This window comes from Persicobacter diffluens (genome assembly GCF_036244895.1).
GTDB classification, from domain to species: domain Bacteria; phylum Bacteroidota; class Bacteroidia; order Cytophagales; family Cyclobacteriaceae; genus Persicobacter; species Persicobacter diffluens.
In genome coordinates, this window is the sequence record NZ_BQKE01000001.1 from 2,768,230 (window position 1) to 2,825,900 (window position 57,671).

The following is a 57,671-nucleotide window of genomic DNA, read 5'->3' on the forward strand; positions in this document are numbered from 1 at the left end:
CATGGGCTCGAAAATTAAGCGCGGCAATCCAGCCTTCCTCCACCTCTTCAAACCACTCTTCATAATAGGCATCATCCGAACCGTGAAAATTCATCACAAATTCTCCTACCAGCAGGAACTTTCGAATCCCTGAGGATATAAAATACTCCAAAATATTACGTTTCAACACCATGATATCATTATGCAGGGCATCATTCCACTCACCAATAAATTCCAATATCACAATCCCTTGTTCATAATTTGCGTATAAAACCTTTATGAACAATGTCTCCGATCCTATATTATCCCATGCAGGATCAATATAATAGCCATAGATAGTTTCAGAATATAAGTCATAATTATAAACCTTCTCATAAAAAGGCGAGTTCGGATCTTGAGAAGAGTTATAAAAAGCATGCCAACCGTTGTAAGGCTCTAAATCGTCCATTTTTTATATTAAATTTATTTTGTGAATAATAAGAACTTGAACTACCTTTTGCAAAATTGAGTCAATCGATTCACTAAATCTTAATTTCAATTAAATGTTTATGAAAAAGCTTTCGACCATTCTACTGGCAGTTTTCATGATGAGTGCCGGACTTGTGCAAACCAGCTGCTACGGCCCTTTTAAATTAACTACAAAACTGTGGAACTGGAACGGCCAGGTGGGAGATAAATTTATCAACGCCCTGCTTTTCTTCGGATTAAACATCATTCCGGTTTATGGTGTAACCGTATTCCTGGATGCCATCATCTTTAACTCCATTGAATTCTGGGGTGGCAACAATCCTATTTCCATGGGACCGGGCGAGATCGAAGAACGTGTAGTGGAAGGGGAAAACAGTACTTATAAATTAACCGCTTCCCAAAACCGCTATGACATTGAAGTAATTGCCGGGGAACATAAAGGAGCCAAAGGGGCCTTTGTATTCTCGAAAAAAGACAAATCCTGGACTTGGGAAGAAAATGGCACCTCTGAAGTAATCATGCAAATGAGTGGAGACGAAAATAACCCAATGATCCAATTTCTGCCTGAAACAGCCCATGCCTTCTCCATGAATTTTACAGAAATGGAAGCCGCACAGAAAAGAGGTTTTAGAGGAACGGAGTTAGTTTCTAACCATTAATGGATTTGGTAGTTATAAAGACATAACCCCCTAGATGGGTAAATCCCAATTTGACAAAAGGTCAAAAAAATGGCAGTGATTTAATCGAAATCACTGCCTTTTTATTTAGTAATGATTTGAAGCAAATTTATCCGCATGATGCGCCACTGAGTTCAAAAAATCACTTTAAACTTAATTCTCATCATTTTGGAGTAGCCGACCGGTTTTCTAATCGCCCAAATTGTGGAAAACTTGCTTTCTCCTCATCCTTCTGCTTTCTGGAAAAAAGAAATAGGTCTAATCCCATTATTTCCGTATCCTGCAGCCGAACACGGCTTGGAGCACGCATCACTCGACTTAATGAATTGACTCAAAGTACCTTCACTAAGAACTTGGAATTAATAATCAGGATCAAATTACCACATAAACTCCAAAGGGATAATGGCCTTAGTGGAATCCCACATGATCAACCAATTGGCTTTCCCATCTTCCATATTCTCAAACTCCATCGTCAGTGGCTCATAAATCGACTCCAACTGCTCAGCGGATACACTCACTCTCAGCACATCATCCTCCTCCTTATATTCATAAGAACCCCACTGGCCTAAATCATTGTTAAAGATAATGGTCCAGTTGTCCTCATTAGGGATGGTAAACAAAGAATAAGTTCCCGCCTTCAATATTTTACCGGCCACCCGAACATCACCTGTCAGGGTCACTTCCGTGGCTTCATTGGCTCCTGTTCTCCATACCTTACCGTAAGGCACCAATGTCCCAAACAACTCCCGATCCCTCTTGTGTGGACGACCATAAGTAATCTTCACATAGGTATCGTGCTCTTTAAACGTTACTACCGCCAATGGACTTACCCTCGGTTTTAAAGCCTCCTGCGCTAAGCCATCTGTTGCCCACAAAGACAAAATCATTACCACCACGGCCAAAATGCTATTTTTCATCATTGATAGATTTGTTTTTAAAAAGGTCAGAATTAATTTGAGCAAAATTTTATTATTGAAAAATAAGAAGACCACTTCAGTACCGCAATTTTTCCGAAACAGAAAAACAGTATTTTTTATGAGCGGTACTCAAACAAACAAATTTTATGAGCAGGCCCAATTTCGATGACATCTATATGGAGCTGGCACTCAACATTGCCCGTCGATCCCATTGTATCAAAAAACATGTTGGCGCAGTACTGGCCAAAGACACCCGAATTATCTCAATTGGCTATAATGGCCCACCGGCAGGAACCCACAATTGCGATGAAGAGTTTCCGGGAACGGGTTGTTCCAGAGACTCCAAAGGAAGTTGTTCTTTGGCCATTCACGCGGAGCAAAATGCGATTCTTTATGCAGTAAAAAACAAATCGGATGTAGAAGGTTCCACATTATATGTGACCCTTGCCCCCTGCCTGCCTTGTGCCAGAATTATTTATAGCGCCGGTATTAAAAAAGTGATTTATTATAAATCCTATGCAGAATATAAGGGCTTACCTTGTGATGAGGGTGTGGACTTCCTGAGAAAATTCGGCATTGATATCCATAAATATGAAGGAGCCCCTTTTTTAGAAAAAGAAAAACTGGATCCGCTAATTTAAGCCTTTCTATTTACCTGCAGATTCAAAAAAAGCAAAGGGTTTATTATCAGTAAATATTAGGTGACTCGACTAATTGTTCAATAAGCTTGAATTCGGAAAAATTGATTTCTCCACATTCATCTGCTTTGTTGCAAAAAATTCGCAACAGGAAAAATTCCTTCATTTCCTTGTCTTGCAGGTAAACAAGGATTTAAACTTGCATCATTAGACATAGCCTGAAAAAAAAGAAACAAGGGATCCTCTCCCCTGTTTCTTCTTGCTCCTTTTTTCTAAATGATATTCACCTCCGGCTCAATCTCTACCCCAAATTTCTCCAGGACGGAGGCTTGTATTTTTTTGGCCAATTGATAAATAGCCTTCCCATTATTCCCTCCGAAATTCACCAAAACCAGGGCCTGCTTTTCATGAACGCCTATATTTCCTTCCCGGTAACCTTTCCATCCTGCCTGATCTATTAAAAAGCCCGCAGCAATTTTCACCTTTCCAACTCCTGCCGGATAACCGCCCATTTGAGGATAATCCTGTTGAAGGCTTTCAAAAAGTGCTGTGGAGATCACCGGATTTTTAAAGAAACTCCCTCCATTCCCAATCTCCGCCGGATCCGGCAATTTGGATTGACGAATATGAATCACCGCCTCCGCAATCGCTTTCAAGGACAACTCCCTCACTCCCTGTTCTTCCAAAGTCTGCTGAATAGCCCCATAAGTGGTATTAAAATTGGGCCTTTTATTCAATTTGAATGTCACATTCACAATAATGAACTTCCCCTTTGCCCACCGTTTAAAAATAGAATCACGATAGCCAAATTCGCAATCCGCATGGTGGAAAGTTTTAAGCTCACCACTTTCCACTTCCACGGCCTCCAGGGACTCAAAAACATCTTTTAACTCCACACCATAAGCCCCAATATTCTGAATGGGTGCAGCACCTACAGAACCCGGAATCAGTGACATGTTCTCTACCCCGGCCCAATTTTGTTCAATACAATACAGCACGAAATCATGCCAAACCTCTCCGGCGCCCACTTTCACCCAAACATGCTCCTCATCCTCCTGTAACAGTTCCCGGCCCCTGATTTGATTTTGAACCACCAAACCTTCATACCTCTCCGTAAAAAGCACATTACTCCCTCCGCCCAACATCATGGAAGGATGCGATTGATACACCTCTTCCTTGATTAACTGCTGAACTTCCGCCACTGAGGATACGGAAGTAAAAAAAGCCGTTTCTTCGGCCACTCCAAAAGTATTTAAACCCAAAAGGGAAAAGTTGGTCTTTATGGTCATATCAAAATCAATTATGGGCGCAATTTAGGGAACCCACCGAATATTTCCCACTTCATGAAATGTTCTTGCTGATCTATCTGACTCTCCCCTTTGCTCCAAACACACCACCAGGCAATTTTTGAATTAAGCCCACAAGTTCCAAGTTCAATAAAGAAGAGGACAACAAAGGCAATTGATGTGAAAAATTCAACTTCAACTCATCAATCACAACCGGCGTCGTTTTTTCTGAAATAAAGGAAAAAACTTCTTTTTCTAACAATGTAAGATTATCCGGCATTTTAACGTGCTTTTCTTTTTGCTCCTCTTGGGTTTCCCAGGACATTAATTGAATCAAATCCTCCGCATCCGTCAACAGGTGGGCCTTATTCGATTTGATTAACTGATGACAACCTTCACTTTTGCTCGCCTGATAGGGGCCGGTCAATGCCATTACCTCCCGATCATATTGGTTGGCCAAATCAGCAGTAATTAAAGCGCCACCGGAATTCATCGCCTCAATAACCAACACCACATCCACCATTCCCGCAATAATGCGGTTTCGGGCCGGAAACAACATGGCTTCCGGTTGAATCCCCAAGGGACTTTCTGTCAACAAAGCCCCTTGCTGACGCACCATTTCTTTCGCCACAGCGCGGTGCTCCCTGGGATATATAATATTCATCCCGGAGGCCATTACCCCTATGGTCGGTAATTCATAGTCTAAAGCCAGCTGATGGGCGTAAATATCAATACCATAAGCCAATCCGGAAACAACTGTAGGGTGATAGGGGGCAATATCCTGAAAAAAATCATCCAGAAAGCTTTTGCCATAAGCGGTGGCTTTTCGGGTACCCACAATGGCCACGGTGTAGGTTGGATTTAAATCAGCCGGGCCATAAGCAAATAATACGGGTGGAGCATCAGGGATTTGCCTGAGTCGATGGGGATAGTTATCCTCGGATAGGATATAAATGTCAATACCTTTCTTGGTCGCTTGCTCCCATTCCTGATGAGCCAAAGATATAAAATAATGGGAATTGACTAAATGTTGGCAGATCGTAGGACCAATTCCTGCAACTTTTTGCAGGGCACTTTTTTCAGCAGCCCAAACCTGCGTAGCAGAACCGAAATGAGCAATTAGCGCTCGAAAAGTTTGTGATCCAACCCCGGGAACCATCCCCAGGGCCATGGCATCAATTTTTGCTGATGCGCTTTTACTACAATTGTGTTTTGAGGTCAATGAGGAAGGATTTTAAAGATCTTAGAGACTCTATTATCTCCAATTTATCTTTGACTTCCTTCGTATTGTTTTTCAACAGATCCTTCGCTCCTTGTAAGGTGTAGCCCTTCTCTTTCACCAAATGATAAATCAATTTCACATTTTCAATATCTTCTTTAGTGAACTGTCGGTTTCCATTTCGATTTTTCTTAGGTCGAATAATACCAAATTCTCCTTCCCAAAATCGGATCAAAGAAGTAGAAACCTGTAGCATCTCTGCGACCTCCCCAATGGTGTAGTATTTTTTTAATATTTCCTTCTCTTTATATGGCACTATTTAAAAAGCTAAATGGGTCGTTAAACTTTCGTTGTTCCTGCTAATTAACACATTATTTTTTCAGAAATAAAGAAAATACCCGCAAAGCCAAAAAACTATGCGGGTATTATTCTTTTGATTTTTATTAAAAATTGGCAAAACCTTATTTCAATTTTCACCAACAACTAAGTCAAAATAGCAGCATCAAAGCCTTAAGACAACGATTGATTTTCGATCGATGCCAGTCTTAACAATTCTTCATATTCAGCAGGAGTGATTCCCTGATACAAATAATTAATCGGATTCACGGGGCGATCATTTTTTCTTACTTCATAATGCACGTGTGGTGCGGTAGACGAACCGGTATTCCCAACATAACCAATCAAATCTCCTCTTTTCACCTTCTCCCCTCTTTTCACTGCAAAATCCTGCATGTGAGCATATAGCGTCTTATAACCATAACCATGATCTATGATCACGTGCTTTCCATATCCACTGAAATCTGTTTTCACTTTTACCACCTTCCCTCCGCCTGTAGCATAAATAGGAGTTCCCTTTGGTGCGGAGAAGTCACAACCGGTATGTAAACGCTTAATTTTATGAATGGGATGAATACGGTAGCCAAAGCCGGAAGCCAGCCTTTTTAAATCGGAATTACTCACGGGCTGAATAGCCGGAATGGACGCCCAAAGCTTTTCCTTATTTCTCGCTAAAGTCAAAATCTCATCGTAAGATTTTGTCTGTACATACAGGCGTTTCTTAAGCTCATCAATTTCCTTATAGGTATCAATAATCAATTCTTCCTTCTCCATCCCCTTATCCAGCAGATCGGCGTAACGGTAACTCCCTCCGATTCCACCCTGGCGAATTTCATTCGGCAACGGCTCCGCTTCATAAATTACGCGGTAAATATTTGCATCCCGTTCCTCTAAATAAGCCAGCATCTCGGTAGTATTGCTGATCTTTTCAGACAAAATATCATAATGATATTTCAGCTCCTTGTTCTCTTTTTTGAGCATGGCCTCTTTGGGAGAATCAAACCACACCCCAAACAAAATCATTAGGACAATGGCAAAAGCCAAACTCGCCGACACAAACCCCATAAAATTCAGGAACTTGTCCCATTTGGTTAATTTTATCTGTTCGTATCGACACGTCTCCGTATCGTAATAGTATTTTATCTTGGCCATCCGTTGAGTATGATTTCTAAAAATCTGCTATTTTTGTCAAATAAAAATTAGGTCAGGGTAATTGTTCCCTTACCTTTGCAGATAATATCAAATTGACGAGGCAAGTTATGCAATTTTTGAGGTAAAACATAACTTTTCTTGTGCAGCAATTTAAAATTTAGTTAATCAATTACATGGATTCCAAGCAAATAAGACAGAAATTTTTGGAGTTTTTTGAAAGCAAACAACACCAAATTGTACCTTCTGCACCGATGGTAGTGAAAGACGATCCAACTTTGATGTTCACCAACGCAGGTATGAACCAGTTCAAGGATCTATTTTTAGGCAACAAAACCGCTGACTACAATCGAGCCGCCGACACCCAAAAGTGCATGAGGGTTTCTGGAAAGCATAATGATTTGGAAGAAGTGGGGATTGACACCTACCACCACACCATGTTTGAGATGCTGGGCAACTGGTCTTTTGGAGATTACTTCAAAAAAGACGCTATTGCCTGGGCATGGGAGTTATTAACGGACGTTTACCAATTGCCGAAAGACCGTCTTTATGTGACGATTTTCGAAGGCGACCAGGGAGAAGGACTGGAGAGAGATCAGGAAGCCTATGATTTTTGGAAAGCCCTGATTGCGGAAGAGCGCATTCTGAACGGAAACAAAAAAGATAACTTCTGGGAAATGGGCGAGCAGGGACCTTGTGGTCCATGTTCAGAAATTCATATTGACCTTCGTACAGAAGAAGAAATTGCAGCCGTTCCGGGTAAAACTTTGGTGAATGAAGACCACCCACAAGTGGTGGAAATCTGGAACCTGGTATTCATGCAATTCAACCGCATGGCGGATGGCAGCCTGATTAAATTACCTGCGCAACACGTGGATACCGGTATGGGATTCGAGCGTTTGTGCATGGCGCTTCAGGGAAAAACCTCCAACTACGACACCGACGTTTTCCAGCCAATGATCCAGTTCATTGCACAGAAAGCAGAAGTAGAATACGGTAAAGATGAGAAAATTGACATCGCATTGCGCGTAATTGTGGACCACATCCGTGCGGTTTCTTTCGCGATTGCCGATGGTCAGTTGCCTTCCAATAATAAAGCCGGATATGTGATCCGACGAATTTTGCGTCGTGCGGTTCGTTACGGTTATACCTTCCTGGGCTTCAAAATGCCATTCATGAATACCTTGGTACCACTATTATGTGAGCAGTTCGAGGGTGTTTTTGATGAATTAAAAGCACAGCAAGATTTCATCATCAAGGTGATCATGGAAGAGGAATCTGCTTTCCTACGCACTTTGGACACCGGTTTAAGAAAAATCGATACGATTCGTGAGGAGTTAAAAACCACCAACAACGACACTATTGATGGTAAAACGGTTTTCGAACTTTATGATACTTTCGGCTTCCCGGTAGACCTTACCGCTTTGATTGCCCGTGAAAACGGATTGCAAATCGACGAAAAAGGTTTTGAGCAGGAAATGCAGGTACAGAAAGATCGTTCCCGTAATGCAGCAAAAACCGAGACTTCGGACTGGACGATTGTCAATGAAGGCGAAGATGTACAATTCATTGGTTACGATCATTTGGAAGCTACTTCCAAAATTTTGCGTTACCGTGAAGTAAAAGATAAAAAGAAAAGCTTCTTCCAGGTAGTATTGGATACCACACCATTCTATGCGGAATCAGGAGGGCAGGCAGGTGACACCGGCTACATTGAAGCAGACGGAAAGAAATACAGCATCATCGATACCAAGAAAGAAAATGATCTTTCGATTCATTTGATGAAGGAATTACCGGCCAATGTAGAGGCGGATTTCTATGCAGTAGTGAGCGCTAACAAGCGCCAACTTTCTATGAACAATCACTCCGCTACACACTTGTTGCATGCAGCCTTGAAGTCGGTATTAGGAGATCACGTTCAACAGAAGGGATCTTTTGTATCGGACAGCGTTTTGCGTTTTGACTTCTCGCATTTCTCTAAAATGACCGATGAGGAAATCGCTCAGGTGGAGCAGATTGTGAACCAAAAGATTCGCGAGAATATTCAATTGGATGAGAAACGTAACATCCCAATTGCTGAAGCGAAAAACCTGGGCGCAACCGCTCTATTCGGAGAGAAATACGGGGACTTTGTTCGTGTAATCACTTTTGATCCAAACTATTCGGTAGAACTATGTGGGGGTACGCACGTTCCGGCCACTGGTCAGATTGGTTTATTCAAAATCACTGCGGAGAGCTCAGTAGCGGCGGGTGTTCGTCGTATTGAAGCTTTGACTGCTGATGGTGCCGAGGCTTATATCAATAAAGAAGCGGAAGAGTTAAAGGCGATCAAAGAAGCTTTGAAAAATCCTAAGGATGCGGTAAAAGCGATTGATGCCTTAATGAAAGAACGCGCTGCTTTGGCGAAAGAAATCGAAGGATTGCATGCGGAGAAAGCACAAGCACTTAAAGGTGATTTGAAAAATGCCGTGGTTGAAAAAGACGGCGTGAATGTCATCATCAAAAAAGTAAGCATTCCTGCGGCAGACCAATTGAAAAACCTTTGTTTCCAGATGAAAAACGAGACAGAGAACCTTTTCATGGTGTTGGCAGCTGATGTGGCCGGCAAGCCACAGGTAGCTGTTGTGGTTTCAGAGAATCTGATTGAAGCTAAAGAGCTGCATGCCGGTAAATTGGTAAAAGAATTAGCCAAAGAAATCAAAGGTGGCGGAGGCGGACAGCCTTTCTTCGCAACCGCAGGAGGAAAAGATATCAACGGATTAGATGCAGTAGTAGCGAAAGCCTCAGAAATCATCTGATTTTAGTATAAATTTAGCAAAGAAATAGCGCTTGAGTCGTGAGAATTGTAAAAAATTGGTAACTTCAATTTTTAGTTCGTAATTCACGACTCAAGCTTTTTTTATGCTATGACGATGCTAGATCCTGAAGTAAGCGCAAAATATGAGATAGTAGTAGGTTTGGAAATTCACTGCCAACTACTGACCAACACAAAAATATATGCGGCCGATGCCAATCAATTTGGAGAAGCGCCGAATACCAATATCAGTCCGATTACCCTTGGACATCCGGGTACTTTACCCAAACTCAATAAGAAGGTGGTGGATTATGCCATCAAAATGGGATTGGCCTGTGGCTGTGAAATCAGCCGGGAAAACTCCTTTGAAAGAAAAAATTACTTCTACCCGGACCTGCCCAAAGGCTATCAGCTCACGCAGGATAAAGCACCAATATGTGTAGGGGGTGGACTGGAAGTACTTCCTAAAGGAGCAACCGAAAAAGTTTACGTTCCGCTCAACCGCATCCATTTTGAAGAGGATGCAGGAAAGTCCATCCACTCCGAAACGGAAGACGTCACCCTGGTGGACCTGAACCGCGCGGGAACTCCTTTGATTGAAATCGTCACCGAGCCAGCCATACATTCCGCGGCAGAGGCCGGAGCTTTCCTGACCGACGTCCGACAAATTGTACGCTATCTGGAAATCTGCGATGGCAATATGGAAGAAGGCTCGATGCGTTGCGACGCCAACATTTCCGTGCGTAAATATGGCGATCCTCTGGGCAAAAAGACGGAAGTCAAAAATATGAACTCCATCCGGAATGTGCAGCGTGCCATTGACCATGAGGTGGAGCGACAGATCATCCTGATTGAAGCCGGAGAAGAAGTGATTTCCGAAACCAGGACTTTCGATGCCAACACCGGCACCACGGCGGCCATGCGAACCAAAGAAGAATTGAATGACTACCGCTATTTCCCGGATCCGGATTTATCCCCGCTCTTTGTATCGGAAGAATGGATTGAAGGCATCCGCACAGAAATGCCTCCACTTCCTGCTGATTTAGTGCAAAAATTCACACAGGAATATGGTTTGCCTGCTTATGATGCCGGCGTCCTGACCGAAACCAAAGAAATGGCACTATTCTTTGATGCGGTTTGCCAACAAACCCAAAACAGAAAGGCGGCTTCCAATTGGATGATGGGGCCGATCAAATCCTTTTTGAATGAGCAGGGAGGCGATATCAAGAACTTCAGCTTGTCCGTCGATCAGTTTGTGGGTTTGATTGAACTCGTAGATGCCGGTAAAGTCAACTTCTCCATTGCCAGCAAAGAAATTTTCCCACGATTAGTTGCCGACAAGGCCGCCACCGCAGAAAGCATTGCCAAAGCACAAAACTTGTTGCAGGATTCTTCTGAAGACACCATCCGCCCAATTGCGGAAGCCGTATTAGCCGAAATGCCGGATAAAGTCACGGCTTTCAAAAAAGGCAAAAAAGGACTGATTGGTATGTTCATCGGTCAGGTAGTGAAGAAATCCGGTGGAAAAGCAGATCCCAAGAAAGCCGGGGCGATTCTGCAAGAGTTGTTGGCTTAAAACAAAATAAATAGTTCTTATGCGGAAATAGGAGATCAAACAAATTATTGAGTTCGCGAAATGGTTAAAAAAGTCAAAAGATCAAAAAGCAAGAATTACAATTCTGAGACGCATTAGGCAAATTGAATTAAGCGGTAATTTTGGCGATGACAAGCATTTAACAGGGCTTTTTCATAAAAAGTTAGATCGGCCTTTCGACCCATTATATTTAATAATTAATCGTTTCTTTTTCATTTTTTCTTGATAAAAAACGAAACAAAAAAATCAAGGCTGTGATCAATGTCGGCGGGACAACGAACCTGCTGACAGAATCCATCAAGGCGACATTTGGAGAGGGCGGGAGATTGGTGAAATATTGCTAAAATGTCGCTGTGTTGCCTTCTGGTCGCCAGCAGAACCTTTGTCTATCCGCCCATTGATCAAGGCCGGAGGGTTGATGTGGAAGATATTGTACTATAAAGTTAGGCTGTCGAAAATCCTTTAACGTGAGGAAATCAAATAGATCTTCATTGGGAACTGGATCTTTCTTATAATCTGCCCATTGGTAGTTTTATGAAAAAGCCGTGAAGCATTTAATGAGTGGTATTTCTGAATTAAGAATTTTTCTAGGGTCTGGCTACAGCGTATATTATCGAATAGAAGGAAATCAGATCGTTCTTCTTATTAATGGAGGAAATAAATCCACTCAAGGAAAAAACATTCTGAAAGCACTATTTTTATCGGAAAATACCACGATGGATACTAAGAATAGTTTGAAACAAGAAATATCCAATTTCGTTTTCCACGAATACCTGGAAAACGAAGGCGACGTCTTCGCATTTTTGAGAGAGGTAATTGCAGAAGGCACAGAGGAAGAATTGCTTAGTTCTATCAAAGAACCGACCCATAGCCCGATCGGAAAAGACATTTCGCTTTTCAGACAAAAAGCATTTGACCGTCCGGAGGAAAATCTTCAAAAAATAAAGGAAATCCTAAAAGGTTAAAAACCGGACAGAAATTAAACTTAAAAGGGATCAACATTGCTGATGTTGATCCCTTTTTCTATTTTGGCCTTGTAAGCCGGTTCAGGCAATTGATTAAATGAATCACATCCATGAGAAAATCATTTTTTAGCATGCTAATCGCTGCAGGCCTTTTGAGCGCCTGTGGATCTGAAAACAAGGAAGTCGAGAGTGGCAACACGATTCATCTTAGAGGTAAAATTGAAGCGGAAAACCCAAAAGGGTCGGTAGTGCTTTTGCAAATTCAACCCGAAGGCAATCTTCGTGACACCCTGAAAATTGCCGCAGACGGCAGCTTTGATTATAGCCTGAAGGATTTTGACCCCGGTTTTTATCGCCTGATGGTTTATGATCAATTGCCGGTAGTATTGGCGATCAACCAAAATGATTTGGAAATCAATGTCAATGCCGAAGGTTCTACCGTAACCGGTTCGCCGGAAGTAGAATTGCAGCAAAAGATCAATGAACTCATGAGTGGCGTTTCGGATGCTGTTGCCCGCTTACAGATGGATTATGCGGAAGCGGCCAACAGCGGAGATGAGGACCGCATGAAAAAAGTAGATGCGGAATACACCGCCATGCAAACCAGTCTGAATGATTCCCTGAAGCAAATCATCATTGCCTCGCCGGCCAACCTGACTACTTTACAAATCCTGAGAGATGTCATCACCTACGAACAGGATCCTCAATTTGTAGAAGACCAATTGACCAGATTGCAAAAGGAAATGCCGGGTCTGAAAATCCTGGACCTCTTCGAGCAGAAGCTGGAAGATATTAAAAAATTAGCCATGGGTGCGGTGGCTCCGGACATCAGCCTGCAAGACACTGAAGGCCAAACCGTCAAACTTTCTGACTTGCGCGGAAAAGTAGTTTTATTGGATTTCTGGGCTTCCTGGTGTGGGCCTTGCCGTAAAGAGTCTCCGCATTTGGTACAAACTTATAAAGATTTTGAGTCCAAAGGATTTGAGCTTTACGGCGTATCCCTGGACCGTAATGCAGAAGCCTGGAAAAAAGCACTGGAAGAAGATCAACTTCCGGGCAAACAAGTGATCGGCGTAGTGAATAATGAAGCGGAAGTAGCGAAGACTTATAGCATCACCGCTATTCCTACTTCCTTCTTATTGGACAAAGAAGGAAAGATTATTGCCAAGAATTTACGTGGCGATGAGCTGGCAGAAAAACTGGCTGAGGTGCTGAATTAAAAAACAGCAATGCGTTAAAAAGGGCTTTCTCCGTCTTGGGGAAAGCCCTTTTTTTATACTTATACCAATGCCTCATACAAAATCTCCACCGGATGCTTCGCCATTCTATTCGTCCCATCCTTGATCTGATGACGGCAACTTGTTCCGGTAGCAGCAATCAAGACCTCCTCCGGTTGTTGTCTAACCGTAGGAAACAAAACAAGTTCACCGATTTTCATGGACAGCTCATAATGCTCTTTTTCATAACCAAACGAACCGGCCATCCCACAGCAACCGGAAGGAATCGCCTCCACCGTATAGCCCGCAGGGAAAGACAAAATGCGCTTGGAAGGCACCAAACTGGAGACTGCCTTCTGCTGGCAATGTCCGTGCAGTTTTATTTTCTTAACTTCCTTTGTAAACAGATCCTTATTGATCTTCCCGACTTCCATCTCCCGATCCAAGAACTCATCAATCATTAATGCATTTTGCCCCAATTGTCTGGCCACTTCTTGCTGTGTTCCTCTGAGCAAGTCAGGATATTCATCCCGGAAAGTCAGAATTGCAGAAGGCTCCAGGCCTACCAATGGGGTTTTCTCATCAATCAGTTTGGAAAAGGTATTGACATTTTGCTCCGCCAGGTTTTTGGCCTTTCTCAAAAATCCTTTGGATAGATAGGAACGTCCGGACGCCACATGCTTCGGCATCAACACTTCATAACCCAATCGTTCTAACAACTTAATGGCCGTCTGCCCGATTGGCGTATCATTATAGTTCGTAAACTCATCACAGAAGAAATAGACCTTCCCCTTCGGCGCGGGAGTCACCGGTTTCGGGCGTTTTTCAAACCAATTTCTTAGCGTAGTGGAATGTAATTTGGGAATGGAGCGCTCTTTGGCAAAACCACTTCCGGCTTTGAAAATGGATGAAGTCAGTGCATTAGACACCACAAAATTATATAGGCCGGGCACTAAAGATGCTAATTGATTCGCGCTGTCTACATTAGCAATCAATTTGGAACGGAAAGGAGCGCCATTGGCATCGTAGTATTGCTGCAGAAACTCTGCCTTGATTTTCCCGATATCCACATTGGACGGACATTCCGATTTACAGCCTTTGCAGGAAAGGCACAAATCCAGTACCTCTTTGATTTCTTCACTATCAAATCGGTTGGCCTTTGGATTATTATTCAATACCTCCCGAAGAATATTGGCTCTTGCACGGGTGGAGTTTTTCTCTTCCCGAGTGGCCATATAGGAAGGGCACATCGTCCCACCTGACTTATAAGATTTGATACAAATCGCAGTACCATTGCAGTTTTCCGCCGCCCGAACCACCCCGTGCACATCAGAAAAATCCAGTATGGTGTCAATCTCCGGCGTTTCATGGCCCGGCTCAAAGCGCAGGCTGCTGTTCATCCTGGGCGTCTCCACAATTTTATTCGGGTTGAAAATACCTTTCGGATCCCATAGTAGTTTTACCTGCTTCACCAACTCATAGTTTTGCTCCCCGATCATATAAGGAATAAACTCTCCCCGCAAACGCCCATCCCCGTGCTCACCACTCAAAGAACCTTTATATTTCTTCACCAAAACGGCAATTTCCTGCGCTATTGTGCGGAACATCTCATTCCCTTCTTTAGTCTTGAGGTTCAAAATAGGGCGCAGGTGCAATTCCCCGGAACCGGCATGCGCATAATGCACACAGCTCAGCTCATACTTTTTCAGCACTTCGTTAAAATCACGGATATAAGCCGGTAAATCGGCCACATCTACTGCGGTATCTTCAATCACCGGAGCGGGCTTCGCATCTCCCGGCATATTAGACAACAAGCCCAGTCCGGCCTTTCTCAAAGCCCATACTTTTTTACAATCCTCTCCCTGAATCAATGGAAAATGATAGCCCAATCCTGCTTCCTCAAAATCTTTCAGCAAATCCGCATAGACCTGTTCTACTTCCGCTTGAGTATTTCGAGAAATGTCAACGGCTAAGATGGCTCCCGGATCGCCTTTCACAAAAAAGCGATAAGGAGAATACATCTTGCTATTGGCCGTACACTCTAAAATGAACTGATCCATCAGTTCTGAAGCCCAAAGGTCATGTTTCAGGGCAATCAAATTCCCCCGAAGTGACTCATCTACGGAGTCAAAATGGATGGCCACCAAAGCTTGCTCTGCCGGAGGCAAGGGTGCACATTGGAGGGTGATTTCATAAATCAAAGCCAGTGTACCCTCAGAACCGGCAATCAGATCACAAAAATTGAACTCTTTTTCCGTATCCGTAAAAGGAGCGGTTTCCAATAATAAGTCAATGGCGTAACCCGTATTTCGACGCGGGATGGAAGGCTTGGGAAATTCCTTACGGATTTCTTCCTGATGCTCCGGCACCGAAAGCATTTCCCTCACGCCCCGGTAAATGGTCGCTTCCAAACTGTCTCCTTCACATTTTTGCTCAAAATCTTTAAGGCTTAAAGCCTCAAAAGTCACATCCGATCCATCGGCTAATAATGCTTTGACTTGTACCAACTGGTCGCGGGCAGAACCATACACAATGGAATTGGAACCACAGGAATTATTCCCCACCATTCCGCCAATCATCGCACGGCTGGCAGTGGAAGTTTCAGGTCCGAAGAATAAACCTTGCGGTCGTAAATGCATATTCAGGACATCCCGAATAACACCGGGCTGGACGGTCACCTGCTTTTTCTCCTGATCAACGGAAAGGATCTGGTCAAAATTTTTGGAAACATCCACCACTAATCCCGAGCCCACTACCTGTCCGGCCAAGGAAGTTCCGGCAGTTCGGGGAATCAGCGGGATTTGATGTTCATCAGCAAAACGCACCAGGGTCAACAGATCTGCTTTTCCTTTAGGCAAAGCCACGCCAAGGGGCATTTCCCGATAGGCAGAAGCATCGGTTGCATAAAGTTTGCGCATTATCTCGTCATAATGTAAATCTCCCTGTAGTTTTTGAGCCAATTGTTCCAACAATTCCACTTGCTGCCTTTTCATAGTATGTCGGGGTAAAGTATTGATTTCTTAAAAAAATAGATCATCCGATTCGAAATTACCAATCAAATGAACCAAGCCTTGAAATTGCAACAAAATTCCACTCAAGACAAATCCTGCCTTTGATTTCCCTGCATTTTTACGCTTTCCAACAATTTAGGAATCCCCTTTTAAATTTCCATTGCTGTAGGACGATTTGATCTATGCTTATCCTTTTCCACACCAATTGAGATTGAAATTCCTCTAAAAAGCCCCTATCCACCTAAATTCAATGCAAAAAGTCCCCAAAATGTGCCATATCCACTTCAGAATATATAAATTGCCTGTTACTGACATTAAATCTATTTTTTTCGGGTATGAAAAAGCAATTCCTCCTTTTCACTGGTCTGATATTAACGCTCTTTATGCTGGGTGGCTGCTCAGCGGCTAAGAAAGCCCGAACAAAGAAAATCAATACCGTCATTTCCACTGCCCGATCATACCGGGGTACGCCTTACCGTTGGGGCGGCACTACCCGCGCCGGCATGGACTGTTCAGGCCTGTTGATCAATTCCTTTGGCGCTGTAGGAATCGATATCCCAAGAACCTCTGCCGAACAGGCGAAGGAAGGGAAAAAAGTAAGCATGAATGAATTGAAAAAGGGTGATTTGGTCTTCTTTGCCACAGGCAAGAAAAAAAGAAAAATCACCCATGTAGGATTGGTGACAGAAGTGAAAGGCAAGGAACGTACGATGTTTATTCACTCTTCCAGCAGCCTGGGCGTGGTCGAAACCAACATCTACTCCGATTACTTTAAAAAACGATTCCGATACGGTCGTCGGATTATTTAAAAAAGACGAGTTTCCGCCTTACTTTTTATACCCCTAAGCAAAACCATAATTTTAAGGGCTTTGCCCGGACTTCGCCCGAAAAATCATTTCAGCGTAAAACTAATGAGCAAGACATCATCCACCTGATCTTCCTGCCCTTTCCATTCCTCAAATGCCTGAATAAAGGGAGTGGCCTCTAAAAATTGAGGTTTTGTTTTCAAAATGAGTTCCTCCAAACGTTTCTGTCCAAACTTCCGATTATCCGGTCCTCCAAACTGGTCAGTAAGCCCATCGGAAAACAGGAAAAATGAAGTGGTGGCAGCATACTGAAATTCACACTGTGAAAAAGGAATATCCTTTCGTAAAAAAACTTCTCCTATTGACCTCCGTGCCCCTTTATATTTATGCAGCACCCCATTTTCCAAAACCCAAAGGGGACGCTTGGCACCAGAAAACTTCACTTTTCTTTCCTTGGGATCAATGAAGCAGAGGGCCAGCTCCAAGCCTTCCTGCAGGAATGGATTATCATTTTTCATCAGGCGGGTAAACTCCTGATCCACGATTTCCATCACTTCCTTTGGCTCGCTTACAGCCTTCAATTTTATCGTCTCCCGAATCAATACATTGGCAATAGAAGAGACCAAAGCACCTGGCACTCCATGTCCCGTACAATCTCCTGCCGCTAATATAAACTGTTGGTCACCATAAGGCATGACCAGATAAAAGTCTCCTCCTACTTTGGTTTTGGGTCGGAACAGTACGAAATACCGATCCACATAGCGCAACAATTCTTTCGCTTTTGGCAGACTGGCCCTTTGTAATCGCGCCCCATATTTAAGATCTCTTTCCATCTGCTGATTCTGCAGGCGGATGGCTTTTGCTTGCAATTCCAAATGCTCCGTTTGTTTTTTCAGCAACTCATTTTTCCTTAAAATGGCCGAAGTACGAAGCGCAACCTTTTCTTCTAATATGCTGTTTTCTCGCTTGAACCGATACGAGAACCACTTTCCTCCTGCAATAAACAATCCGCCAACCAGCATCACATAAATCAGGTAAGCATACCATTGACGATAAACCGGTGGCAGAATAATGAGACTCCTATTATTGGTAGGGCCAACCTCCCCAAAGATATTCATGGCCTCAATCTCAATTTCATATTCGCCCTCAAAGAGATTTTCAATGATCATTTGAGTTTTATAAGACCAATCTGACCAGCTAGAGTGACCAACAATGCGATAGCGATATTTATGCGGCATAGTGTTATCCCCAACCACCCCATAATTTAACCTGATGGGCAGACTATCATAAGGCATCTGAAAACTATAATAATCCTCCCCCGAAAGCACTTCCGACCTTCCACTATTGAGGTATTCCATGTTCAAAAACTGAGGCTGGCGCTCCTGGAGGCTAATATTAAATATGGAAGTATGTAAACCAAATAGGCCAAAGCTTCCGCCCATCCAAAAATACCCCTGTTTCCCTTTGGGAACTCCGGAAGTCATTTTCCCAAATGAAAGTCCGGCCATGGACCAGTCACTTTTCAAAAATCGCTGCTGCTCCGAATCCCACTGACTCATCCAAAACTCTTCCTCTTCTCGGTCAAAACTGTTCAGGACTACTTTTCGCTTTCTCCGATCCACCGGGTAGACCCGAATGGTTTTAGGGAAAGATTTCAGGTACTCAAACTCCTGCTTACGGTAATCATATTTCCAAAGCGCCTTGTCCCGAATGAATAAATCTTCTCCTACCATTTGGCTCAGAATTAAATCAAAACCCGCGGTTTGTTTTTGCCGGGAAAAAAAACGACTATGAACTTTTAAAGAATCCGGAGCAATAAACTTTAGCTGCAAAAAACCCAGATCCGCATTCCGGTGCCCGACCCATAGCTGATACAGGAATTCTCCCTGATGAGCAGCCGGGATAATGCGGTTTGGAATTCCGGGCCAGCCACCTGAAAACCACCATCGCTGAGGGCCGGCATTGGACAATTCATAAATTTCAAAATTTTCCCTACGGGCAATCAGTAGCCATTCCTTTTGCCACTTTCTAAAAATATGAAAGCTTAAAACCTCGGTACGATTGAGCAGAAAAGGAAGTAAACCCAATTCTTCAGACCAGTTAAAAAGCCCTTCCTCCGTCAGAATCAGCAAGCCAATTTGTTGGCTCCATTGAAACTGCAGCACCTCTCCCATTTTCCTATTCAGAATTTCAATTTTTGGGGCCATATTGTCTGCCCCCTCCAATATCCGTCCAAACTGTTCCTGTGTTCCGAAATACACCGTATCCGGAGAATAGCGGAACAAAGTAGTCACCATACCCTGAAATTGTCCCCCTTCCGGAAATACGAAAAAGGTCCTGCCATTATTCCGTACCTGAGAAACGCCCTTGGCATGGGCCACCCAGGAAATCCCCTGTGGATCATTGTATAGGTCAGCAATTCGTCCGGAACTCAGCCCTTCCTTCCTTCCCAGGGCTCGTAGTAATTGCCCCTGTAAATTAAAATACAACAACCCACGCCTTTTGGAAAAAAAAATAATTTGATCTTTATTCAGTAGCGCTCCCCCTTCTAAGACCCCTAGCCTCCGACTTCCTTTCCACAGTCGTCGCTCCCCGCTTTGTGGGAAATAATCCCAGATATGATCATTTGGCCCCATTTGTCCGGCAATAATCCAACGTTCTTCATTCACCGGGAAAATAGTGGCAATCCGTTTGTCCGAAAAAAATGCACCCCGCTTAAACAAGCGCTCCCGCCCCTTGAAGTAATAGTGAAAATGTCGGGCAGACCGTAAAATTAAATGATCCCCGAACAGAAAAACTCGTTTTATCTTTTTCTGAATGGCAATGACTCGCCACTGCGGAGCGTCCAGGGCTCTAATCAATAAGTACTTTTCTGTATTGAAATAAACTTCACTCCGGTGGACTAAACACTGACGCACATCCTTAAAATCACGTAGGGAATCCGGTAATTCCTCCACTAAGGAGACTAATTGAAACCCCTTTTCAGGCTGATACCGCAATTTCCCGAGCGTCCCCATTCCGCCGTAAAAAACTTCCCGATGCGCTACTGAGGCTCCTACCGATCGGATAGGTTGCGGTATCCCATTATTGATCAGCGTCCAAAAAGAACCATCATATCGCAAAACACCTTCCGCATTGGCAAAAAATAAATAGCCCTGATCGTTTTGGGCAATATCCCGATTCTCGGCAGAGCCGGAATAATCCGCTCCCGGGCCATATTCCTTCAAAATATCAAAATGTACCCTTTGTGCCATTGCCGGTGTGGCAATCCATAAAAGCAAGCATAGTAAGAAGGAAAATAGGTACATATAAAAAAAAGCTCAGGTGCATACCCAAGCTTTACTGATCACCCGAAGGTGATCTCCCCTTATTTGATTAATTCAATTGTAAAAAAGGACAAATTTTGAGAACGGGCAAGCAGTAAACATTATTTCTTTCAATATTTTTTGCTATTGAAAAAATGTATTAGTATTGCGCTCCAAAATTATTCCTGCCCCTTTCTTACCCTTTTGGGAATTATCGTTAAGGGAATTGGCCTGAATACACTGGTTTATCCTAACAATCAATATTACTTTTCCGGCGCCTATTTGTTCAATCCCCTTTTCATTCCAAGGGAAGGTTTGGAAATAAAACTGAAATCCCTCAAATTATTCACGGCTAGATTTAGCACATTACCTTCTCTGGTCTTATTGTTACAGCGAGCATCTCGAGCATCACCAAGACCAACCACTAAATCGTATAGTCCTGTGGACTTGGTCGTAGTCGCCGCCGGACTTCCACACTAAACCGCTGAAAACCGTGTGCGAAGACCACAACCCGTATTTTGTTTTTTTAACCACAAACTCCACCAATTTACACGAAATATTTTGAGGGTGGATTGGGTGATGCAGTCGGTTAGGGACTTTCCACTACAACAGCCGGCCTTGAGCAATGGGCGGAAAGCCATGGGTTCTGCTGGCGACCAGAAGGCATCACAGCCTTATTTCCATAACATTATATTCTGTTCATCTCATTTTTCAAATAAGGCCTTGATGGATTCCGTCAGCAGGTTCCATGGCCAGCCACCATTGATCACAGCCTTGATTTTTTTGTTTCGTTTTTTATCAAGAAAAAATGAAAAAGGATTGTTGGAGGTTGGGTTGGTGTTAAGGATTTTAACCACCAATTACACGAATTTACTTGAATTATTTTTTTGGAGGAGTCTGCTATTGTGCTATGTTATTACAACGATCGGTGTTGCTTTATTTGTAACTGTGAGGCTGGGGTATTGGTGATATTTTATTAGCCACAGATTTCACAAATTAACACGAATTAAATTTAAGGTGGATTGGGTGTTGGATGCATCCCATGTCCCTATTGTTACAGCTAGCATCTCGAGCATCACCAAGACCAACCACTAAATCGTATAGTCCTGTGGACTTGGTCGTAGTCGCCGCCGGACTTCCACACTAAACCGCTGAAAACCGTGTGCGCAGACCACGACCATTGTTTTATAATACAGAAACCCCAAATTATTCACTGCTACATTTATCACATTACCTTAAGCAGCTTAAGCTTGTTAGTATTGGTTTCACTCATTTTTTTAGCCCCAAATTTGGGCTATAAAAAAATTGACCGGACCGAATATAGCACACTAACCATCAGCGAGTTGAAGCAATTCACTAGATCTAGCGGCGAATAATTTGGCTTAAATTTGATTTCAGACAGAAAGGAAGGCAATTGGTGTGATAAAGGAAATTAAGTCGGATTGAGGCGCGAACGCTCATGCGATTTCCGATATTAGCGAACACCAAGACGAACGGTGAGACCAATAGTAAATCGGTTTGTTCATTCCCGAGGCATTCTGATCAGAATTACACCTCAACGATAGAAAAAGAAATATGCTTTTATTCAAAGCATAGCGAATGTTTGCAGGGGTAGGCGCAAATCCCTAACTTGCCCTTTATTCTCAAATATTGTAATTCAACGATTAACATATGCGCTTTCTTAAGCAATTCGCATTTCTTTTTGTAATGGCTTCGGGACTGCTATCCTGTTCCGAAAACCCCAGACCTGACGAAACCACGGAGCGTAACCGTGAGCAGGACACCAAAATGGGTCTTTTAATGGAAACCCTGTATGAAGACGATTTCACCCGTTTTGGGGAAGGCTTATATAAACATACCGAAGTGGCCAATGAAAGTGGTACTACGGTAGCTTCCGGAGAATTAGTGGCGGTCTATTACGAACTATGGACCATAGAAGAAAATGAGGCCGGCCAATATGAGGAAGGGCACCTGATTGAGAAACTGGTACAAACGGAAGTAGATGGACGAATGAAAAACATCAAAACTTCGGTAGTATTCTCTGAAGGCGAAAGAGAAATTGTGAAAGAAGAGGATGATCCCCTGATCTTTCAGGTGGGCTCCGGAAATACTTTCCCGCTGACCTTTAATTATATCGCAGACAATATGCGCGAAAATGAGGAGGTCAGTTTTTACCTGACCGGGCAATACGGTTATGGCACTTATTCTTACCATAAAATTGGTGTAACAAGATGGCAGCCATTAAAATTAAAAATTCGCGTAGAAGAGCTTTTTGATGAGGAAGGTTTCGAAAAATTTGAGGAAAACCGTATTCTGAGAGAAATTGATCGTGATCGTGCTTATTATGAAGAAAACTTCCCGGAATTCTCCGAAGTGAATATTACTGAAAACGGCACACACGTCTATACTCTGAACCGTGACACCATCAGGAATCAGGAAGATACCATTCAAAGAAAAGCCAAAGTGGATATTGATTATACCGGACGTTTGTTCCGCTTCGATTCACTGGTATTCGATACCTCCATTGAAGATACCGCCCGCACCTGGGATCTGTACTCTGCGGGAAGAACCTATGAGCCTTTCAATTTTGAGGTGGGAGTTGGTTCCGTAATTACGGGTTGGGATGAAGCCATGGTAGAATTATTCAAATATGAATTGGCAGTACTGTATATCCCTTCTTCCTCTTCCTATGGGGGAACTGCACAAGGCGGACGACTGGTAATCCCTGAATTCCTAAGAGAGGATTTAGAAAATAATTCAAATATAACAATCGGAAATCTGATCAAACCCTGGGATCCACTGAAGTTCTCGGTGGAAGTGATTGAGGTGAATAATCCGGAGGAATAATTAACAAAACTCAAAGGGTGTTGCTTTCATGAGTAACACCTTTTTTTTGCATAAGGGAAAAGCCCTGATTTTAGTACCATTATAGTATGTCGTCTAAAAAAATTGTCATCATATGTGCCCCCCGCATGAGCGAGGTCGTGGCACAGGAAGTAAGAGATTTAAATTTAAAGGTTGATAAAGTCGACCGGTTAAGCGTGGAATTGCAGGGAGACTTCCTGACGGCCATGAAGCTGAATCTGCACTTACGTTGCGCCAATCGCGTGCTTTTGGAAGCGGTAAGCTTTGAGGCCCACACCGCCAACGACCTTTACAAACATGTCCGTAAGTTTGAATGGGAAATGCACATTCCATTGAATGGCTATTTTACCATTGATTCTTTCGTGCACAATGATACCATTCGGGACAACCGCTTTGCGAATCAGAAGATGAAGGATGCCATTGCGGATCGCTTCATGCGCGAATATCAGAAACGCCCGGACTCCGGCCCGAACAGAGACAAAACCTGTTTGTACATGCATTGGGTGGAAAATAAATGTGCCCTTTACTTTGATACCACCGGGGAGACCATCGCCAAACACGGCTATCGTGTGAACCCATGGAAAGCTCCGATGCTGGAATCTTTAGCAGCAGCAGCCATCAAAAACACCGGCTGGAACGGGGAGAGTCATTTCATTAATCCAATGTGCGGATCGGGAACTTTGGCCATTGAGGCCGCCCTGATGGCCGCCAATATTATTCCGGGCATGTTCCGTGAAAACTATGCCTTCATGCATCTGCGGGCCTTCAGAAAAGAGGATTTTGATCAGCTGATGCAGGAGGCCATTGCCGCGGAGAAAGACGTGCCATCTCATATGCGCATCATTGCCACTGACCATGATGCCCGGGCACTGAGAGCTGCTGAGCAAAATGCGGAAGAGGCCGGAGTAGACCATATGATCGAATTTGTGAAATGCGATTATTCCGAAACGGAGGTACCTTTTGGTCCGGGCATCGTGATCCTGAACCCGGAATATGGAGAACGCCTGGGGGAAGAAGAAGAACTATTACCGGTTTATCAAGGAATAGGCGACTTTTTCAAGCAAGAGTGCGACGGTAAAAAAGGCTATGTTTTCACCGGTAATATTCCATTGGGAAAACGCGTTGGTCTGAAAGCTTCCCGCAGAATAGAAATGCAGAATGGACGGATTGACTGCCGTTTGTTTGAATACAAGATTTACCAATCATAAATTAAAAGGAGCTTCGGCTCCTTTTTTATATTTACAAAAAAAGCTCCTCCAAATGGAGAAGCTTCAAAACAGTCATAAGTGATATAGTCATGGGACCTCATCAATCAAAGATTACGGTCTTATTCTTAAATACGATCAGTTTATGCATAATGTGCTGACGAATAGCTCTTGACAACACAATTTTCTCCAAATCCTTCCCTTTCCGGATCAGATCTGCCACTTCGTCTTTATGGCTCACCTTGGCCACATCCTGCTCAATGATCGGCCCGGCATCCAAATCCTCGGTTACATAGTGGCTGGTAGCTCCAATAATTTTCACCCCTCTGTCATGTGCTGCATGGTAAGGCTTCGCTCCCACAAAAGCCGGGAGAAAAGAGTGGTGGATGTTGATAATACGATTGGGATACTGCCGGATAAATGCCGGTGGAATAATTTGCATATAGCGCGCCAATACCGCAAAATCGCATTTATATTCTTTCATCAATGCCATTTGCTGCGCCTCCACCTCTTTTTTATTCTCTTTGGTGACTGGCAAATAATGGTAAGGAATATCAAATTGTTTAGCGACACGTTCCAGATTTTCATGATTACTGATAATCATCGGGATCTCCACTTTCCACTCCCCGGATTGCCAACGCGACAAAATATCATAAAGACAATGGGACATTTTCGACACAAACAAAGCCATACGTGGCGCCTTTGAATCAAAATGAAGCTCAAAGGTCATGTCATATCGCTGAGCCACCAGGGTGTCAAAATAATCTTTTAATTTATCCTTAGGCACCAAAAATCCATCGATCTCAAATGAAACACGCATAAAAAAGCGGTCCATTGCCCCATCAACATGCTGATCAAGAGAGATCACATTCCCCTGGTTTTCGTCAATAAAGCGACTGACAGCAGCTACAATCCCTTGCTGATCGGGACAGTGCATTAAAATAATGGCATGTTCTTTCGATGTACTCATAATGATATTATCAAAAAAAATCAGAAACAGATGTCAAATATACAATCAAAATAGGTTTACGCAACGAAAATAACACTAAAACAACGCATTCATGATAAAAATCATTTCAAAGCAGCGCTAATATAACAACCTTTTCTTCACTCCTATCCAATTTCAACAAACCAAATCTGTGAAAACAGCCAGAGAAAATTTACCTCAAAAAAAACCTTCCATAATTAACTGGAAGGCTCTAAACTTACATCAAAGTCCAATAAATTTTAACTATCAATTAAACTATCAAAAAAATTACTACTTAAAATATAGGGAGTTAAAATGGAAACTAACTACCCTAAAAATCATAAAAACACATTACAACAACCTGTTCGATATATTAAATTTCTAACATCAGCCCATTCATTCAAAATAAAGTGAAGGTCATGAGAATTTCCTCATTCACCTTCACCTCAAAACCAAATAATGCTTGTAATCATCGAAAATGAGTGATTAAGATAAAATATCTTGGATCACCTTCTAATTTTCATATCAAAGATATCAATTCATTCCTGTATTTTAAACCTAAACACGCAAGTGAAGTGTTTTTAATGAAATTATAATCAAATACAGAAAAAAAAGAAACCGAAAAGTAAACTTACCAAAAAAATAACTTTACTCTTCCAAAATTGTAGTTTCGATTATCACCTCGGAATGCAATGTGCGGTGCACAGGGCATCGGTTTGCGATTTCCAGTAATCGTTGTTTTTGCTCGGCGGATAATGGCCCTTCAATTCTGATTTTTCGTTGAAACACATCAATTTTATTCGCCGAATCACCCTCCTTCACAGACTCCATATCAGCAAAGTGCTTTTTTTCATGAGACAACTCTACCAGAACCTCTTCCAATGGCCAACCTTTATGGTCGGCATACATTCGGAGCGTCATGGCGGTACAGGCCCCCAGCCCGGCGGTGACCAGCTCATAGGGGCCGGGCCCTAAATTTTGCCCCCCTGCCGATTGCGGTTCATCTGCCAGCAATTGGATATTGCCGGCCTTTATTTCTGTGGTATATTTTTCTTGCCCGATACGCACCGCCACCGTAGCCTCGCTTTCCAGTTTTGGCGGAGCCAAAATAAAGCGATTAGACCAAGCTCCGATGACCTCCCCGACATAGCGGGCATCAGCCTCTTCTCCTAACAAATGGTCTGCCCCATCAAGCGAAATAAAGCTTTTAGGATGAAAAGCCGCAGCATACAAAGATTTGGCATTTTCAATCTCTACAATAGCGTCCTGCGGAGAATGCATAAATAAAAAATGTTTTTGGCGCATCTTTTTCAGACATTCTAATAAATTTTGCTGCTCCAAATCTTTCACAAATTGATGCGCCAACTGAAAAAGGCGCCCCCCGATATTGATTTCTGCAGTGCCCTCCTCTTCTAATTTTTTCAAACCATCGTCCCCGATTAATGCCGTAACATGAAAAGGATCTGCAGGGGCACCGATGGTCACCACCCCTTTTAATTCCGGAAGCTGTGCAGCAGCCATGATCACTGCCGCACCACCAAGAGAATGCCCAATCAAAAAAGCCGGTGCCTTGTGAGTTTCCTGCAGGTAGTCATAAGCCGCTAATAAATCTCCTACATTGGATGAAAAATTGGTAGCCGCAAACTCCCCCTCACTTTGGCCCAAACCCGCAAAGTCAAATCGAAATACCGCAATTCCTTTTTGTGTTAAAGCCAAGGCAATGTGCTTAACTGCCATCAAATTTTTACTACAGGTAAAGCAATGGGCAAAAATCGCATAGGCGGAAGGCTGCTGGCCTAAAGGAATATCCAATAAGGCGGAAAGTTGTTGACCCTCCGGATTGGTAAAAGAAATCTTTTCTGTTTTCATGTTTGGTTTTGTTCTGGTCTCTGTCGATGCTAACGATATTTCAGCCTCGTCGTTTGGCACGAAAAACAAAACCGTTTTGACGAATAATCGCCCACCAGAAGGCATTTTTTGCCGGAACTTCCAGTTGATTGTATCCTTTTAGTGCTTGGCCAAAGCACTTGAAATGATTGACTCCTCTTCCCCCCAAAAAAGGAAATCCTATCTCTACTACTCCCTTTTTTTGTTATCACCCCAAAAACCGACATTTATCACCCATAAAAACTTATACTTCTTGTAAATTAAAGCCAATCAAAATTTTCAAAATGCGTCCTACTCTACTTTTTCTTCTATTCACCTTATTTTTTCAATCGGTTTCATTTGCCCAAACCTACCCTATAAGGAATACTTCTTATGAGACCTTCATTTTTAAGCTGCAGCCGGATCAGGCCAGAGATTTTTATCGTGGTAAGAAAATCATCAGTAATCTAGAGGATTACGGGACCCCATATGCCATTATCCCCACTGACTCCCTGGAACATTACCAACCTTTGGAGCCCGGGAATTTTTTAAAAGTAAAAGCGCAAGGAAACCGACAAAGCTTTGAATTACGCTCACAGGCGGATTTTGAGATCTACATTATCGACAACAAAACGGACCTCGTCCTCTCCCTTATTGATGCACAGGGGAAAGTCATCACCAATGGAAAAGTACGGGTGGGTAATAAAAAATTACATTACCAGGCGGACCAGCAGGTTTATGTGGATAAAAAATCCAACAAAAAAGGCTTACTGGAAGTCACTGTAGGGGATCAGGTGCTGTTTTATGATTTAGACCGGGAGAGGAATAATAGCCCCCTCAAACGCAATGGCAATAAAGTGATTTACGGAACACCGGTCAAATACCTTTGGCTCCCGATCCGATATGTGGTGTTCCTACCCATTGATGGGGTAAAATCAATCGCTCACCATTACCCATATGGCACCATTAATTCCACGCGCAACTTCTTCAAGAAATCAGCTTACGCCATGGAAAAGCTATTCACTGGAGAATCCGACTATTACCGAAAGGGCAATGGTACCAGCTATGTGCTATTTTCAAAACCCTTGTACAAACCCGCCGACACCCTGCAGTTCAAAGCCTATTTATACGATCATAAGCACAGACGCCTTCAAAGTCCGGTAAAGGTTTACCTGGAAGAGTCTGGTTACTATTCCCGCAGGCATGCTTCGAAAACCAGAATTCCCCTGGAGGTAAAAAGCTTTGAAGAGGGAGGGATTCTGTTGGGGCAACTTCCGCTATCTGATAGCCTGAATCTAAAACTTGACAAGAGTTACCGGATAACCTTTGAGCATGAAAAGCTCCAATTTAGCTACGCCAACTTCCGATATGAGGATTATTTACTCACCGAACAACGAATGGAGCTGGAGGGGCTGAAGACAGCTTACGCTAAAAATGACTCCATCTCTTTTAAAGTAAAAGGACTGGATCAAAACGACCTGCCCCTGAAGGGAGCAACCGTTTCCGTCCTTTTTAAATATGTGAATCAGGAAGATTTCTTTGAAGAAATGGTCTTTATTCCGGACACCCTTTTTTATCAAAAAAAACGACTACCGGCCAATGGAAAACTGAATATTAACCTCCCCACTGCGACCTTCCCCAAGGCCAATATGGACGTAAAAGTGCATATTAAATTGCTGACGGCGGACCAAAAAGCCATTAGCCAAAGTGAAAACATTTCATACAACTTCCATAAAAGGGACTTTGAATTTTCGATAGACAACAGTACACTACTGGTCAAAATAATGGAGGATGGTAAGCCCTTAAAAAATGCGCCCTTCCAACTATGGGGGGAAGATCCTTATGGGCATAGAGAGGAAATTGGCAATTTTACCGGGCAGGCAGCAATCGAGATCAATCCTCTATACAAAGCCTATGTGGCCGAACATGACAAAATTTCACACCGAAAGTTTCTGGAAAATCATGAAAGTAGGTTCTCAGCTGCTGCGGTCAGGGAAAAAGACAGCATCCATTTCCATTTCAGCAATCCCCTAAATCTCCCCTATCAGTATTACGTCTACTCCCGGAATAAGCAGGTAAAGCTAAAATCTAAAACCCCTACAGACTTAAAAAGTAATAATCGAAAAGACTATTACCTTTCCGTTTCTTATTTGTGGGCAGGAGAGGTTCAGAATAAATTCTACCATATTCCTTTAAAGAAAAACAAGATTAAACTGGAAGTGGAACATCCTGCGATGATATTCCCGGGCCAGGAAGTGGAGATGGAAATTACCGCGTCTAATTGGGAAGGAGCGCCCGTTCCGGACCTGAATCTGACCGCCTTTGGACTGACTTCAAAATTTGATTATCAATTATCCAGTCCACCAACGGCAGCGGAAAAGACCAAAGCCAAAGATCATATCAATAGCTTTAGCGTTAAGCAGGTTCAGGGAAGAAGATCCGGCCCCCTGGAGCTTGAAAGATGGAGTGAAACGGAACAACTGGATTCCATGATGTATTATCGCTTTCATTATCCGGAAGCTGCAGGATTTCACCATGCTTTTGACCTCCCCAACCAACCGACCCAGTTCGCGCCTTACGTCATGGAGAATGGAGCATCACAGGAGGTACATGTAGTTTATTTGGATCGAATGCCGGTTTATTTTAGCTGGAATACCGTCAACGCGCCCTATTCTTTCAAAGCAACTCCGGGCTACCATCAGCTTAAATTAAGAACAGCCGAATGGCTGATTACCATGGATAGTGTTTACCTGGAAGACGGTAAGAAAACCATCCTTTCGATTGATCCCAATCAATACCACCCGAATGTGAGAAGCTACAAACAAGAAAGAAAGCAATCTCAGGGGGATCTAGACCGGTTAGGTAATACTCAATTTGTTTTTGAAAATCACTGGTCGGGGGAATACGCCTCCCTGCTGAACAGGGGACAGTATTTTCTTTTGAATGATGCCAAAAATCAAAGCTGGCGAAACAATGGTATTCAAATCGCCGGCCCGGTGATGGGCAATGTAAATGTGGAACTCCCGGACAGCAACCGCTATCATTTCATACACGAGCCTGGCTTTGTATACGACCTGAAGCCACCTCTTTTAAAAATGAGGGAAAGGAAGGGCTATGAACCGCCAAAGTATTTACAAAAACGGACTTTCGAACCTTCCTGGAATGAGTTAGCCATTACGCAAGCGCTCATTGAGCAGCTAAAAAAGGGCCATACTTTTGATCAGGTCAGTAAGAGCAGCCTGCCGGATCCGAGAAACTTTCATCCCGATAAAAGCTGCAGACTAACCTTTGGTTTTCCAAGGGGCACCAAAACACCAAAGCGTCTGATGACCATTTTGAAGATGCAGGAAGACCCTAATTTCATCTTGTCTTTAAGTGGTAATAGCCTACAGGCCAATCGCCTGCCCAAGGGTACTTTTGCCCTCTATATGATTTTTGAAGATGGTCAATACCTGAAAAGTAGGCCTATTGCCCTGAAGCGCAATGGTCAAAATCTCCTGCGATTAAAAGCCGAGGACATTAAACCGGCAGATGAACACAGCGAAGCCATTTACAAAATGCTCATGGACAGTCATGGCAAAAGTATAGAGGAAAAACAGGAAACCATTAAAAAAATCAATACCAATCAATTAGTGGAGGCTCAATTTAACATGGAGGGCGTCACGATCTCAGGTATAGTAACCGACGAAGAAGGAGAACCTATTCCTGGTGCCAATGTATTAATCAAAGGCTCCAACATCGGCACCATTTCCAATTTCAGTGGAGCATATTCCCTTACTGTTCCGGCGGAGTATACGGAGTTGGAATTCTCCTTCATTGGCTACAAATCCAAAACCCATTCTATATTCTCTATCCCTTCCTCAATAAGGTTAGCCTTTGAGGAAGAGAATTTAGAGGAAGTAGTCGTGATTGGATATGGAACAGTAAACAAAAGCTCCCTGACCGGTGCCGTTTCGGTGGTTGGACAGCAGCTACAAGGAAGAATTGCCGGAGTAAGCATCAATGGTACCCCGGCTGACGGAAACATTCGCATCCGTGGAGTATCGAGTATAAACAGTGGTGAACCCCTGTATGTCATTGATGGGAAAATTTACACCGGTAAGGAATTACCTGTTTCACAAGATCAAATCGCCTCCATCAATGTACTGAAAGACGCGGCCTCCACGGCCATATATGGTAGCCGGGCAGCCCATGGCGTCATCATCATTGAAACCAAAGGAGGGGTAAATGCCATTCCGGGGCTTAAATTGGAAGACCTGAAAAGCCCGGCCTTGCCGACGGCTTTTTCAGATCCGGAAAGTGCCTTGCGTAGTAACTTCAATGACGTGGCCTTCTGGCAACCGGAATTAGTCACGGATCAAAATGGTAAAGCCACTTTCCGCCATACTTTCCCGGATGACATCACCAAATGGGACATTCACGTCGTGGGGCTGGATGAAAAAATGCGTTCGGGAATGGCTTCTTCGAGCATAAAGTCCTTCAAGCCCTTAATGGGCCAGCTTCAAATACCGGAATTTTTAGTGGCAGAGGATCAATTGAAAGCCATCGGACAGATTAATAGCCTCAATGGGGATACTTTCCAAATAAAACGTAGCTTCTCCATTAACGGAAAAACGCAATGGGAAAAATCGCAAAAAATGAAGGAGGATTTGATCGACAGCCTGGATATCAGCAGTAAAGCCGACACCCTAAAAATAAAATATTTGGTAGAAAAAGCTGGAGAAGCCTATTTTGATGGAGAGGAAAAGACACTGCGGGTAAAAAAGCTGGGCATGCAGGAAAGCTTTGGCCAATTTGCCTTTTTACAAGCTAACGAAAGTCAAACCTTCCATTTTGACGTTGAAAAAGGACCTGTTCAATATGCTGTATTTGCCAATGAGGCAGATTTACTCATTGATGCCCTGGAAAAGACGATGAGCTATCCCTTCAATTGTAATGAACAGATGGCCACAAAATTAATGGCTGCCCTGACCCTAATGAAGTGGGATAGCCTTCAATATGACTATAATAAAGAAGTTAAAAATTACCTGCAAAAACTCACCAAAAATCAAAATTCCGACTACGGATGGGGGTGGTGGGGAAAAAGTCCCACCAGCAGTTGGGTGAATGAACATGTAATTGAGGCGCTCAGCATGGCGGAGGAAAATGGCTTCCGGGTAAAATGGACCAAAGAAAAAATGATCGATCAGCAATTGGACCTGGTATTGAGAAGGGCTTATCCAAAACCGGAAAATCTGATGGCGCTACATCGCCTCAAGCCTGACTTAAATCTGGATGCCCCTTTAGCTATTAGCAGTAATCATAAAAGGAAAAATATCTATCAACAACTTAAGCTGATGCAGGTGCAACAAAAGCTTGGCAAAGACGTGAGTTTGGATTCATTGAAAGCCTACCAAAGCACAACACTTAATGGTGGAATTTACTATACTGATCATAGTTCAAGAGGATTTTATGCTGGAAATTTTAAATGCAGTTTGCTGGCATTGGAGATTGAAAAAAATCAAGCTCAACCCAATCAGGAATTGATCGAAAAACTCCAACTATTTATTTGGGAAGAAAGCCAGAAAGAAGGCTGGCGCAACACCTATCTGACCATCCAAATGGTTCAGGCATTACTTGACCAAAAGCAAAAAAATACGACGAATGCCGCACTGAGCATCAGTTTGAATGAGGAAGTAAACATCCACAACTTCCCTGCTAGAGGCCAAATAAATAATGCTCCTGAAATAAAAGTGCAGAAGCAGGGCCGATTACCCTTAATGGTGAATTTCCACCAAGACCATTGGAACCCTGCACCACAGGCCAGCACCGGAGCCATTCAGCTTAACAGCCAATTTGACGGCCCCCTGATTGCTGGTCAAAGTACCAAGATGACGATTACCGTTAGCATGGAAAAAGCTGCCGATTTCATATTATTAACAGTTCCTATCCCGGCGGGCTGCACCTACGAAAACAAAGTACAACCTTTGGGAGAAAATCGGGAATATTATCACGATCAGGTTTTCATCAGTCTCGAACATTTAGAAAAGGGCGAGCACCATTTTGAAATCGACCTGTTACCAAGGTTTGTCGGTACCTATCACTTGCTCCCTGCCAAATTGGAATTGATGTATCATCCCCAGATTTATGGGAATAATAAAATTAAAAAAGTTAAAATAACAGCAGATCCAAGTATCGCTACACTATAGATTGGATGCTCCCTTCTTCTTACTCCAAGAAGGGAGCATATTGAAATCCCCCCTACCTCTTAGCTGAACAGGTCACAAATCCTCCAATAATGTCAGAGAAAAAGAAATCTACATTAAAGCAACATTAAACTGACCTCAAGTCAATACCAGCCTTAAGACCCCTCACTACCAAATATTTAAGAAAATAATTGAAGTAAAAAACTAAATCCAGACAAGGAAACAAAAAGGAAACCCTACAAATAAAAATCACACACCCACCCCCAAAAAATACTCACTGCCAAATTATTGCAAAAAACCACCGAACCACTACACCAATTACAGCCTCACCCCATTACAAGCCTTAATAATTTTATAAATACCCACCTTTCAATTTACCCTGTATTATCCAGTATTCAAGCACCCCATTACCCATCCCCTCTCCCTATAACCTTTAATAATTCACCCAATAAAAGATAATTGATCTTTAAATTCCATAAAGAGGCATCCCCTTATTTTCGTAGAAATATCAATCTACACTATAAAAAATGTTCAAATCAATTTTCGAAAACGGCTTGAAAGCATGCCCGGAGCACCTTCAAGACTATATCAAATCGCAAAATATAATAGTAATAATTGGCATCTTTACTTCCATTGGGTTTACTATTTTCAATTATATTGAAATGGGAGATGCCTATTTCCCCACTCTATTTGCCTGCATTTGTTTCTGCTCAGCCTTTGTCCTCACCAAAAACCAACAATACCTTATTTCTCGAATTATTGCCTTTTCGGGCTTATTTATCCCTACTTTCATTCTTGCCATTTATTTCCGAACAGATATGGGGATCAGAAGCTGGATGATGGGGTATATCCTGGCAGCTGCCATTTCAAGCTCCATTTATTTTTCTTTTAAGGAGAAGTCCATCACCGCGACACTTTGGATATTGACCCTAATAGGTCTTTTGGCATCTCCCTATTCAGATGCTTTTGGTATCAAAAAACTAGAACTGGATATACTGAATAACACTTCCTTTATTCAGCTAAATATTGCCACCAGCCTGGGCTTTTTGCTTGTCGCCATTCGACTCTCAGAGGGTATGAAAAACAAAACCCATTTAAAAAATCTGGAGCTTTTCTCCTCTATGGAGTCAAAAACGGAGGAGCTTGAAAAACAGCGGCTACATCTGGAAAACCAACAAAAGGAAAATGAACTTTATCGATTAGAAGAGCAAAAGCGCCAATGGCAAACGGAAGGGATTAATATCTTCTCTTCCCTACTCCGAGAAGGCAATTTAGAAGATATAAAAGACCAGTTCATGAAGCAAATGGTGGAATATCTGAAACTGAATCAGGCCGCTATTTTTATTGCCCAGACCCAGGATGATAAAACCATCCTGAATATGGAAGCCTGCTATGCTTATGGACGAAATAAAAACATAACGGCGGTGGTAGCGCCAGGAGAAGGCCTGTTGGGCCAGTGCTTTTTAGAGAAAGACGAAATTTACCTTTTGGAAATTCCCGAAGGTTATACCAAAATTACTTCCGGACTGGGCGAGGCCACACCAAAATGCCTTTGCCTTGCTCCATTAAAAGTCGGGGATAAAGTTTTAGGGGTGGTGGAAACAGCCAGCTTCAAAGCACTGGAAGATCATCAAAGAGCATTTTTCCTTAATCTATGTGAAATTTTAGCCAGTGCCATAGAACAGTCAAAATCAACAGCCGAAACCAAAAAATTATTACAAGCCTCTCAAAAACAGGCTCAGAAGCTTTCCGCCCAGGAAGAGGAAATGAGACAAAACATTGAAGAATTATCCTCCACTCAGGAACAATTTGAACGAGAGCGGAAAATGCTGTTAGAAAAAATTGAGGAGCTGCAAAAGCAAAAACCTTTAGTGGAATCTCATTGAGAGAAAAAGCCCAAACCCCATTCCCATTAAGAGAATGGGGTTTTTATTCCTATTTTCCGTACGCCCCTTTTTTCCTTCAAAGCCCAACTGGCCAGTGTTCCACTTGCTTGTTTTTTAACCCGAGTCCTGCATGCTTAAATCCTCCTTTAGCTGCATGGCGGGAAAAATGAAAGAAGAGTTGTCTATTTCATTTTTTTACAACGAAGCAGATGAAGGAGGAGAAAACTTAATCCAATTTGAGCTATTAAAAAACCAGCCAATCTATTCACAAAATATTAACATCAAGTAAGCTACAATAAATATAGTAATGAATAATTCGGGTTTAGCAGCATCAACAAAGTACCATTGCCTTTGAACCGACCATAAATGCACTACCCTTTACTTCAAGTCCTCCACAGACTAAAAATTCATCAAAGCTACATTTTCAGATCCGCATTCCCGGACTTTTTTCAGTTACGCACTTCAGAAAGCGCCCTGAAAAGGAGAATTCAGTAGGAAGAATTTGCTGCTATTATTTGCTCAAAATCGGAATTCTACCCTACGCCTTTTCCATTTTTGACTCCCCTATTATGCACATCTAAGAGGAAGGCTATTCCGAAAAATTCAATCCTATTAAAGAAAATTTCCCTGGTTAACAGCTTCGTTTTTTAAATGTAAAAGACGAAATCGTAGAAATCTTATACCCCTCAAATTCAGCGCCTTCAAACGACTCCAAAAATGATGTCGAATAATATTTTTATTTATCAACTATATTGAATTATTTCAATGATTAATAATAGTTGAAAATGGATATAATATATCTGACACCCCTGCCAGCCGTTAAGCCGTCGAAAGGAGTGTTTATTATTTTTTCAAATGGACATCTGAATCTGGACTTTTCAATTTGAAATAAAGTTCGAGGAATGTTTCTACTTAAATTTTTAATATTTCATAAAGGTGACCCCTCAAATCGCCTTATGATATTTAAATCACACTTAACCTATTTAATCGAATGAAGAAAACTTTATTCTTGTTATTGTCTTTTATCGGAGCACATGCAGTAAATGCACAGCGCAGCCTACCGGACAAAAACGTCCGAATAGCAGAAGCACTACAACAACAGATGACCTTTAGAAAGGAACAGGCTAAAGCCATGTTCGGTCATGATAGCATTGCGGTTCAACGAGAATTTTGGCGACTGGATAGTCTTTATCAGGAAGAGCTGAGGCATTGGGAGGTCATAAATAATCCATATTTCACTCAGGCCAAAGTAAAATCCAGCATGAAGCTGGACAGTACATTGGTTCGCGTTTTCGATGACCCCACTAAAAAATGGATAGACTTCGAACGTACCTTGTACCGATATAATGATCAGGATTTACTTACACAACAGCAAAAAGATACATTAATTTCAACAACCGAATCTGAAGCACGTACCCTCACTTCTTTTGAATATGACCAAGAGGGCAGAATGCTTTCCCTACTTGTCAAAGAATATAATTTGGAAACCGGTGTCTTCGATGAGCGGTCAAAAAAGGAATATAAGTTTCCGAATGAATATACTACCATCACACATTTATATGGGCTAAATCCGAAAAACGGACAGCTGTATAAAGCATCCCAAAGTACTATCAGTGATAAACCAGCGGAGCATTGGCAATATACTGAATGGCTGGATCTTAACACGGAAGGAGATACCATCCTAGGACGCCGTGAAACTCGGATTTCGTCGCCCTTAACAAAATTCTCTGAAAATTACCAATGGAATGGAAAAGACTGGGCTCCCATGAATAAATATCATAATAGGTATGATGAAGACCAGAATCTTATAAGCCATGTCTTTTGGCAAAATGAAGGCACCCAGTTTACCTCCAGCGAACGTAATAGCTATGAATATGAAGAGGGCAAATTAACAGCCCAATATTATTCCAAACGGGAGCATGATGAAGAAGCATGGAAAGACATCTACTTGACCCATTTATCCTATAATCAAGGGGATACCTTAATGGTAGAGGATAATTTTAATAAACAAGGAGAAGTCTGGGTGCAATATACCAAGTCCTTTGAGCTACCTTCAGAAAAAGGAGTGGATTTTTGGCGCTATGAAATCCGGAATGGAGAAATGTATTTATTAGGAGGAAAAGAAACCACCCTTGATGAAATGAAACGCAAAACCATGGTAATGGATTTCTACATTCAGGGGGAAGAAAAAGTACCCACTTATCGACATATATACCAATACAATGGATCCGAGAAACGTGAAAGTAAAGACGTCTTACAATTTTGGTCTGAGGATACTGAGCAATGGTTAAATATTGAAAAAATCATTCAATCATATAATGACCAAGGCAAGAATATACTATTTGAAAGATCCTCTTGGAGCACTCTTTTAAATGATTGGGAAGGAACTTTTAAGTCGGTTCGCGAATATAATGAGGCAGGAGCCGAAACATTGTATGAGAATTATACCTATTTGAAGGAAAGTCAATCCTGGTTGTTAAGTTACAAAATTATGAATGAGATCCGGGAAGGTTTTGAAAGCTTAGAAAGTTATCAATATGATTATGATATTCAAAAACTGGTTGGAACTCATAAAAGCCTGATGGAAAGCACGAACAATGGTGCATCAGGCAATTTCGAAATATACCGATTTGCCACATGGGAATGGGATGTAACAGAGGAAAATTGGGTTTTGGAATACGATATTCGGCAGGAACGTTATGAAGGAACGAAATACTTGAAATGGGTGGATTATTATAATCGCCAGTATCCGGAGTGGGCCAGAAACCACAGAATAAAGTATTATTACCGTGATTTTGAGGAGGAAAATGATGATGTCGTATTGGCTACAGATGAGGCATTCGGTTTCCAGCTGATGCCGAATCCGGCCACTGACTATTTCCGTATCTCGGGACCAGCAGAAGTTCAGGAATTGAAGATTATGAAAGCCTCCGGCCAGCAGGTAAGAACTTATCCTGGAGGAGAAAGTCAGTATTTCATCGGGGATCTGTCTGCTGGTGTTTACCACATTGTATTGACTTCCGGGAGCAAACAAGCAGTATTCAAGCTTTTAAAACAATAATCCTTACAGGAGTAGCTGTCTTATTGGTGGCTACTCCTGTTTTGTTTTTCCCATAGCCCTACTCCCAGCACCCTTGGTATTAAAACATGAGACTAATCGCCCATCGAGGAAAATGCACCTCACACCTCTTCTGATGTTCTCATTCACTTCCCGCATCCTCAACCATTTACCCACAACATTCTGTCTCACCTTAACCAATCGGAGACCGTTGCTCCCTGACCCTTCCCAACTTTTCAAGCAACTAGAACAACAATCTGACTTCCATTCAACCCAATACCATATACAGATAGCCACTCTCAAACATTAATTTAAAAACATTTCTCTAATCTATAATTAATATTTTCATCATTTGATATCGATGAAAAATAATCCAACACACTCCTGACTAAGTAAATATCAGGAATGGATTTACCTCTGATCATCTTCTATCAAAAATGATATGATACAATATTTTTATTTATCATATATATAATATTATTTCGATGATTAATCACAAAAAACACAAATAAACTAAATATAATCCACTGAAAATCAATCACACAACTCATCAATCACCATATTAAAACAGATGTATAAATCTATATCTTCAATTAAAACCGACACCAACGGAAACGCATAACACATCTCATCCATTTAATTTTTAAAGAGATTAAAACATTAAAAACCCCTTATGACGCCACCATTTACTCATACTCAACTTATTCAATGGAATGAAAAAATTCTCAACACTGCTACTGGCATTTATCATAGGACATGCAGTAAATGCACAGCGTAGCCTGCCCAACAGGAATGTCCGGATAGCAGAAGCATTACAACAACAGATAACCTTTACAAAGCAACACGCTAAAGTCATATATGGAAATGACAGCATGGCGGTTCAGGCTGAATTATGCCGCTTGGATAGTCTTTACCGGGAAGAATTAAGGCATTGGGAATCCATCAATGCACCCCATTTGGCTCAGACCAAAGTAAAATCCGATATGCTACCGGACAGCACCCTTTCCCGTGTTGTGGATGAGTCCACCAAGAAATGGATAAATTTCGGAAGATCTATGTTTGGATATAATGATCAGGATTTACTTATACAAGAGCAAAGAGACACATTGATTTCGCCCACAGAATCCGAAGTCCGAAACCTAAATTTCTTTGAATATGACCAAGAGGGCAGAAGGATATCTCAACTGTATAAAGTATTCAACCCAGAAACAGGCACACTGGAAATGCGGTCAAAAACGGAATATAAATACTCCGATAACCATCCTCCCATCACCATTCTGCATGTTTATGAACTAAACCCGGAAAACGGTCAACCTTATAAAGTAAGACAGATAACCTCAAGTGAATGGTATGAAAGTACAACGGAAAGGTGGTACAATTCTGAATGGCTGTATTTTAACACAGAGGGAGATACGATCAGAGGAAGTCGAACGACCCAAGCCTGGTCCCCTTTATACACTTATTATGAACACTACAATTGGGATGGAGAAGGCTGGATAGCCATCAATAAGGGGCGTTCCGAACATGATGAAGACGGGAATGAATTGAGTCTTACCATGTGGCAAAGTGAAGGTGCCCACTTTACCTCCAGTGAACGCCATTTGAATGTATATGAAGAAGGGAAAAAGACAGCCCATTATCGCTCTAACAGAGCACACGATGAGGATGCATGGAAGCATAACCATTTCACTCATTATGCCTATGATCAGGGAGACACCTTGATGGTAGAAAATAATTTTGATAAAGAAGGTGAAGTGTGGGTGCAATATGCTAAGTCTTATGAGATACGAACAGAAAAAGGAACAGACTTCAGAAGCTGCAACATCCACAATGGAAATGCCTCTTTTTGCAGGGGAACAGAAACCACCCTTGATGAAATGGGACGTAAAATTATTGCGATGGATTATTATCTTGAGGAGGGGCAAAAAAGGCCCTATTCCCGACATGTTTACCAATATAATGGAGCGGAGAAACAAGAAAGCGAAGACCTCTACCAAGATTGGTCTAAGGATACTCAACAATGGTTGAATCGAAGAAAGGGAATCAAATCTTATGATGACCATGAACGAAACCTACTAAATGAAAGCTACAATTGGAGCACAAGCCTGAATGATTGGGTGGGAGATACCAAGACGGTACTCGAATATAATGAGGCAGGGGATGAAATATTGAATGAGAGGTATTCCTATTTAAGAGAAAGCCAATCATGGCTGTTGAAAGCAAAAACTTTAAAGGAAATTCGGAATGGTTTTTACAGCTGGGAGAGTTATCAATATGACCATGATGCAAAAAAGCTAGTTGGCACACATAAAAGTCTGACAGATAGCACCAAAAATAATGTATCAGGTAATTTGGAGATCTATCTTCGAACCAATTGGAGATGGGATGCAGGAAAAGACGATTGGGTGTTGGAGTACGATGAACGGAGGGAATATTATACAGGAACACAGTCCTTAAAATGGGTGGATTATTATGATCGCCAGTATCCGGAGTGGGCCAGAAACCACAGAATAAAGTATTATTACCGTGATTTTGAGGAGGAAAATGATGATGTCGTATTGGCTACAGATGAGGCATTCGGTTTCCAGCTGATGCCGAATCCGGCCACTGACTATTTCCGTATCTCGGGACCAGCAGAAGTTCAGGAATTGAAGATTATGAATGCCGCCGGCCAGCAGGTAAGAACCTATCCTGGAGGAGAAAATCAGTATTTCATCGGGGATCTGTCTGCTGGTGTTTACCACATTGTATTGACTTCCGGGAGCAAACAAGCCGTATTCAAGCTTTTAAAACAATAATCCTTACAGGAGTAGCCATCGTGTTGGTGGCTACTCTTGTTTTATGCTTTCCCCACCATATTTCCTGTGCCCCAAGGGTAAAAGCACTACTACTGAGCGCTGGTCATTAATTTCAATCTTCCTCGTGATTTATAATCTTATCGATATTCTTCTCCCTCAATTCATCTCCCAAACCAATTAATCTCCCATGATGATTTTCACAAAGTAGCCAATCCTTATTTTTATTGATCACATAATATTCAAAGCCGAAGCATTCCCCGATAATTTCCCCAATAATGGACGGATTGCAGTCATAAATAGGATAATACGCCTCAAGGTCATCTTCCACCATTAGCCAAACTTTTTCATTCTGGTCAGGAATAATTTCCTTCAATTTCTCAAATGGTTTTTCATATTTTTGAAAATCAAATGAAGCTTGCTTAAAATCCTCCCACCACCATCGCCGGTCTCCTGACTTAACAAAACTATTAAGGAGCTCATAGTACAATGTGCTACCCATATCAAAACTTAAAAGCGCTATTTGGTCAGCTGAATAATTTAATGTCTCTATAGCGGTTGAAATTTCCTCTTTTACTACTCCCATTTTTACCTTATTCGTGAAATAAACGCCATTCCACCAACCTGCCAATCACTTAAAAAAAATCTACTACCCTCCCTAGCCCCCTACTCACTCACCTCCATCCTCGCGATCAAAGCCTTCAGACAGGTTTGTCGTTTACGGTTATCGACATTCTTCACAGCGAGCCCCATGGACTTTCTGCTTCCCAAAAAGACCGCCTGTTTTTTCGCGCGGGTGAGTCCGGTATAGATCAAATTCCGGTAGAGCATTTTAAAATGCTGGGTGGCCACGGGCAAAATCACGGCATCAAATTCGGAGCCCTGGGACTTATGAATGGTGATGGCATAGGCCAAATCCAACTCCATGACGGCTTCCCGGTTATATTCTACTATTCTTCCGCCATAATTGATTTTCATGGTAAAATCCACTGGATTGACGGTCGAAATTTTTCCGATATCCCCGTTAAAAACTTCCAAATCATAGTTGTTCCGCTTTTGAATCACCCGATCGCCTACGCGGAAAAATCGATCACCGACCGTGATCTGCGGTTTATTTTCTGCGGCAGGGTTGGCAGCATGCTGGATGAGCATATTCAAATTACGCGTACCCAGAGATCCTTTGGTCATCGGCGTGAGTACCTGAATCTCCCGGCCTTCTCCCAGCATCTGCGGAAGGGTTTGTGCGTACAAACGCACGACCATGTCCGAAGCTGAAAAACCATAATTCAACGTTGACCAGGGATGTACGCCTTTCAGAATTTTCTGCAAGCCATCGGCATAAGAGGGGGAATTCAGCAATTGGTAAACATCCACATGCATAAATTGCTGCGGAACATTGAAGGTGTATTTGGATATGCCTTCTCTTCTAATCTGCTCCAATTCGGTCTCTTCCAGATTTTCCAGATAATAATCTTCCTCCGCTTTTTCTACCCGTTGATAATGACCGTCCGCTTCTCTTACCACGGCCGTCTGTCCGGATTCCAAAACAGATTTCATCGTCTTTTGAATCTTTTTGATGAATTGCGCCTGTGGTTGCGTGGCCTCCTCGGCATCAATGAACAAGCAATCCTCCGATTTCCAATAAGTCTTTTGCTGAATCGGACTTTTCACCTTGGGAATTTGTCCGGCATTGATCTGGTGGGCATAGGTAATGATTTTTGACTCCTTTCCCTGTCGGAAAATCTGCGTAAGCGCAAATACCGGAATCCGGCCACTGTCCATCATGTCTTTCAGCACATTTCCGGCCCCTACACTGGGCAACTGATCCGCATCCCCAATGAACAGCACCTGCGCGCCCATCGGAATGGCCTTCAATAAGGAAGCCGTCAGACTGATGTCCAGCATGGAACACTCATCTACGATGATAAAATCTCCCTCCAAAGGATCCTCCTCCCCTTTTTTGAATCCTCCTTGCACCGGATCAAAGACCAGCAATCGATGAATGGTTTGTGCTTCCCGACCGATCACCTCCGCCATTCGCTGCGATGCGCGGCCGGTAGGTGCCGCCAAAAGCACTTTTCGCCCCATGGCCACGGCCAATTGTACAATGGCTTTGGTCGTCGTGGTTTTCCCACAACCTGGGCCTCCGGTCAATACACTCACCGACTGTCCTACTACGCCGGCAACGGAGTCAGTTTGCTCATCGCTCAATGGAAAAGGTTGTTTTTCATTGAACCTGTTCAACCAATTCTTCACCCGCTTTTGGTCCACCTTTATTTTGGTTTTGGTCAGGCGCTCCAGCTCATTGACGACCGTCAGCTCATCGTAATATAAAGTCTTGGAATAATAAGCGATAACTTCTTCCCCCTCTTTGATAAGCCTGCGCGTGCGGAGCTCATTCTCCTGCTCCATGCTAAGCAAATTCTGCTGGATCAATTCCTCAGCGCCTTGCAACTTCAATAGCGCTATACACTGCTCCAAAATTTGCCCCAGCAACAGATAACAATGTCCTTCCTCTCTACTAGCGGCCAACACATGTTTAATAGCAGCAGAAACCCGCTCGGGACTGTCTTCAGCAAAGCCCATACTCAGGGCGATTTTATCGGCGGAGAAAAATCCGATGCCATAAATATCACGGGAAAGTCGGTAGGGGTTCGATGAAACAATCTCAATGGCTTCATGCTCATATTGCTTAAAAATCTTAACCGCATACAAAGTACTGATCCCATATTCCTGCAGGAACATCATCACATTCCGGATGGAACGGTGCTCCAGCCAGGACTTGCGAATCGTTTCCAATTTGTTTGAAGCGATACCGGGAACCTCCTGAAGCCGATCCATCTCCTCTTCAAAAACATCTAAGGTTTTCTCCCCAAAATGCTTCACAATCCGCTTGGCCGTTACTGGCCCTACGCCATAGATCAGGCCGGAACCCAAATACTTTTCTAAAGCAGAGGCAGAGGCAGGCTTCAGTTCCAGCATCTTCTCCGCCTTGAACTGCTGCCCGTATTTTGGATGCTCTGTATAAGTCCCTTCAAATAAAAAAGTCCCGCCGGCAAAAACCTTTCCCTGATGCACCGTGACCGTTAGTTGCTCATTTTTCCGGTCCACGGGAATCACCCGAAGTACACTATATCCACTTTCCTCACTATGGAAAGTCACTCTTTCAACAGTTCCTTTTAGTTCTTCTTTGATGATGCCCGTTGGTGAATTCATGCCTTTGCTTTGGATTATCCCCTAAGTTAATAAGCTTTTCGGATTTCGCCTAAAATCAAAAATCCCCCAAATCTTTTAACCCGGATTATTCATGCTTAAATCCTCGTTTAACTGCAAGGCGGGAAAAATGAAGGAATAGTTCCCTATTTCAAGTTTTTTCCAACGAAGCAGATGAATGAGGAGAAAGCAAGCTTACCCAAATTTGGGTTATTAAAAAATCTATCAACACGAATACACCACATTGATAATTAGCCAGTTAAAGTAATTCCCTGAATCTAGCGGTGAATAATTTGGGTTAAAAATCTAAAACCTGATATCTCAACAGCAGTTTAAAGCATTAAAAGCCAATATTTTCGATATGAATAAAAATTACAGTCGACAGGACATCAAAAAACTAACCATCATTGCCATTCTTATTTTTGAAATAATTCTTATTGTATGGTAAAACCCACTCATATGGAAAGTTCCCTTTCAACATTGCCCCAATAAAAAAGGTGAACCTTTTCTGATTCACCTTTTTCAATATGTTTGTGCGGCTTGATTAATTGCAACGCTGATTACACTTTTCTTTGATCACTTCATAGGCCTTTATATCTCCTAACTCTCCCGCCTTACTCAGGTCCAAACAACCGGATTCTGTTAGTCCTGCTTCAATTCTCAAAATCCCTCTCAAATAATATGCATCCAAATTCTTATCATTGATCTCGATGATTTTTGAGCAATCATTGATCGCATCTTCATAGGCATCCAACTGCAATTTGGCCTGACCACGGTGGTAAAGGGCTTTTTCATGCGCCTGATCTACCTGCAAGGCAGAGGTATAATCATCAATTGCCCCATAGTAGTCCTGCAACATGAATTTCACCTTACCACGCTCAAAGTAAGCATCGGCAAACTTTGAGTTCAGGTTCAAGGCTTCGTTAAAATCTTTCATGGCGCCATGGCGATCCTCAAAATGGGCTTTGATTCTCCCTCTCATATAATAAGCCTGATCTGCTTTTTCGTCTAATTCAATGGCTTTATTGAACTTAAACAGCGCTTCCACAAAATCCTTCATTTGGAAGTGATTGATGCCTTCTTCAATCAAACTGGAAGCCGTATTATCAATAGTGGCATGGCTGTGAAAACCGACCACTAAGAACATTAAAAGAAATGTTAGTCTTTTCATTAATTTAAATATAGGTTAATGCTGATTAATCAACTTTTAGAACTAAAAGTAATGATAATTCAAAAAATGTTGTGATCCAAACGAGATAAATTGTGAGGGATCTGTTCATGATCGCATAAAAAAAAGTGATGAAAGCAGCACCCTCATCACTTTATCGTTTCTTCTATTCCGGATCATATGCCAATACCGGCATCAACCATTTCTCTATTTCCTCTACGCTCATGTCCTTTCGCTGGGCGTAATCCTCCACCTGGTCTTTCCCTATTTTCCCAAGGGCAAAATATTTGGCTTCCGGATTTGCGAAATACCATCCACTTACCGAAGCGGCCGGGAACATCGCATAACTCTCGGTCAGGCTAATGCGGGTGTTTTTCTCCACCTCCAGTAAATCAAACAGTTTGCGCTTTTCCAGATGATCCGGGCAGGCCGGGTAACCTGGTGCCGGACGAATGCCCTGATACTGCTCTTTAATTAATAAAGCATTATCCAGATGTTCTTCCGGCTGATAGCCCCAGAACTCTTTCCGGACACGCTCATGCATGCGTTCTGCCAGCGCTTCCGCCAGACGGTCTGCCAGGGCCTTCACCATAATGGCAGAATAATCATCCAGAGATGCTTCAAATTCTTTGGCCAATTCATCCGCACCCCAGCCAGTAGTCACCGCAAATCCGCCCATATAATCCTCCTGCTTACTTTCCTTAGAAGCCACAAAATCAGCAAGACAGAAATTTGGTAATCCCGGTGCTTTTTTATTCTGCTGACGCAGGAAATTCAGGGTGGTCAGCTGTTCGGTGCGTGCCTCGTTCGCATAAATTTCGACATCATCTCCCACCGCATTCGCCGGGAAGAAGCCGATCACTGCCTTAGCCTGCAATAATTTTTCAGAAATAATCCGATCCAACAAGGTGTTCGCCTCTTCAAACAGCTTGCTTGCGGCTTCCCCAACTACACGATCCTCGAGGATAGCCGGATATTTCCCATGCAAATCCCAGGACTGGAAGAATGGCGTCCAGTCGATATATTCTTTTAGCTCAGCCAGGTCATAATCTTCAAACACCTTGACCCCTTCCATTTTCGGAGCAGCCAGATTGGATTGTGACCAGTCAATTTTTGTGGGATTATTTCGGGCATCCTGCAGACTCAGGTAATTCTTTCGCTTCTGTCGCTTGGCATGATCATCCCTTAAGCCTACATATTGCTCTTTATAATCAAGTGTGACCTTACGTGCAATATCGTTGTCCTCTGAGGTGAGGCGAGAAGCAATCGGAACGGATTTGGAGGCGTCCAATACATGAATCACCCCACCGGAATAATTGGGGTCAATTTTTACCGCCGTATGAATACGAGAAGTAGTCGCTCCGCCAATCATCAATGGAATGTTCATGCCGCGCTTCTCCATTTCTTTGGCCACATAGACCATCTCGTCCAGTGAAGGGGTTATCAAACCGGAAAGCCCGATCACATCCACCTGCTCTTTTTCGGCGGTATCCAGAATGGTTTCCATCGGCACCATCACGCCAAGGTCGATGATCTCAAAATTGTTACAGGCCAACACCACGGACACGATATTTTTCCCGATATCATGCACATCACCTTTCACCGTCGCCAGCAAAATTTTCCCGGCCGAACCTTGTCCGGACATTTCCGGATTCTTACGCTTCTCTTCCTCAATAAAAGGAATCAAGTGCGCAACGGCCTGCTTCATAACCCTTGCCGATTTCACCACCTGCGGCAGGAACATTTTCCCAGCGCCAAATAGCTCACCGACGATATTCATTCCATCCATCAGAGGCCCTTCAATCACCTCAATCGGACGGTTATATTGCTGACGGGCCTCTTCGGTATCTGCCACTACGAATTCCGTAATCCCTTTCACCAAAGCATGCGCCAGGCGTTCTTTTACGCTACCCTTTCTCCAGGCATCGTCCTTTTTCTTTTCTTTTTTATTGCCTTTTACTGTTTCGGCAAAATCCAACAACCTTTCTGTAGCATCCTCCCTACGGTCCAGTAATACATCTTCCACATGCTCCAATAGCTCTTTGGGAATATCATCATAAACCTCCAGCATGGATGGATTCACAATCCCCATATCCATTCCTTCACTGATGGCATGATATAGGAAAGCCGAGTGCATCGCCTCCCGAACCGTATTATTTCCCCGGAATGAGAAGGACACATTGGATACCCCGCCGCTCACATGCGCACCCGGTAAATTTTCTCTTACCCAGCGGGTAGCTTTGAAAAAGTCCACCGCGTTCAAACGGTGCTCGTCCATACCCGTCGCCACGGGGAAGATATTCAAATCAAAAATGATATCCTGCGGTGGAAAATTCACCTCAGAACCGGTCAAAACTTCATAAGAACGTTTCACAATTTCCAGACGACGCTCATAAGTGTCTGCTTGTCCGTCCTCATCAAAAGCCATCACAATCACCGCCGCACCGTAGCGCTTAATCTTTTTGGCCTGTGCTTTAAATTCTTCTTCTCCACCTTTTAGAGAAATGGAGTTCACCACACTTTTTCCCTGCGCACATTTCAGTCCTGCTTCAATAATTTCCCATTTGGAGGAATCAATCATGATCGGCACACGGGCAATTTCAGGTTCGGAAGCGATCAGGTTCATGAATTTCACCATGGCTTCCTTTCCATCCAGCATGGCATCATCCATATTAATATCGATGATTTGCGCTCCGCCATTTACCTGTTCCAGGGCAATGTCCAGGGCTTCATTGTACTGCTCTTCCTTGATCAGGCGTAAGAATTTGCGGCTACCAGCCACATTGGTTCGCTCTCCCACATTTACGAAATTCAGCTGCTCAGACACCTCCAGAGGCTCCAAACCACTCAACTTCAAATTAGGAATATTGGTCCATTTATTTTTATAAACTCCTGAATAGTCGGGATGTATACTCATTTTCTTTTTGCTTTCCTGTCCTTTAAATTGCTACCGACTCCAAATTTCTTGGAGAAAATTCCGAGGCTGCCTCCGCAATGGCCTTAATATGATCCGGTGTAGTACCGCAGCATCCACCCACAATATTCAGATAAGACTCCCGGAAAAAATCCCTGATCAAATCTGCCATCATTTCCGGAGACTGGTCATACTGCCCGAACTCATTCGGCAATCCGGCATTTGGGTGAGCACTCACATTAAAAGGCGATTTTTTAGCCATGATGTCCAAATAAGGCTTCATATCCTTAGCCCCCAAAGCACAGTTCAAGCCTACCGAAAGTAAAGGCATGTGGCTAATGGAAATTAAAAAGGCTTCCGTGGTCTGTCCACTTAGCGTACGGCCGGAAGCATCGGTAATCGTTCCGGACACCATCACTGGCAGCTCCACCCCTTTTTCATCATAGGCTTCCTGTATGGCAAATAAGGCGGCCTTGGCATTCAGGGTATCAAAAACCGTTTCCACCAACATAATATCAGCTCCTCCTTCAATTAAAGCGATGGTCTGTGCTTTATAGGCTTGCACCAATTGATCATAGGTAATGGCGCGATAGCCCGGATCATTCACATCCGGAGACATGCTGGCCGTACGGTTGGTCGGGCCGATTGAACCGGCCACAAAACGAGGTTTATCCGGATTTTCCGCGGTAAATTCTGCACAGGCTTCTTTGGCCAGGCGGGCCGATTCAAAATTGATATCGTAAACAGCGTCCTCCATCTGATAATCCGCCTGGGCAATCCAGGTTCCGGAGAAGGTGTTGGTTTCCACGATATCGGCCCCTGCGGCCAGATACTCCCGATGGATATCCTTAATAATATCCGGGCGGGTAATGGACAACAGATCATTATTTCCTTTTAAAGGTAATGGATGATCCTTAAATCTCTCTCCTCGGAAATCTTCCTCTTCCAAAGTATGACGTTGAATCATCGTTCCCATTGCACCGTCCAAAATCAAAATACGGTCTTTTAACAGGTCTTTGATGGATTGCTTACTCATTATCTTTATTTAATTTTCATAGCCGGCCTAGGAAAAATATGGCCTGGACAATTTTTCCGAACAAATAAAACCATTGATGAGGGGAAATGATAATTTTCAAAGCTCAAAATGAAAGAAATAACATTTTTCTACTCAATCGCCCTAATAAAAGTTCAAAAGTGCAACAAGACCAAAATAATCTTTGGGGAAATCAGCCCTCTTTAAACTAGAATAATACCTGCTAAAATCCCTCTTTATCGACAAGGCAGGAAAACTAAGAGAGTTTTCCCTGTTTCGGGCTTTTCCGATGATGCTAATGAAGGAGGAATAGCAAGCCCTCCCCAATTGGGGCTATTAAAAAGCCCAGCTAAACACCACACCACCCTCAAAGCCAACGCCTTAAAAAATGAAAGCAAATCTAATCGCATCATTCGGATGAAAATTCGGCACCCCTACCAGAATGATTTTCATCATTATTAAAACCTTAACGATCGGATTGTTTGGATAGTGAATGGTACTTTTTTAATTTTTGGTTCATTCCATAATCAGGTCAAAATGAAATCCACCAAATCTAAACCATACAAATGTAATGCAGGTGCCACTTACCCTATTGGCGCAAGCATTACCAAAAAGGGTGTCAACTTCGTTGTATTCTCCAATGCGGAGCAAATAGAATTATTGCTGTTTGATAAAGAAGAAGATACGGAAGCTTCCACTTCTATTTTACTCGATAAGCAAATTAACAAAACCTTTTACTACTGGCACATTGAGGTGGAAGGGCTCAGGGCCGGACAGCTATATGCTTACCGTGCCCATGGAAATTACGCGCCCTGGGTAGGTAAAAGATATGAGGGCAAAAAGGTCTTGGTGGATCCCTATGCGAAGGCCGTCAGCGCCAAGTTATATGATCGAAAAAAAGCCTTTGGTCATGAAGACAATATTGCGCATGCGATCAAATCAGTAGTGATTGACGATAATGATTATGATTGGGAGGGCGATCGTCATATCAACCGTAAGTACGAGACCTCGGTCATTTATGAAATGCATGTGAAAGGCTTTACCAAGCATTCCTCTTCGGGCTTATCTGAAGACATGCGGGGTACGTATCGTGGGGTGATTGAGAAAATTCCTCACCTGAAAGAACTGGGCATAACGGCTGTGGAACTCATGCCGATTCACTTTTTTGACTGGCAGGATATCCCGGAACCCCGAAGCAATTATTGGGGCTACAGCCCAATTAACTTCTTCAGCCCTCACCCTCAGTATGCCATGAGCGAGGATCCGGTGGAAATGGTGAAAGAATTCAAAGATATGGTCAAGGCATTCCATAAGGCGGGCATTGAAGTGATTCTGGATGTGGTATTTAACCATTCGGCTGAGTCCAGCGGAGAGGGCCCCAATATTTCCTTCCGTGGATTTGACAACCTTTCCTATTATATGCTTAACCCGCATGACCGCTCAAAAGAACTGGACTTTACCGGCTGTGGCAATACCCTGAATGCCAACCACTCCATCGTTCGGAGGATGATTCGGGATTCTCTGCGCTATTGGGTCACGGAAATGCACATTGACGGCTTCCGATTTGATTTGGCCTCCGTACTTTCCAGAGATGAAAACGGGCATCCTATTCAAAACCCGCCGATTATTTGGGAAATCGAATCGGATCCGGTATTGGCCGGCACCAAAATTATTGCCGAAGCCTGGGATGCCGGCGGACTTTATCAGGTGGGCAGCTTCACCGGAGACCGCTGGGCGGAGTGGAATGGCGTTTACCGCGATGATATTCGGAAATTTGTCCGTGGGGAAGCCAAGATGGTCAGTAACGTTGCCAGCAGAATTCTCGGCAGCCCGGATGTATATACCGAAGATGGACGGGAAGTCTGTCGTTCGATTCACTTCGTCACCTGTCATGACGGCTTCACATTGAATGATTTGGTCTCCTATAATGAGAAACATAATCGTGCAAATGGGGAATCTAACCGGGACGGAATGAATGAAAATTATTCCTGGAACTGCGGAGTAGAAGGCCCAACCACCAAAGAGGAGGTAGAAGCGCTACGGATTCGCCAGATCAAAAACCTGATGACCATTACCATGATCTCTCAGGGTACTCCTATGATCTTAATGGGAGATGAGGTGAGAAGAACCCAACAGGGAAATAACAATGCCTATTGCCAGGATAACGAAATAGGCTGGTTTGACTGGAACCTGAAGGAAGTCAATCAGGAGATTTATGACTTCACCCGCCACATAATTAAGTTTTCCCAAACCCTTTCCCTTTTCCGACAGGAATTTGTTTTACACGACCAACCCACCATGGAGCAGGCCTACAACATCTGGCATGGCGTGAAAAGAAATGAACCGGATTGGGAGGATTATGTACGTACCCTCTCCTTCGAACTAGTGGATGAAGCCCATGGAGAGCGCCTGCATGTGATGATGAATTTCTTTTGGGAACCACTGACCTTTGAAGTACCCTTCCATAAAAAAGGAAAATCCTGGTTCCGGGTGGTAGACACTGCTCTTGGCCAGGGGAAGGACATTATCGATCCGCGGGTGAATCAGGAAAAAATCAAGGCACTTACCTATGAATTATTGCCCCGATCCATTGTGATTTTGATGGAACGCAATGATTAGAGCGCGTTCATTAACACACCTCCCGGCTGAAAATTCGAAGACCGCACAAATTAACTCAACTTCAAGCATTGTGGATGTCATTGATTTTTTACTGCCCCAATTTGGGCTATCATAATTCAAAGAAAATAAACTTTGAGGAATTGAAAATAAGTCGCTTACAGTTGGTTGATAAATGTAACGGTGAATAATTCGGCTTAGCTTACTACCTTTTACAGTATAGATATTATGGTATAAAATCTTCCACATCAACCCTCCGGCCTTGATCAATGGGCGGATAGACAAAGGTTCTGCTGGCGAGCAGAAGGCATCACCGCGACATTTCGGCAATACTTTACCAGTCTCGCGGCCTCTGCAAATGTCGCCTTGATGGATTCCGTCAGCAGGTTCTTTGTCCCGCCGACATTGATCACAGCCTTGATTTTTTTGTTTCGTTTTTTATCAAGAAAAAATGAAAAAGAAACGATTGGTTATTCAATCTAAGGCGCTGAATGGCTGATCTAGCTTTTTTATGAAAAAGCCCTGGTAAGCTTACTTTCCTCCGATTTATCTGCTTCCTTGGAAAAAAGTGAAATAGAGATCATAATTCCATCATTTTTCCCGCCTTACAATTGAACAAAGATTTAGACATGAATAATCCGGCTTATGCAGAAATCATTCAGATTAATCATGCGTCATCCGGCTTAATTTCCCCTCATAAAAAAGAAAAAGCGAGCCGATAACCGACTCGCTTTTTTTCTCTCTATGATTGCCTTTCAGCTGATTACATATTCTCTGGTTTCTCTACTTCAACCAACTCTACATCGAAAATCAAGATAGAGTTTGCTGCAATTTTATCACCCATTGCACGTGGACCATAAGCCATTGCAGAAGGGATGAACAAAGTCGCTTTAGAACCTGCAGGCAATAATGCGATACCTTCGTCCCAACCTTTGATCACCATTCCGCGACCCAAAGTAAATTCGAATGGACCGTAAGGACGACCTTCCATATACAAGTCTTGCTCTTTCGCTACTGACTCAATAGAAGTATCAAACCAAACCCCTTTCAAAGTACGACCAGCATAGTTCACACGAACTTTATCACCAGCAGCAGCCTGAGTACCATCACCTTTTTCAGTGATCACATAATAAAGACCAGACTCAGTTTTCTCAGCCTCAATACCATTTTCTTTCAGGTATGCTTCAATTTCTTCCGCATCCTTAGCCACCAAAGCTTTCGCTTCTTCTTCTTCCTGCTTTTTCAAGTCAGCCATCAAACCTTCCTGGTACTGACGAACTTCCTCTTCTGATTTGAAGTGACCAATCACTTTCAGGTGATTATTGAAATGGCTGATATTCGCCAATTGAGGGTATCTTGCCTGGTAAGGCGTTGGAATTACCAATGAATCCGCCACTTCAACCACAGCTGAATCACCTTCACTCAATTTAGTAATCACCTGAACTACCGGGTTGTCACCCGCTTGTGCCAACATGATGCTGTCCATTTTGAAAATACCCGGCATTGGGCTTTTCTCTTGCCAAACAGAATCATTTGAATCACGCAATTCGCTTTCAATGGCGAAGAATTCCCCTTCAGAAATTTTCTTACCTTTTCCGTCTTCAAAAAGAGTGTACTTAGTACCAGACTCCAAGGTCACTACTTTACCACTATTACCTCCGCAAGAGGATAGCAACAATGCACCACCCATAAAAAGAAGCGCGAAAGGTTTCATAACTTTTTTCATCCTAAAAATTAACGTTTAATAACTATCTCAAATATAAACAATAATATCCGACCCGAAACAGACCGGAAAACAAATCACTGGCCCGAAGCCAAAAAGTTAATTTGCATTGAGTAATTCTTCCTTATAGGCAGGTAATAAATTGGTGAATTTCTCTACGGTTCCTTCAATATCTTCCAAATCACTAATTCCACCGGCAGCATTTTTATGCCCGCCTCCATTGAAATTCGCTTTGGCAAAAACACTGGCATCAAAAGTGCCTTTTGATCGGAACGACATTTTGATCCCGTCTTTACGCTGGATGATCATAGCGGCAAAAACAATCTCCCGCATGGATAATGCATAATTCACGAAACCCTCTGTATCTCCGGTTTGCTCATTGAACTTCTTCAAATCCTCCGCCGTGATGGCGAAAAAAGCAGTTCGGTATTCCGGCAAAACCTGCAAGCGCTGGCTCAGGGCAAAACCCAGAAAGCGCAGGCGATCCAATGAATTAGCATCGTAAATATATTTCCCGATTTTGGCCGTATCCGCCTTCAAATCGATCAAATCCGCCGTAATGGTATGGGTTTTCTTGGTGGTATTGGAATGCTTAAAGCCTCCGGTATCGGTCATGATGCCCGCATAAAGCTCTTCCGCCATATCCTGATCCACCAATTCACGCCCGTCCAGCTCCACGATCAATTCATAGATCATTTCGCAGGTGGCTGCATAACTCGTGTCTGAAAAAGTGAAATCAGCAAAATCCGTAGGTTCCTGATGGTGATCCACCATGACCTTCTTAGCGGTACATTTTTCCACCAATTCTCCTAAGCCATTGATACGTTTAAGATCATTGAAATCCAAACAGTACACCACTTCTGCTTCCTGCACTAATTTTTCCGCTTCTGCTTCACCACCGTCCTCATAAACCAAAACCTCGTCCTGCCCTTTCATCCATTTCAAAAAAGCCGGATAATCCGTCGGTGATATCACTTTTACTTCATGCCCTTTTTTCAAAAGGAAATGGTACCACGCCAGACATGAGCCTAGAGCATCACCGTCCGGTTTAGCGTGTGGTATAATGACCCCTTTTTTTGGGCTACTCAAAAAAGATTTAAATCCTTCTAGATCTTGCATATAATTATAAAAGGCTCTGTTTAGCATGAGCCATTTTTTCCAAGGTGCAAATGTCCGCATTCTGAATAAATATTCAAAAAGTAATTTTTTCAATATGCCTAATTCATTTAAAAAATCAGTACTGGAGCATGAAAAAATTAAACATAAGGGCTTTAATTTCCAGCCTAACCTAAAAATAATGGCAGTCTTTTTCTAAATTACCCCAAATTTAAACAAATACTAATCTAATATGAGCAAGAATCAGTGGGTATTCCTGTTAGCTTCCCTTTTTTGGGTAATAGGATGCAAGTCCCCTGCGCAGGAAAGTATGGGAACAATTGAAGGCAACATATACTGGAAAGAAGGTAATCATATGCCAATGATTGGAGCAGAGCCGAAAGCTCCCCAGGGTGTGGAAAGAACGCTGTATTTCTTCGAACCGGTTAAATCCTCAGAAATTGAAAGAAACGCGCTGGGGCTGTTCAATTTAACCGAAGCCAAAGCGGTAGCGACCATTAAGTCAGATAAAAACGGCCATTTCAAAGGCAGCCTGCCAGCAGGTCAATTTTCCGTTTTAGTAAAGGAAGAAGAGGGTTTTTTCGGAAATATTATGAATGGAGAAGGCGTAATCAATCCGGTATCTATTGAAGCTGGCGGTAGTCAGAAGATGGATATCCAGGTAGATTACAAAGCAACATACTAGCACTCTCCTTCTCAGCACAAAAAAAACCGTGATGCCAGCTGCAACACGGTTTTTTTTTATTCATGGATTAATCAATTTCCTCTCCTTTCAGGACTCTCCAGCCTTCCTCCTTATTTAATAATAAGTCTTTTGCTACTTTATGCAGCGTGGGATTATTAAATGAAAAAACAATCAGCGTCACACAAAACAGCCCAAAGAAAAAAGCATCAGCGGTAAGCAAAACACCGATTGCGGCCGCCCAATTACCCACTGAGAGCCACAACAACTTTCTCTGAAAGCCTCCGTAAAGGATATTCAGCTTATCTCTTAAAACTTCCTCCTCTAATGCATTTTTCTTTACCGCACGATAAGCTTTATAGGCAAAAAAGATGGTGGTAAACACCAGCAAACCAAAAGCGCCTCGTACTATTGCCAGCACATTTTCAGAGAATTCCAAAAGTGGGGTAAAGGTATTATTCTGTTTCTGAAGATAGACATACACGAAGATCGCCAAAGGTACCGCCAGTAGCATATACAGCATCATATTGAGGCGATTGATGTATTCGCGGCTATTTTGATAATTGAGATTACTCTTATTAAGCATAGAATGTTTTAATAGGTATTTAAATACAAATATTGGGATATTTTGTCAAAATTACTGAATTTCCCTCCTTAGATTACAAATTTGGAGCCTTTCCCGACAAATGGCTGCAAAAAGAAAACCAAAATCAATTGTTCATGAAAATTCGTTTCGGTCTATACCCCCTGAGCACTTTCATCGTGTTCTTAACCATTTTCACCTTTGCGGCCTGTGACACCCGCAAGAAGAAAAAACAAAACAATGAATTAAACCAATTAACCCTGGAGGCCAGCACATTAAAAGCCTCAGCGGACTCCAGCTGGAAAAGCATGATCGCGGAGGATGATCAAAAAATCAAATACTTAAGCCGACTACTGGAAGAAGTGGAGTACACCAAAGCTTTTGACCCGCAGGCCGTTCAGCAGCTAAAAGAGCAGATTGCACAGTTAAAAAAAGATCGCTATCAGCAGGAGGAAATCACTAATATTCATAAAGTAGACGCCTACGATAGCCTGGAACAGGGCGTTATTTATGCCGTGATCAACTACAGCAAAGAAAATCCAAAATTCGATCATTACCCGGCGATGGCTGAATTAATTCAGGGCATACAGGATTTACATGATCAGGTATTGAGCCAGCGGATCAATTATGATAAAGCCGCATTTGCTTATAATGAGTTCCTGGAAGCCAATGAACCCCTGGAAGGGCAACCCTTCCCTACCTTTATTCAGGAATAAAATTGCCATAAAAAAAGCGGAACCCTTGAAAGTTCCGCTTTTTTTGTCCTGAAATTGATAAAGATTAGCTCGCCTTATGCTGAGGCTTGTCTCCTTCCTCATACATTTCATCAATTTCTTTTTTATACTTATCGTTGATCACCTTACGCTTAATTTTCATGGTAGGCGTCAACTCCCCATTTTCTTGCGTGAACTGATTCGGCAATAATTTAAACTTCTTGATTTGCTCAAAACGCGCCAGATTCTTCTGAAGCATTTCCACACGCTCATTGAAAAACTCCGCCACTGCGCTGTCCTCAATCATTTCTCTCACGTTAGAAAACTCCAGATTACGCTTTTTCGCCCACTCTGCCAGGGTATCAAAAGCCGGAACAATCAGTGCTGTCACGTATTTCTTCTCATCCCCGATCACGGCGATTTGTTCAATGAACTGGTCTTTTCCGACCTGCGTTTCGATCATTTGCGGAGCAATATATTTACCACCTGAAGTCTTCATCAGGTCTTTTAGCCGCTCCTCAAAGATCAGGTTACCATGGGAATCAAATCGTCCGGCATCACCGGTATGTAGCCAGCCATCTCTTAAAACCTCCGCCGTAGCTTCCGGCTTATTGTAATAGCCTTTCATGACATTACCGCCTTTGACCAGAATTTCATTCTTGGCTCCCATGCGGATTTCCACCTTAGGCATGGTCTTTCCGGCGGAACGCACATCGAAATGA

At 42.8% G+C, this 57,671-nt stretch carries 33 protein-coding genes and 1 pseudogene (2 of these 34 only partly in view); 16 read left to right on the plus strand and 18 right to left on the minus strand.

The genetic code is table 11. From position 1 onward, the window contains the following. Positions 1–427, minus strand: partial view of a hypothetical protein gene (locus AAA970_RS11250; protein WP_338237184.1) — the 5' portion only. The gene continues 140 nt to the left of window position 1, outside the view; 427 of the gene's 567 nt are visible here — the first part of the coding sequence; its start codon is at positions 425–427; its stop codon lies off the left edge, out of view. 100 nt (positions 428–527) lie between these two features. Between AAA970_RS11250 and AAA970_RS11255 the strand changes: the two genes are divergently transcribed. Further along, on the plus strand, positions 528–1,106 hold the full coding sequence (locus tag AAA970_RS11255) for a DUF3332 domain-containing protein (protein WP_172674365.1): 579 nt from the start codon (positions 528–530) through the stop codon (positions 1,104–1,106). 395 nt (positions 1,107–1,501) lie between these two features. Here AAA970_RS11255 and AAA970_RS11260 read toward each other — a convergent pair whose 3' ends face one another. Next, a complete protein-coding gene (locus AAA970_RS11260; RefSeq protein WP_053405698.1) occupies positions 1,502–2,044 on the minus strand; it encodes a DUF2911 domain-containing protein in 543 nt (180 codons plus the stop codon). A gap of 143 nt (positions 2,045–2,187) precedes the next feature. Here AAA970_RS11260 and AAA970_RS11265 point away from each other — a divergent pair, with 143 nt between their 5' ends. After that, the gene (locus AAA970_RS11265) at positions 2,188–2,682 is read left to right on the plus strand and encodes a deoxycytidylate deaminase (protein WP_053405699.1); all 495 of its coding nucleotides are present in this window, start codon (positions 2,188–2,190) and stop codon (positions 2,680–2,682) included. A gap of 269 nt (positions 2,683–2,951) precedes the next feature. Here AAA970_RS11265 and murB read toward each other — a convergent pair whose 3' ends face one another. The 4 genes from murB to AAA970_RS11285 all read right to left on the minus strand — a co-directional run bounded on the left by murB (position 2,952) and on the right by AAA970_RS11285 (position 6,672). Next, the gene (gene murB / locus AAA970_RS11270; RefSeq protein WP_338237185.1) at positions 2,952–3,968 is read right to left on the minus strand and encodes a UDP-N-acetylmuramate dehydrogenase; all 1,017 of its coding nucleotides are present in this window, start codon (positions 3,966–3,968) and stop codon (positions 2,952–2,954) included. 73 nt (positions 3,969–4,041) lie between these two features. Further along, on the minus strand, positions 4,042–5,187 hold the full coding sequence (gene dprA / locus AAA970_RS11275; RefSeq protein ID WP_338237186.1) for a DNA-processing protein DprA: 1,146 nt from the start codon (positions 5,185–5,187) through the stop codon (positions 4,042–4,044). After that, positions 5,165–5,500 (minus strand): MerR family transcriptional regulator, encoded by a 336-nt coding sequence (locus tag AAA970_RS11280; protein ID WP_053405702.1) that lies wholly within the window; start codon positions 5,498–5,500, stop codon positions 5,165–5,167. The genes dprA and AAA970_RS11280 overlap by 23 nt, the downstream gene beginning before the upstream one ends. Before the next feature lie 194 nt (positions 5,501–5,694). Further along, the gene (locus AAA970_RS11285) at positions 5,695–6,672 is read right to left on the minus strand and encodes a M23 family metallopeptidase (protein WP_338237187.1); all 978 of its coding nucleotides are present in this window, start codon (positions 6,670–6,672) and stop codon (positions 5,695–5,697) included. 173 nt (positions 6,673–6,845) lie between these two features. Here AAA970_RS11285 and alaS point away from each other — a divergent pair, with 173 nt between their 5' ends. The 4 genes from alaS to AAA970_RS11305 all read left to right on the plus strand — a co-directional run bounded on the left by alaS (position 6,846) and on the right by AAA970_RS11305 (position 13,242). After that, complete coding sequence (alaS, locus tag AAA970_RS11290) at positions 6,846–9,467, plus strand: alanine--tRNA ligase (protein ID WP_338237188.1); 2,622 nt, start codon at positions 6,846–6,848, stop codon at positions 9,465–9,467. 114 nt (positions 9,468–9,581) lie between these two features. After that, a complete protein-coding gene (gatB, locus tag AAA970_RS11295; protein ID WP_338237718.1) occupies positions 9,582–11,039 on the plus strand; it encodes an Asp-tRNA(Asn)/Glu-tRNA(Gln) amidotransferase subunit GatB in 1,458 nt (485 codons plus the stop codon). Positions 11,040–11,614: 575 nt separating this feature from the next. Next, the gene (locus AAA970_RS11300; RefSeq protein WP_338237189.1) at positions 11,615–12,022 is read left to right on the plus strand and encodes a hypothetical protein; all 408 of its coding nucleotides are present in this window, start codon (positions 11,615–11,617) and stop codon (positions 12,020–12,022) included. Positions 12,023–12,132: 110 nt separating this feature from the next. Beyond that, complete coding sequence (locus AAA970_RS11305) at positions 12,133–13,242, plus strand: redoxin domain-containing protein (RefSeq protein ID WP_338237190.1); 1,110 nt, start codon at positions 12,133–12,135, stop codon at positions 13,240–13,242. A 59-nt stretch (positions 13,243–13,301) separates the two neighbouring features. Here the strand turns inward: AAA970_RS11305 and AAA970_RS11310 are convergent, their stop codons facing one another. Next, positions 13,302–16,232, minus strand: a complete 2,931-nt coding sequence (locus tag AAA970_RS11310) for an FAD-binding and (Fe-S)-binding domain-containing protein (protein WP_338237191.1) — start codon at positions 16,230–16,232, stop codon at positions 13,302–13,304. 353 nt (positions 16,233–16,585) lie between these two features. Between AAA970_RS11310 and AAA970_RS11315 the strand changes: the two genes are divergently transcribed. Beyond that, the gene (locus AAA970_RS11315) at positions 16,586–17,059 is read left to right on the plus strand and encodes a C40 family peptidase (RefSeq protein WP_338237192.1); all 474 of its coding nucleotides are present in this window, start codon (positions 16,586–16,588) and stop codon (positions 17,057–17,059) included. Positions 17,060–17,142: 83 nt separating this feature from the next. On the opposite strand, the gene AAA970_RS11320 is transcribed toward AAA970_RS11315, so the two are convergent. Beyond that, positions 17,143–20,364, minus strand: a complete 3,222-nt coding sequence (locus tag AAA970_RS11320) for a PP2C family protein-serine/threonine phosphatase (protein ID WP_338237193.1) — start codon at positions 20,362–20,364, stop codon at positions 17,143–17,145. Positions 20,365–22,032: 1,668 nt separating this feature from the next. On the opposite strand from AAA970_RS11320, the gene AAA970_RS11325 reads away from it, so the two are divergent. Both AAA970_RS11325 and AAA970_RS11330 read left to right on the plus strand, forming a co-directional pair. Continuing rightward, entirely contained in the window at positions 22,033–23,208 is a 1,176-nt protein-coding gene (locus AAA970_RS11325; protein ID WP_338237194.1) for an FKBP-type peptidyl-prolyl cis-trans isomerase, read from the plus strand. Positions 23,209–23,294: 86 nt separating this feature from the next. Then, positions 23,295–24,434: a THUMP domain-containing class I SAM-dependent RNA methyltransferase gene (locus tag AAA970_RS11330; RefSeq protein ID WP_420916716.1), complete on the plus strand. Its 1,140-nt coding sequence runs from the start codon at positions 23,295–23,297 to the stop codon at positions 24,432–24,434. Between the two features lie 100 nt (positions 24,435–24,534). On the opposite strand, the gene purU is transcribed toward AAA970_RS11330, so the two are convergent. Continuing rightward, positions 24,535–25,401 (minus strand): formyltetrahydrofolate deformylase, encoded by an 867-nt coding sequence (gene purU / locus AAA970_RS11335; RefSeq protein WP_216597617.1) that lies wholly within the window; start codon positions 25,399–25,401, stop codon positions 24,535–24,537. 645 nt (positions 25,402–26,046) lie between these two features. After that, complete coding sequence (locus AAA970_RS11340; RefSeq protein WP_338237196.1) at positions 26,047–27,267, minus strand: bifunctional alpha/beta hydrolase/OsmC family protein; 1,221 nt, start codon at positions 27,265–27,267, stop codon at positions 26,047–26,049. Between the two features lie 302 nt (positions 27,268–27,569). Between AAA970_RS11340 and AAA970_RS11345 the strand changes: the two genes are divergently transcribed. The 4 genes from AAA970_RS11345 to AAA970_RS11360 all read left to right on the plus strand — a co-directional run bounded on the left by AAA970_RS11345 (position 27,570) and on the right by AAA970_RS11360 (position 41,191). Further along, a complete protein-coding gene (locus AAA970_RS11345) occupies positions 27,570–33,452 on the plus strand; it encodes a carboxypeptidase-like regulatory domain-containing protein (protein ID WP_338237197.1) in 5,883 nt (1,960 codons plus the stop codon). Between the two features lie 524 nt (positions 33,453–33,976). After that, positions 33,977–35,335 (plus strand): GAF domain-containing protein, encoded by a 1,359-nt coding sequence (locus tag AAA970_RS11350; protein ID WP_338237198.1) that lies wholly within the window; start codon positions 33,977–33,979, stop codon positions 35,333–35,335. A 991-nt stretch (positions 35,336–36,326) separates the two neighbouring features. After that, on the plus strand, positions 36,327–38,396 hold the full coding sequence (locus AAA970_RS11355; RefSeq protein ID WP_338237199.1) for a T9SS type A sorting domain-containing protein: 2,070 nt from the start codon (positions 36,327–36,329) through the stop codon (positions 38,394–38,396). A 710-nt stretch (positions 38,397–39,106) separates the two neighbouring features. Beyond that, the gene (locus AAA970_RS11360) at positions 39,107–41,191 is read left to right on the plus strand and encodes a T9SS type A sorting domain-containing protein (RefSeq protein WP_338237200.1); all 2,085 of its coding nucleotides are present in this window, start codon (positions 39,107–39,109) and stop codon (positions 41,189–41,191) included. A 112-nt stretch (positions 41,192–41,303) separates the two neighbouring features. Here AAA970_RS11360 and AAA970_RS11365 read toward each other — a convergent pair whose 3' ends face one another. The 4 genes and pseudogenes from AAA970_RS11365 to metH form a co-directional block, all read right to left on the minus strand. Next, complete coding sequence (locus AAA970_RS11365) at positions 41,304–41,774, minus strand: DUF6756 family protein (RefSeq protein WP_338237201.1); 471 nt, start codon at positions 41,772–41,774, stop codon at positions 41,304–41,306. Positions 41,775–41,854: 80 nt separating this feature from the next. Further along, positions 41,855–44,404: an SF1B family DNA helicase RecD2 gene (gene recD2 / locus AAA970_RS11370; protein ID WP_338237202.1), complete on the minus strand. Its 2,550-nt coding sequence runs from the start codon at positions 44,402–44,404 to the stop codon at positions 41,855–41,857. A gap of 541 nt (positions 44,405–44,945) precedes the next feature. After that, positions 44,946–45,572 carry a tetratricopeptide repeat protein gene (locus tag AAA970_RS11375; protein ID WP_338237203.1) on the minus strand — a complete coding sequence of 209 codons (627 nt, stop codon included), beginning with the start codon at positions 45,570–45,572 and terminating at the stop codon, positions 44,946–44,948. 163 nt (positions 45,573–45,735) lie between these two features. Further along, a pseudogene (gene metH / locus AAA970_RS11380) lies at positions 45,736–49,519 on the minus strand (methionine synthase). A 534-nt stretch (positions 49,520–50,053) separates the two neighbouring features. Here metH and glgX point away from each other — a divergent pair. Beyond that, the gene (gene glgX / locus AAA970_RS11385; protein WP_338237204.1) at positions 50,054–52,135 is read left to right on the plus strand and encodes a glycogen debranching protein GlgX; all 2,082 of its coding nucleotides are present in this window, start codon (positions 50,054–50,056) and stop codon (positions 52,133–52,135) included. 760 nt (positions 52,136–52,895) lie between these two features. On the opposite strand, the gene AAA970_RS11390 is transcribed toward glgX, so the two are convergent. Together AAA970_RS11390 and AAA970_RS11395 are read right to left on the minus strand one after the other, a co-directional pair. Continuing rightward, positions 52,896–53,846, minus strand: a complete 951-nt coding sequence (locus tag AAA970_RS11390) for an FKBP-type peptidyl-prolyl cis-trans isomerase (protein ID WP_172674366.1) — start codon at positions 53,844–53,846, stop codon at positions 52,896–52,898. Positions 53,847–53,954: 108 nt separating this feature from the next. Beyond that, positions 53,955–54,974, minus strand: coding sequence for a DHH family phosphoesterase (locus AAA970_RS11395; RefSeq protein ID WP_338237205.1), 1,020 nt, complete (start codon positions 54,972–54,974; stop codon positions 53,955–53,957). 229 nt (positions 54,975–55,203) lie between these two features. Between AAA970_RS11395 and AAA970_RS11400 the strand changes: the two genes are divergently transcribed. Then, positions 55,204–55,656 (plus strand): hypothetical protein, encoded by a 453-nt coding sequence (locus AAA970_RS11400; RefSeq protein WP_338237206.1) that lies wholly within the window; start codon positions 55,204–55,206, stop codon positions 55,654–55,656. A 67-nt stretch (positions 55,657–55,723) separates the two neighbouring features. Here AAA970_RS11400 and AAA970_RS11405 read toward each other — a convergent pair whose 3' ends face one another. Beyond that, positions 55,724–56,239: a hypothetical protein gene (locus tag AAA970_RS11405; protein WP_053405731.1), complete on the minus strand. Its 516-nt coding sequence runs from the start codon at positions 56,237–56,239 to the stop codon at positions 55,724–55,726. 134 nt (positions 56,240–56,373) lie between these two features. Between AAA970_RS11405 and AAA970_RS11410 the strand changes: the two genes are divergently transcribed. Next, on the plus strand, positions 56,374–56,952 hold the full coding sequence (locus AAA970_RS11410) for a hypothetical protein (protein WP_338237207.1): 579 nt from the start codon (positions 56,374–56,376) through the stop codon (positions 56,950–56,952). A gap of 64 nt (positions 56,953–57,016) precedes the next feature. On the opposite strand, the gene AAA970_RS11415 is transcribed toward AAA970_RS11410, so the two are convergent. After that, a protein-coding gene (locus AAA970_RS11415; protein ID WP_338237208.1) for an AMP-dependent synthetase/ligase crosses the window boundary here: on the minus strand, positions 57,017–57,671 show its 3' portion. 1,166 nt of this gene lie beyond the right edge of the window; the window shows 655 of its 1,821 coding nt (coding positions 1,167–1,821); its start codon lies off the right edge, out of view; the stop codon is at positions 57,017–57,019.

What these genes read in the sequence shown, in the direction of transcription:
- AAA970_RS11395 (WP_338237205.1), bottom strand. Translation starts at nt 54,974, where the DNA reads ATGCAAGATCTAGAAGGATTTAAATCTTTTTTGAGTAGCCCAAAAAAA.
- AAA970_RS11305 (WP_338237190.1), top strand. Translation starts at nt 12,133, where the DNA reads ATGAGAAAATCATTTTTTAGCATGCTAATCGCTGCAGGCCTTTTGAGC.
- AAA970_RS11255 (WP_172674365.1), top strand. Translation starts at nt 528, where the DNA reads ATGAAAAAGCTTTCGACCATTCTACTGGCAGTTTTCATGATGAGTGCC.
- AAA970_RS11310 (WP_338237191.1), bottom strand. Translation starts at nt 16,232, where the DNA reads ATGAAAAGGCAGCAAGTGGAATTGTTGGAACAATTGGCTCAAAAACTA.
- AAA970_RS11400 (WP_338237206.1), top strand. Translation starts at nt 55,204, where the DNA reads ATGAGCAAGAATCAGTGGGTATTCCTGTTAGCTTCCCTTTTTTGGGTA.
- murB (WP_338237185.1), bottom strand. Translation starts at nt 3,968, where the DNA reads ATGACCATAAAGACCAACTTTTCCCTTTTGGGTTTAAATACTTTTGGA.
- AAA970_RS11355 (WP_338237199.1), top strand. Translation starts at nt 36,327, where the DNA reads ATGAAGAAAACTTTATTCTTGTTATTGTCTTTTATCGGAGCACATGCA.
- AAA970_RS11365 (WP_338237201.1), bottom strand. Translation starts at nt 41,774, where the DNA reads ATGGGAGTAGTAAAAGAGGAAATTTCAACCGCTATAGAGACATTAAAT.
- AAA970_RS11345 (WP_338237197.1), top strand. Translation starts at nt 27,570, where the DNA reads ATGCGTCCTACTCTACTTTTTCTTCTATTCACCTTATTTTTTCAATCG.
- AAA970_RS11285 (WP_338237187.1), bottom strand. Translation starts at nt 6,672, where the DNA reads ATGGCCAAGATAAAATACTATTACGATACGGAGACGTGTCGATACGAA.
- AAA970_RS11405 (WP_053405731.1), bottom strand. Translation starts at nt 56,239, where the DNA reads ATGCTTAATAAGAGTAATCTCAATTATCAAAATAGCCGCGAATACATC.
- AAA970_RS11350 (WP_338237198.1), top strand. Translation starts at nt 33,977, where the DNA reads ATGTTCAAATCAATTTTCGAAAACGGCTTGAAAGCATGCCCGGAGCAC.
- AAA970_RS11325 (WP_338237194.1), top strand. Translation starts at nt 22,033, where the DNA reads ATGCGCTTTCTTAAGCAATTCGCATTTCTTTTTGTAATGGCTTCGGGA.
- AAA970_RS11410 (WP_338237207.1), top strand. Translation starts at nt 56,374, where the DNA reads ATGAAAATTCGTTTCGGTCTATACCCCCTGAGCACTTTCATCGTGTTC.
- AAA970_RS11340 (WP_338237196.1), bottom strand. Translation starts at nt 27,267, where the DNA reads ATGAAAACAGAAAAGATTTCTTTTACCAATCCGGAGGGTCAACAACTT.
- glgX (WP_338237204.1), top strand. Translation starts at nt 50,054, where the DNA reads ATGAAATCCACCAAATCTAAACCATACAAATGTAATGCAGGTGCCACT.
- alaS (WP_338237188.1), top strand. Translation starts at nt 6,846, where the DNA reads ATGGATTCCAAGCAAATAAGACAGAAATTTTTGGAGTTTTTTGAAAGC.
- recD2 (WP_338237202.1), bottom strand. Translation starts at nt 44,404, where the DNA reads ATGAATTCACCAACGGGCATCATCAAAGAAGAACTAAAAGGAACTGTT.
- AAA970_RS11315 (WP_338237192.1), top strand. Translation starts at nt 16,586, where the DNA reads ATGAAAAAGCAATTCCTCCTTTTCACTGGTCTGATATTAACGCTCTTT.
- AAA970_RS11300 (WP_338237189.1), top strand. Translation starts at nt 11,615, where the DNA reads ATGAGTGGTATTTCTGAATTAAGAATTTTTCTAGGGTCTGGCTACAGC.
- AAA970_RS11265 (WP_053405699.1), top strand. Translation starts at nt 2,188, where the DNA reads ATGAGCAGGCCCAATTTCGATGACATCTATATGGAGCTGGCACTCAAC.
- AAA970_RS11360 (WP_338237200.1), top strand. Translation starts at nt 39,107, where the DNA reads ATGAAAAAATTCTCAACACTGCTACTGGCATTTATCATAGGACATGCA.
- AAA970_RS11320 (WP_338237193.1), bottom strand. Translation starts at nt 20,364, where the DNA reads ATGTACCTATTTTCCTTCTTACTATGCTTGCTTTTATGGATTGCCACA.
- AAA970_RS11390 (WP_172674366.1), bottom strand. Translation starts at nt 53,846, where the DNA reads ATGAAACCTTTCGCGCTTCTTTTTATGGGTGGTGCATTGTTGCTATCC.
- AAA970_RS11375 (WP_338237203.1), bottom strand. Translation starts at nt 45,572, where the DNA reads ATGAAAAGACTAACATTTCTTTTAATGTTCTTAGTGGTCGGTTTTCAC.
- AAA970_RS11260 (WP_053405698.1), bottom strand. Translation starts at nt 2,044, where the DNA reads ATGATGAAAAATAGCATTTTGGCCGTGGTGGTAATGATTTTGTCTTTG.
- gatB (WP_338237718.1), top strand. Translation starts at nt 9,582, where the DNA reads ATGCTAGATCCTGAAGTAAGCGCAAAATATGAGATAGTAGTAGGTTTG.
- AAA970_RS11330 (WP_420916716.1), top strand. Translation starts at nt 23,295, where the DNA reads ATGTCGTCTAAAAAAATTGTCATCATATGTGCCCCCCGCATGAGCGAG.
- purU (WP_216597617.1), bottom strand. Translation starts at nt 25,401, where the DNA reads ATGAGTACATCGAAAGAACATGCCATTATTTTAATGCACTGTCCCGAT.